Origin of the sequence: Staphylococcus sp. HMSC061G12 (assembly GCF_001838465.1) — a bacterium.
GTDB lineage: Bacteria > Bacillota > Bacilli > Staphylococcales > Staphylococcaceae > Staphylococcus > Staphylococcus simulans.
The window spans coordinates 1-49,970 of sequence record NZ_KV837005.1 but is presented as its reverse complement, the minus strand read 5'-3'; the positions used below and the strand labels follow the sequence as shown (position 1 = coordinate 49,970).

General features: G+C 35.7%; 43 protein-coding genes and 1 other annotated feature. Of the genes, 14 read left to right on the top strand and 29 right to left on the bottom strand.

Annotated elements, in window-relative coordinates; all coding sequences use genetic code 11:
- Positions 1-78: 78 nt before the first annotated feature.
- Complete coding sequence (gene ezrA, locus HMPREF2937_RS00680; RefSeq protein ID WP_070863813.1) at positions 79-1,782, bottom strand: septation ring formation regulator EzrA; 1,704 nt, start codon at positions 1,780-1,782, stop codon at positions 79-81.
- A 171-nt stretch (positions 1,783-1,953) separates the two neighbouring features.
- On the opposite strand from ezrA, the gene HMPREF2937_RS00675 reads away from it, so the two are divergent.
- From HMPREF2937_RS00675 to HMPREF2937_RS00665, 3 genes are all read left to right on the top strand, one after another.
- Complete coding sequence (locus HMPREF2937_RS00675; RefSeq protein ID WP_070863812.1) at positions 1,954-2,427, top strand: GAF domain-containing protein; 474 nt, start codon at positions 1,954-1,956, stop codon at positions 2,425-2,427.
- A gap of 245 nt (positions 2,428-2,672) precedes the next feature.
- Complete coding sequence (gene rpsD, locus HMPREF2937_RS00670) at positions 2,673-3,278, top strand: 30S ribosomal protein S4 (RefSeq protein WP_002481194.1); 606 nt, start codon at positions 2,673-2,675, stop codon at positions 3,276-3,278.
- Between the two features lie 142 nt (positions 3,279-3,420).
- Complete coding sequence (locus HMPREF2937_RS00665) at positions 3,421-3,885, top strand: hypothetical protein (protein ID WP_002481195.1); 465 nt, start codon at positions 3,421-3,423, stop codon at positions 3,883-3,885.
- A gap of 259 nt (positions 3,886-4,144) precedes the next feature.
- Here HMPREF2937_RS00665 and HMPREF2937_RS00660 read toward each other — a convergent pair whose 3' ends face one another.
- Positions 4,145-4,894: a glycerophosphodiester phosphodiesterase gene (locus tag HMPREF2937_RS00660; protein WP_070848445.1), complete on the bottom strand. Its 750-nt coding sequence runs from the start codon at positions 4,892-4,894 to the stop codon at positions 4,145-4,147.
- 66 nt (positions 4,895-4,960) lie between these two features.
- Here HMPREF2937_RS00660 and HMPREF2937_RS00655 point away from each other — a divergent pair, with 66 nt between their 5' ends.
- The 3 genes from HMPREF2937_RS00655 (at position 4,961) to serA (ending at position 8,310) form a co-directional block, all read left to right on the top strand.
- Complete coding sequence (locus HMPREF2937_RS00655; protein WP_070863811.1) at positions 4,961-5,401, top strand: OsmC family protein; 441 nt, start codon at positions 4,961-4,963, stop codon at positions 5,399-5,401.
- Positions 5,402-5,567: 166 nt separating this feature from the next.
- A complete protein-coding gene (locus HMPREF2937_RS00650; RefSeq protein WP_070863810.1) occupies positions 5,568-6,725 on the top strand; it encodes a pyridoxal-phosphate-dependent aminotransferase family protein in 1,158 nt (385 codons plus the stop codon).
- Positions 6,718-8,310 carry a phosphoglycerate dehydrogenase gene (gene serA, locus HMPREF2937_RS00645; RefSeq protein ID WP_070863809.1) on the top strand — a complete coding sequence of 531 codons (1,593 nt, stop codon included), beginning with the start codon at positions 6,718-6,720 and terminating at the stop codon, positions 8,308-8,310. The genes HMPREF2937_RS00650 and serA overlap by 8 nt, the downstream gene beginning before the upstream one ends.
- A gap of 55 nt (positions 8,311-8,365) precedes the next feature.
- Here the strand turns inward: serA and HMPREF2937_RS00640 are convergent, their stop codons facing one another.
- From HMPREF2937_RS00640 to HMPREF2937_RS00630, 3 genes are all read right to left on the bottom strand, one after another.
- On the bottom strand, positions 8,366-9,487 hold the full coding sequence (locus tag HMPREF2937_RS00640; protein ID WP_070863808.1) for an HAD family hydrolase: 1,122 nt from the start codon (positions 9,485-9,487) through the stop codon (positions 8,366-8,368).
- 110 nt (positions 9,488-9,597) lie between these two features.
- Positions 9,598-11,064, bottom strand: a complete 1,467-nt coding sequence (gene nagE, locus HMPREF2937_RS00635) for an N-acetylglucosamine-specific PTS transporter subunit IIBC (RefSeq protein ID WP_070863807.1) — start codon at positions 11,062-11,064, stop codon at positions 9,598-9,600.
- A gap of 109 nt (positions 11,065-11,173) precedes the next feature.
- Positions 11,174-11,785 (bottom strand): lysophospholipid acyltransferase family protein, encoded by a 612-nt coding sequence (locus HMPREF2937_RS00630; protein WP_070848449.1) that lies wholly within the window; start codon positions 11,783-11,785, stop codon positions 11,174-11,176.
- A gap of 185 nt (positions 11,786-11,970) precedes the next feature.
- On the opposite strand from HMPREF2937_RS00630, the gene HMPREF2937_RS00625 reads away from it, so the two are divergent.
- The gene (locus tag HMPREF2937_RS00625; RefSeq protein ID WP_002481203.1) at positions 11,971-13,140 is read left to right on the top strand and encodes a S1C family serine protease; all 1,170 of its coding nucleotides are present in this window, start codon (positions 11,971-11,973) and stop codon (positions 13,138-13,140) included.
- Between the two features lie 84 nt (positions 13,141-13,224).
- On the opposite strand, the gene tyrS is transcribed toward HMPREF2937_RS00625, so the two are convergent.
- Positions 13,225-14,487, bottom strand: a complete 1,263-nt coding sequence (gene tyrS, locus HMPREF2937_RS00620; protein WP_002481204.1) for a tyrosine--tRNA ligase — start codon at positions 14,485-14,487, stop codon at positions 13,225-13,227.
- A gap of 363 nt (positions 14,488-14,850) precedes the next feature.
- Between tyrS and HMPREF2937_RS00615 the strand changes: the two genes are divergently transcribed.
- Entirely contained in the window at positions 14,851-15,756 is a 906-nt protein-coding gene (locus HMPREF2937_RS00615) for a biosynthetic peptidoglycan transglycosylase (protein WP_070863806.1), read from the top strand.
- Positions 15,757-15,808: 52 nt separating this feature from the next.
- Here HMPREF2937_RS00615 and HMPREF2937_RS00610 read toward each other — a convergent pair whose 3' ends face one another.
- Both HMPREF2937_RS00610 and acsA read right to left on the bottom strand, forming a co-directional pair.
- Complete coding sequence (locus HMPREF2937_RS00610; protein ID WP_070848451.1) at positions 15,809-17,476, bottom strand: formate--tetrahydrofolate ligase; 1,668 nt, start codon at positions 17,474-17,476, stop codon at positions 15,809-15,811.
- 370 nt (positions 17,477-17,846) lie between these two features.
- Positions 17,847-19,559 (bottom strand): acetate--CoA ligase, encoded by a 1,713-nt coding sequence (acsA, locus tag HMPREF2937_RS00605; protein ID WP_070863805.1) that lies wholly within the window; start codon positions 19,557-19,559, stop codon positions 17,847-17,849.
- A 212-nt stretch (positions 19,560-19,771) separates the two neighbouring features.
- Between acsA and HMPREF2937_RS00600 the strand changes: the two genes are divergently transcribed.
- Both HMPREF2937_RS00600 and HMPREF2937_RS00595 read left to right on the top strand, forming a co-directional pair.
- Positions 19,772-20,404, top strand: a complete 633-nt coding sequence (locus HMPREF2937_RS00600; protein ID WP_002481208.1) for a GNAT family N-acetyltransferase — start codon at positions 19,772-19,774, stop codon at positions 20,402-20,404.
- Positions 20,405-20,416: 12 nt separating this feature from the next.
- Complete coding sequence (locus HMPREF2937_RS00595) at positions 20,417-21,571, top strand: acetoin utilization protein AcuC (protein ID WP_070863804.1); 1,155 nt, start codon at positions 20,417-20,419, stop codon at positions 21,569-21,571.
- Between the two features lie 73 nt (positions 21,572-21,644).
- Here the strand turns inward: HMPREF2937_RS00595 and ccpA are convergent, their stop codons facing one another.
- From ccpA to HMPREF2937_RS00545, 10 genes are all read right to left on the bottom strand, one after another.
- Positions 21,645-22,634, bottom strand: a complete 990-nt coding sequence (gene ccpA, locus HMPREF2937_RS00590) for a catabolite control protein A (RefSeq protein WP_002481210.1) — start codon at positions 22,632-22,634, stop codon at positions 21,645-21,647.
- 209 nt (positions 22,635-22,843) lie between these two features.
- Positions 22,844-23,935, bottom strand: a complete 1,092-nt coding sequence (locus tag HMPREF2937_RS00585) for a bifunctional 3-deoxy-7-phosphoheptulonate synthase/chorismate mutase (protein ID WP_070863814.1) — start codon at positions 23,933-23,935, stop codon at positions 22,844-22,846.
- A 234-nt stretch (positions 23,936-24,169) separates the two neighbouring features.
- Positions 24,170-25,333 carry a hypothetical protein gene (locus HMPREF2937_RS00580; protein ID WP_070863803.1) on the bottom strand — a complete coding sequence of 388 codons (1,164 nt, stop codon included), beginning with the start codon at positions 25,331-25,333 and terminating at the stop codon, positions 24,170-24,172.
- A 136-nt stretch (positions 25,334-25,469) separates the two neighbouring features.
- Entirely contained in the window at positions 25,470-25,910 is a 441-nt protein-coding gene (locus HMPREF2937_RS00575) for a DUF948 domain-containing protein (RefSeq protein ID WP_002481213.1), read from the bottom strand.
- 70 nt (positions 25,911-25,980) lie between these two features.
- Entirely contained in the window at positions 25,981-27,294 is a 1,314-nt protein-coding gene (gene murC / locus HMPREF2937_RS00570; RefSeq protein WP_070863802.1) for a UDP-N-acetylmuramate--L-alanine ligase, read from the bottom strand.
- A gap of 18 nt (positions 27,295-27,312) precedes the next feature.
- Complete coding sequence (locus HMPREF2937_RS00565; RefSeq protein WP_070863801.1) at positions 27,313-30,834, bottom strand: DNA translocase FtsK; 3,522 nt, start codon at positions 30,832-30,834, stop codon at positions 27,313-27,315.
- A gap of 23 nt (positions 30,835-30,857) precedes the next feature.
- Entirely contained in the window at positions 30,858-31,457 is a 600-nt protein-coding gene (gene ytpR / locus HMPREF2937_RS00560) for a YtpR family tRNA-binding protein (RefSeq protein WP_002481216.1), read from the bottom strand.
- A 12-nt stretch (positions 31,458-31,469) separates the two neighbouring features.
- A complete protein-coding gene (locus tag HMPREF2937_RS00555) occupies positions 31,470-32,336 on the bottom strand; it encodes a DUF1444 domain-containing protein (RefSeq protein ID WP_002481217.1) in 867 nt (288 codons plus the stop codon).
- Between the two features lie 92 nt (positions 32,337-32,428).
- Entirely contained in the window at positions 32,429-32,737 is a 309-nt protein-coding gene (locus tag HMPREF2937_RS00550) for a thioredoxin family protein (RefSeq protein ID WP_002481218.1), read from the bottom strand.
- A gap of 24 nt (positions 32,738-32,761) precedes the next feature.
- Positions 32,762-33,838 (bottom strand): M42 family metallopeptidase, encoded by a 1,077-nt coding sequence (locus HMPREF2937_RS00545; protein ID WP_002481219.1) that lies wholly within the window; start codon positions 33,836-33,838, stop codon positions 32,762-32,764.
- 83 nt (positions 33,839-33,921) lie between these two features.
- Here HMPREF2937_RS00545 and HMPREF2937_RS00540 point away from each other — a divergent pair, with 83 nt between their 5' ends.
- Positions 33,922-34,233, top strand: a complete 312-nt coding sequence (locus tag HMPREF2937_RS00540) for a hypothetical protein (protein ID WP_002481220.1) — start codon at positions 33,922-33,924, stop codon at positions 34,231-34,233.
- 77 nt (positions 34,234-34,310) lie between these two features.
- Here the strand turns inward: HMPREF2937_RS00540 and HMPREF2937_RS00535 are convergent, their stop codons facing one another.
- From HMPREF2937_RS00535 to HMPREF2937_RS00500, 8 genes are all read right to left on the bottom strand, one after another.
- Positions 34,311-35,141 (bottom strand): YtnP family quorum-quenching lactonase, encoded by an 831-nt coding sequence (locus HMPREF2937_RS00535; RefSeq protein ID WP_057509792.1) that lies wholly within the window; start codon positions 35,139-35,141, stop codon positions 34,311-34,313.
- A gap of 104 nt (positions 35,142-35,245) precedes the next feature.
- The gene (gene trmB / locus HMPREF2937_RS00530; protein ID WP_002481222.1) at positions 35,246-35,884 is read right to left on the bottom strand and encodes a tRNA (guanosine(46)-N7)-methyltransferase TrmB; all 639 of its coding nucleotides are present in this window, start codon (positions 35,882-35,884) and stop codon (positions 35,246-35,248) included.
- A 13-nt stretch (positions 35,885-35,897) separates the two neighbouring features.
- Complete coding sequence (locus tag HMPREF2937_RS00525) at positions 35,898-36,689, bottom strand: phosphotransferase family protein (RefSeq protein WP_070863800.1); 792 nt, start codon at positions 36,687-36,689, stop codon at positions 35,898-35,900.
- A 266-nt stretch (positions 36,690-36,955) separates the two neighbouring features.
- Positions 36,956-37,804, bottom strand: a complete 849-nt coding sequence (dat, locus tag HMPREF2937_RS00520) for a D-amino-acid transaminase (RefSeq protein WP_023015988.1) — start codon at positions 37,802-37,804, stop codon at positions 36,956-36,958.
- 2 nt (positions 37,805-37,806) lie between these two features.
- Complete coding sequence (gene pepV, locus HMPREF2937_RS00515) at positions 37,807-39,222, bottom strand: dipeptidase PepV (protein ID WP_002481225.1); 1,416 nt, start codon at positions 39,220-39,222, stop codon at positions 37,807-37,809.
- Between the two features lie 192 nt (positions 39,223-39,414).
- Positions 39,415-39,831, bottom strand: a complete 417-nt coding sequence (locus tag HMPREF2937_RS00510; protein WP_057509789.1) for a YtxH domain-containing protein — start codon at positions 39,829-39,831, stop codon at positions 39,415-39,417.
- 25 nt (positions 39,832-39,856) lie between these two features.
- A complete protein-coding gene (locus HMPREF2937_RS00505; RefSeq protein WP_023015990.1) occupies positions 39,857-40,552 on the bottom strand; it encodes a pseudouridine synthase in 696 nt (231 codons plus the stop codon).
- Entirely contained in the window at positions 40,552-42,186 is a 1,635-nt protein-coding gene (locus tag HMPREF2937_RS00500; RefSeq protein ID WP_002481228.1) for a putative polysaccharide biosynthesis protein, read from the bottom strand. The genes HMPREF2937_RS00505 and HMPREF2937_RS00500 overlap by 1 nt, the downstream gene beginning before the upstream one ends.
- 269 nt (positions 42,187-42,455) lie before the next feature.
- On the opposite strand from HMPREF2937_RS00500, the gene HMPREF2937_RS00495 reads away from it, so the two are divergent.
- Positions 42,456-43,712, top strand: a complete 1,257-nt coding sequence (locus HMPREF2937_RS00495; protein WP_070863799.1) for a BaiN/RdsA family NAD(P)/FAD-dependent oxidoreductase — start codon at positions 42,456-42,458, stop codon at positions 43,710-43,712.
- An 85-nt stretch (positions 43,713-43,797) separates the two neighbouring features.
- On the opposite strand, the gene HMPREF2937_RS00490 is transcribed toward HMPREF2937_RS00495, so the two are convergent.
- From HMPREF2937_RS00490 to HMPREF2937_RS00480, 3 genes are all read right to left on the bottom strand, one after another.
- Entirely contained in the window at positions 43,798-44,115 is a 318-nt protein-coding gene (locus HMPREF2937_RS00490) for a rhodanese-like domain-containing protein (protein ID WP_070863798.1), read from the bottom strand.
- Between the two features lie 20 nt (positions 44,116-44,135).
- Positions 44,136-46,550 (bottom strand): leucine--tRNA ligase, encoded by a 2,415-nt coding sequence (leuS, locus tag HMPREF2937_RS00485; protein ID WP_002481232.1) that lies wholly within the window; start codon positions 46,548-46,550, stop codon positions 44,136-44,138.
- 51 nt (positions 46,551-46,601) lie between these two features.
- Positions 46,602-46,792: a binding site (T-box leader), on the bottom strand.
- A gap of 138 nt (positions 46,793-46,930) precedes the next feature.
- Positions 46,931-48,109, bottom strand: a complete 1,179-nt coding sequence (locus HMPREF2937_RS00480) for an MDR family MFS transporter (RefSeq protein ID WP_002481234.1) — start codon at positions 48,107-48,109, stop codon at positions 46,931-46,933.
- Between the two features lie 272 nt (positions 48,110-48,381).
- On the opposite strand from HMPREF2937_RS00480, the gene HMPREF2937_RS00475 reads away from it, so the two are divergent.
- Positions 48,382-49,344: a tRNA modification radical SAM protein MnmL/YtqA gene (locus tag HMPREF2937_RS00475; protein ID WP_002481235.1), complete on the top strand. Its 963-nt coding sequence runs from the start codon at positions 48,382-48,384 to the stop codon at positions 49,342-49,344.
- On the top strand, positions 49,341-49,898 hold the full coding sequence (locus HMPREF2937_RS00470; protein ID WP_070863797.1) for a tRNA 5-(aminomethyl)-2-thiouridylate-methyltransferase MnmM: 558 nt from the start codon (positions 49,341-49,343) through the stop codon (positions 49,896-49,898). The genes HMPREF2937_RS00475 and HMPREF2937_RS00470 overlap by 4 nt, the downstream gene beginning before the upstream one ends.
- The last annotated feature ends 72 nt before the right edge of the window (positions 49,899-49,970 follow it).

The window sequence follows — 49,970 nt, the reverse complement described above, 5'->3', positions numbered from 1 at the left end:
ATATATCAACCGAATTTGACAAAGAGCCCAAAAAGAAGGCGAGAACAAAATACTGCTCTCGCCTTCTTGTATAAAGTACTAAATTTGACTTTGTGAAACAACTTCATCTTCAATACGTTGTGAGATCCCTGGATCTACTGAATCTAAAGCTTGTTCTGCAATTTCAATCGCACGTTTGTATCTATTATTTTTAAATAGACGTTCTGCTTCATTCAAGCTCTTATCAATGCTGCTGTCATCTTTACGATAACGGTTACCATACTGGATTAATTTTTCAGCAAGAACTGCATTGACTAAAACATCCATTGCTTCATTTTCGAAATTATTCATTTGTAAGACAACTTTTGTAACTTTATCTTTCAAATGCTTCACATGAATTGGACGTTCATCAAACTGACTATTGATTTCACGTACTTCATGGTCAATTTCGTTTTTCATAATAATGAAGCGTTCTGGAACACTTGTTAAGTTAGAAGCTAATAACTTACGATAAATTTCTTCTTTCTTACTTTGCACACGTAACAAGTTATCTTCTGCTTCAGCTTCATCTTCACGTAATTGAATTAAATGATTTTGAAGCTTTTCTTGTTTTTCATTAATCACTTTAACGTGATCTTCGATATACGCTAAGTTGTCTTGAACTTCACTATAACGTACTGTCGATTTTGACATTTCTCTTAAAATTTCATCATAAACTGAAATCAAGTTTTGAATTTCATTTTCAAATTGACGTACATTTTGAATGTCTGTCTCATTGATATAGTAATTTTCACGTACATATTCAATTTCCGTTTGTAATGTATAATTTGTATCTTTCGCACGGAACAAGTCATTTGTGATAACTTCTTTCGTTTCATCTACTTTATTTTTTGATTTCACTTCATGCTCGATTAAATCATACATTTCATCAAGTTGATCATTGATAGCGTTTAATTTGTCGTATGCTTCTTCAAGTTCTAAACGACTGATCATCGGCTCAACAAAGCTCAACTCTGTTTTCATTGATTGTAAGTTACTGTCGACTTTAACATGGTCTAAATCATAGCCTTCAACTTTCAAGTCTCTGCAACCATATTTCAAGTCTTGGAATTGACCTGGAAGTTCTTTTTGCGCTTCTCGGATTAATTCCGGAATTTCTTGCATATCTTTTTGTAAGTAATTGATGTCTTCATTGAGCGTTTTAATATGCTCATAAGCTTGTTTGTAGTTCCCCTCTTCTTTTAACTCAGTATACTTAACAAGCTCTGGTTCGAACAACTCAATTTCTTTTTCTAATGGTGCTGCCGCTTCACCGAATTGATGACGGTTTGCTAAAACATCACGTTTCATTTCACGGTATGCAACTTTGCTTTCTTCAAATAAGCGGTCACTTTCTTTATGCAAAGCTAAAATGTTTTCAACTTCTTCAGTTAATTTTGCATGTTGACTTTCATAACGATCCATTAATGCGTTTGCATCGTCTAACTCAGCTTGTGCTGCAGCAAATTTGAATTTATCAAAGTTTTCTTCCGCATTATGAATTTTCTCTTCAACCGGACTTAAATTATCATTAGTATTTTTTAATGATTCGCGCTTTAAGCGGTCATATTCTAGTTGTGTTTCACCCTCAAGGGTTAAATCGTCCAACTCTCTCAGACGATCGTCTAATGTTAGTTTCTCAACCTCTATCTTGCGCTCTTCGGTTTTTTCGACCACTTGACGTTTTGAAGAACGGAGATAGAACATGATACCGACAATTATAAGTGCAATAATTATAATTGCTAAGATGATATACAGTGCCATTGTTTTCTCCTCCTATTTAATCACTTCTCATTATAGCGTAATTTCTTGCCTCATTAAAATAAAATATTAATTTTCTTTATACAAATTGCTGATTAAGCACCTTAAATTGAAGTCTTATAGATGTCCATATTATAATATGGAAAATGCTAGACAGAAAAGAGGTCATTATTTATGAAACAAACGACGACAAACTACCAATCAATTGCACAACAAATGAAAGGTTTAAATGCAGATGAAAAATATTTAATCACTTTGCTAAGTAACACTTCTGCCCTTTTAAATGAAAACTTAGATAATATTAATTGGATTGGTTTTTATTTAATGGAAGCAGGACAACTCATTTTAGGGCCCTTCCAAGGCAGACCTGCTTGTACACCTATTCAAGTCGGCAGTGGTGTTTGCGGAACATCTGTTGAAAAAGATATCGTTCAACGTGTAGAAGATGTTCACCAATTCCCTGGTCACATCGCATGTGATGCACGTAGCCGATCAGAAATTGTCATTCCATTGCATAGTGATGGTGAAGTCATCGGTTTATTAGATATTGATGCACCGATCACAGGTCGCTTTACTCAAACTGATGAAGAAGGCCTAGTCTCATTAATGAAAATTCTTGAAGAACAAATTGCACGAACAGTGAAATAATTGTTTTGCATGGAAATATAGATAAACCCTTGACTTTATTCGTCATAATGGTACAATACTCTTTGTGTGAAATAACGAAAGTAGCAATTGTATATTAATAGGCTCTATGTTGTTCCCAACGCGGACGTGCCGTGTAACCGGAGCTATGAGGCGAGGACACACAAAACAATATATCCTATTAAGCATACAATACTCTTCTTTGTTTTTTCATAACAACTACAAAAAACAAAAGGAGGAGTCTTAACATGGCTCGATTTACAGGTTCAAACTGGAAAAAATCTCGTCGTTTAGGTATCTCTTTAAGCGGTACTGGTAAAGAGTTAGAAAAACGCCCTTACGCACCAGGTCAACATGGTCCAAACCAAAGAAAAAAATTATCAGAATATGCGATTCAATTACGTGAAAAACAAAAATTACGTTACTTATACGGAATCACTGAAAGACAATTCCGTAACACATTCGATATCGCTGGTAAACAATCTGGTGTTCACGGTGAAAACTTCATGCGTTTACTTGCTCGTCGTTTAGACGCAGTTGTATATGCTTTAGGTTTAGCACGTACACGTCGTCAAGCACGTCAATTAGTAAACCACGGACACATCGAAGTAGATGGTGGACGCGTTGATATCCCATCATACACTTTAAAACCAGGTCAAGTGATCTCAGTTAGAGAAAAATCTCAAAAACTAGACATCATCCTTGAATCAGTTGAAATCAACAACTTCGTACCAGAATACTTAGAATTCGACGAAGAAAAATTATCAGGTACTTTCGTACGTATTCCAGAACGTAGCGAATTACCTGCTGAAATCAACGAACAACTTATCGTTGAGTACTACTCAGGTAAATAATAATTTCGAGATTTCGATACTGCATCTTTTCAAAAGGTGCAGTATTTTTTTATGTTAATTTCCCCCCTCCCTTTTATAAGCGCTAGTATTATTCAGTTGTTTGCGTCATAATATAATTACTAAATAGAAGGAGATGTGCAACGTGAAAAACTGGTTGAAAAATAATAGATTGATTATGATACTAGCCGGTGTTTATCTTGTTTCTGGTTTCATCTTCTTACCAAGTTTTACTGAATACTTTGATAAAAGTTATTTTGAAAAATCAATATTAAAAGTGATCATTGATGCTTTTATAGCCAACTTCGGCTTTGCATTATCTTTATCCCTTGCGATTTCTTTTGTACTTTCAGCTATTATTATGACGTATCAATATTTTAAAAATGACGAAGTAGATAACGTAATAAAAAGTTTTGCGTTTATCGTTTTAGTGGTTAACGTGTATGTATTTGTTAGTACTTTGATTTTATTATCAATTACCCAAGATAATGGTGAAGCGATTTTTGCGTTATTTGGATTCTTTTATGGTTTCACAAAGTATCTGCCTTGGGCTTATAACATGATTAATGAACGATTCAATATATCAGACATAAAAATGAATAAAAAATAAAGGATGCCTGTAAAATCAGACATCCTTTTATTATGCACGATGCGCTTTGGCTTTTTTTCGTTTTACTACTCTATAGATAGTAACTCCTATAATGATGATTACCCAGCTTAATAACTCTTTTTTATCCAGTCTTTGGATGGGTTTGAGGTTAAATTTCATCGTTGTTCGAGAAAAACAGATATGAGTTCTCAATCGTTCTTCTCTAATCTTCCCTTCTGTTAATTAGATAATTTAATTATACAAGTGGTATTCTAATTAATCAATCTAATTCAAAATAATGATTTGGGCCATCTGTAATGATGCCATCTACCCCATCAATCATTAGTTTTCTAATATCATTGATATCATTGACTGTATAAGGCAATACTTTTAAGTGATGCAAGTGGGCTCTTTCTATAAACTTTTGGTTAACGAGTTCATAATTAGGATTAGCATACTCACAAAATTTAGCTAATTTATTAAAATTTGGCATTTTAAACAAATATTTTTTCTTACTTAACAACACACCAAGAGAATACTTTCGTGTAAGTTTAGATATTTTCTCTATACTTCTTTCATCAAATGATTGGATAATGACCTTATTTGCATCTAAATGGGCATCTTCTATTTCTTTTAATAATTGTTCTTCTATATTTGGATATTTACTTGGCTTCTTAATCTCAATCAGTAAAGTCGTATCATGTGGTTCAACTAACTTTGCGACTTCTTTAAATGTCATAATCTTTGCGCCTATAAATGTCGCATCTTTCCATGAACCGAAATCATAGCTTTTTAATTCATCTCGCGTATAATCTTTAACATATCCACTTCCATTAGAAGTTCGATCTATTTTATCATCATGGATAACAACGAGTTGATGATCTTTAGTTAAATGCACATCAATTTCTAGCATATCTACTGAAGCGTTCAATGCTGCTTTATAAGCCAGTAACGTATTTTCTGGATAGTCTAATGAAAATCCACGATGTGCAATAATTTGAAAATCCTCACTCGGAATGACTTTTTCCATGTTATTCACCCTTTTAATATGATTGTAAAAACAATCTATCATAATTTAAACGGAGGTCAAAGAGATATGGCAGAACATGATTTTATTGTGACAACACAATGGAGCGGCGGCAGAGATGAAACTGGCACTGTTAAAGGCGATGTTTTAAACGAGTCTATTTCTATTCCAAGCTCACTTGGAGGTGTTGGCGAAGGTACAAATCCAGATGAAATGTTGATTGCTGCTGCCTCTTCTTGTTATATCATTTCATTAGCAGCAACTCTAGAACGTGCCCATTTCACTGATATTTCTATTAACCAATCTTCAGTCGGGACCGCTTCTCTCAATAACGGTAAATTCAAAATGGAGAAAATTACGCATCATCCTAAAATTACTGTTGATGCTGATCAAAAAGAAGCACTCGAAAAAAGATTAGATAAACTTTTAAAAATTGCTGACAATAACTGCATGATATCTAATTCAATCAGAGGTAATGTTGAGATTGAAATCGATGCAGTCATTCTATAACAGCAACCCAACTTTGGTTGGGTTGCTTGTTACTTTATATTAAAACGCTTACAATATCAGTTTAATATAAAATCATCAATTTTAAGTAAAAGTATACTTAAATTGCCTTTATTATTTTCAGAATATTTGGTAAGATTAATGAATCTTACATTAGGGGGAAATCTATATGTATCATCATCCATTGTTATTGACACCTGGACCAACTCCGATTCCTGAACGCATTCAACGCGTCATTCAAGAACCGATGATTGGTCATCGCACAAAAGAATTTGAAGCAATCGCAGAAAAAGCATATAAAGGGTTAAAACCTGTATTCGGGGCTGAAAACGACGTTTTAATCTTTACTTCCAGTGGGACAAGCGCTTTAGAAGCAAGTATGGTTAATCTGTTAAATCCGAATGACCATGTGGCTGTAATTGTTTCTGGTGCCTTTGGTAATCGTTATAAACAAATCGCTCAAACATATTTTAAAAATGTACATGTCTTTGAAGTAGCTTGGGGAGCAGCAGTAGACGTTGAGGCATTTATTCAATATCTAAAAGCATTACCAGAACCTGTAACTGCCGTTTACAGTCAATATTGTGAAACATCGACTTCTGTCCTTCACCCTATTCATGAATTGGGTAAAGCGATTCACAAAAACTTCCAAGAAACATACTTTGTAGTAGACGGTGTAAGCTGTGTCGGGGCAGTAGATGTAAACTTAAAACGTGACTACATTGATGTCTTAGTGTCAGGAAGTCAAAAAGCAATCATGTTGCCACCAGGCTTGGCATTTGCAGCTTATTCTGATCGTGCTAAAGCACGTTTTGCAGAAGTTAAAACACCTCGTTTTTATTTAGACTTCAATAAATATATTGCTTCTGCTGAAAAAAATTCAACACCATTTACACCGAATGTGAGTCTGTATAAAGGTGTCGCTGCCTATGCAGATTGGATTGAAGAACAAGGCTTTGAAAACGTAATTGAACGTCATAACGTCATCAGAGATGGTTTAAGAGCTGCATTAAAAGCTTTAGACTTGCCATTACTTGTTAAAGATGAATTTGCTTCACCAACTGTAACCGCATTTGTGCCAAATTCTCCAAGCGAAGTCACAACGATTAAAAATGAATTACTAGACCGTTTTAATATCACAATTGCTGGCGGTCAAGGTAAATTAAAAGGTCAAATTCTACGTATTGGTCATTTAGGTCAAATCGATACTGCCGACATTTTACAATGCATCAGCGCATTAGAAATTGTACTTTCAGAAATACGTCATCAAACATATATCGGTAAAGGTACTACAGCATATTTAGAGGTGGTAAAAGCTTATGTATAAAATTTTAGTATCAGATCCCATCGCTAAAGATGGTTTACAAACTTTATTAGACGATCCAGATTTCGAAGTAGATATTGATACAGGACTTTCTCTTGATGAACTAATAGAAAAAATTAAAGCATATAACGGTTTAATCATACGAAGCCAGACACAAGTAACACCTGAAGTCATTGAAGCTGCTGAAAATTTAAAAATCATTGCACGTGCAGGTGTCGGTGTCGATAATATTGATAGAGATGCAGCTACAAAGCATGGTGTATTAGTGATTAATGCCCCTGATGGTAATACTATTTCAGCAACAGAACATTCAATGGCAATGATACTTGCGATGGCGCGTCAAATACCTGAAGCCAACCAATCATTAAAAGAAGGTAAATGGAATCGTTCTCAATTTAAGGGTACAGAGTTGTATCATAAAACACTTGGTATCATCGGTACAGGACGTATTGGTCTAGGTGTCGCTAAACGTGCGAAAAGTTTTGGTATGAAAATTATCGCATTTGATCCTTACTTAACTGCTGAAAAAGCAAAAGAACTAGATATCGAGCGTGCCTCAGTTGATGAAATTGCACAACGTGCTGATTTTGTAACAGTCCATACCCCACTGACACCTAAAACGAAAGGTTTAATCAATGCTGATTTCTTTGCTCAAGCAAAACCTAATTTACAAATCATCAACGTTGCACGTGGCGGTATTATTGATGAACAAGCTTTAGTTGATGCTTTGGATAAAGGTTTAATTGCACGGGCTGCTATTGACGTATTTGAACATGAACCTGCAACTGATTCACCTTTAACTAAACACGATAAAATTGTTGTAACACCGCACTTAGGTGCTTCAACAGTTGAAGCTCAAGAAAAAGTGGCCGTCTCTGTTTCAAATGAAATAGAAGAATTCTTCCACACAGGTAATGTCCGACATGCGGTCAATGCACCAAAAATGATTTTTGGCGAAGAAGATAATGAGTTACAAGAATACTTGAACTTATGTGATATGGTCGGCAAAGTATGTATCCAATTATTAGGTAAAGCACCACGTGAATTGAAAATTAAATTCAGCGGTGAATTAGTTAAAGAAGATACAAATATTTTAACACGTACGATTGCTAAAGGTATTTTATCTCAAGATCTAGCTGAACGTGTAAACTTGGTTAATGCCCTCTTCTTATTAAATGAACAAAACGTTGTTTATAATGTGGAAAAAGATGCGAAATCACGTTCATTCAACAACTATATTGAATTAACAATGATTAACCGTGATCGTAAAGTAACAGTCGGTGCCACTGTCTTAAACGGCTATGGTCCACGTATCGTTCAAATCAATGACTACCCTGTTGATTTCAAACCAGAAAAATATCAATTAGTCATTCATCACCAAGACCGTCCAGGTATCGTAGGACGCACAGGACAAATTTTAGGTGAATATGATATCAACATCGCTTCTATGCACTTAGGACGTACTACACAAGGCGGTAATGCGATGATGATTATCTCAGTCGATATGCCTGTTTCTGACGAAGTTATCGCTGCATTACATCAAATCGATGGATTTGAATCTATTCAATTTGTAGACTTAAATAAATAATAATCACAAAAATACCGGCAAACTGGAAATAATATCCAAGTTTGCCGGTTTTTCATTACAATAAAATTGAACGAATATCTAATACATTATTCACAATATAATCTGCGTGATATGATTCTAATTCTTCTTTTGCTTTTTTACCTTTTAAACCGGTTAAAGTACCGATAAACGTTGCACCTGTCTTTTGTGCACTGAATAAATCTGCAAGAGAGTCACCGACTATGTATATCTCTTCTCCAGCAAATACCTGTTCTTGTTGTTCGGCGTAATTTTGATAATCCGCTTCATTATTACCGTTATATGCGGCAACATAACAAAACGGGTTCGGTTTACCTAATGGTTTAAGTTCAGGGAACATTTCTTCTGCCTTTAACACTTCACTCGCTGATACAATGTGTGACTCATCAAAGTATTTTAAAAAGCCTTTATCTTCAAATGGCACTAACGTTTCCGTTCTTGGTCGACCTGTCGCAACTGCGAGCGTATAGCCAGCTGCTTTTAAGTCACTTAATAAAGTTTTGAGTTGATCCGCTTCAGCCAATTCTTCTTCATGATAAATATAACCTGTTTTAAAATCGCTTCTCGGTATTTTTTCTTCAACTTTTCGATATAGACGATGACCCAAATACCATTCTTGGAATACTTCTTGTGCAATTTCCCATAAAGGACTGCGGATTTCAAATAACTCAGTATGTTTTGTATCAAGTTGTTCTGCCGCATAGTTGCGTAAATCACGGTAAATTTTTGTTTTACCTGATTCTGCGTTTTCGATAAAGTGAAGCGGCTTCATAAAGTCGACTTGTTGACGACCGACCAAGTCTCCTACTTCTTGAATGGTCACATCTGTAAAAGGATGTGCTGTTAAAAAGGCTTCCCTGTCCTCTTTCGATAACGTTTTGAGTAAATCTATCAAATGAATGGATAACACAATAAACAACATATCCCAGTTGGAATTCAAACCACGAGATTTCATCGCATTTAAAATGTTATCTTGATCAAAAACAACTTGGCGAATCAAGTTGATTTCGCTGTCATTAATAGAATTAAATGTCACAGTCGGCATTAATTTTAAAAAGTGCTGACTCATCAGCATTTCGTATACCGTTAATGCTGAAACATCAAAACATCTTTCTTCACTTAAAAATACACCATCAACATCAAATAATACTGCTTTCATTTCTCCACCTACTTCGGAAAATTCAGAATAATTAATATTATACAAAGTTATACATAAATAAGCAATAGAACGGAGACAACTCTTCTTAAAGCGTCTCCGTTCTTATGACTTTATTCTGATTCTAATTGTCTTTCTACTTCATCTGCGACTTGTTGCACCTGTGTACCGATAATGACTTGAACATTATGTTGGCCGCTTGTTGTTACACCCGCAGCACCGGATTGTTTAATTTGCGCTTTATCGATTTGATCGATATTTGCTACTTCTAAACGTAAACGTGTAGCACAGTTCGTTAATGAAGTAATATTTTCTTTACCACCTAATCCAGAAATAATTTGTGTAGACATTGCGCTATATTTGCCACCTTTGCCTGACTCACTTGATACACCTTCTTCATCCACAGGGTCAGCAATCTTTTCATCTCCACGACCAGGAGTATTTAAATTAAAGACTGAAATAGCCACTCTGAACACTACATAATAAATTACAAAGAAGACAACACCCTGTACCATCAACATCCATGGATGATTAGAAACTGGATTGATTAATGATAATAAGAAGTCAATCAGTCCTGCACTAAATGAGAAACCTGCAGTCCAATGGCAAAGTGCAGCGATGAATAAAGATAAACCTGTTAACAATGCATGAATTACAAATAATACTGGAGCTGCAAACATAAATGCGAATTCGATCGGTTCAGTTACACCTACAAAGAAGGCTGAAATCGAACCAGCGAGCATTAAACCAGCAACACGTTTCTTTTGTTTAGAATCTGCTGTTTGATACATAGCAAGAGCAGCTGCTGGCACACCAAACATCATCACTGGGAAGAATCCAGCCATATATCTGCCTGTGATACCTTTAACCGCACCTTCTCCTGTTTGGAATTTCGCAATATCATTAATACCTGCTAAATCAAACCAGAATACTGAATTTAATGCGTGGTGTAATCCAGTTGGAATTAATAAACGGTTGAAAAATCCGTACAGGAATGCACCGAATGCGCCGAAATCCATAATCCATTTACCAAATGAAATAATACCACTATACACAAATGGCCATACAAATAATAAAATAATCGTCAAAATAACCGATAAGAATGCTGTCATAATAGGTACTAAACGCTTACCACTAAAGAATGACAAAGCAGTCGGTAATTCGGTCCCACTGAATTTGTTGTAACAAAATGCCGCAATTAAACCGATAATTAAGCCGATAAATACGTTTTGGTTATTCATAGCGGTAAAACCGATGTTTAAGCTATCTTCTTTTACACTTAAAATTTTCGCTAAAGTTTCTGTTTTTAATACTGACGTCACGACAAAGTAACCAACAACTGCCGCAAGTGCCACAGAACCATCGTTCTTTTTGGCCATACCTAATGCCACACCAATCGCGAAAAGTAAGCCGAGTTGTTCTAAAACTGCGATACCGCTTTGGAAAATAAATTCAGCTAAAGTCGGTGTAACCTCTAAAGCCTTTAATAAATTTCCAATACCAATAATAATGGCTGCTGCTGGCAAGACGGCAACGGGAAGCATTAATGAGCGTCCAAGACGTTGTAAAAAGTTATACATTGTTCATCCTTCTCTCTCTATATAAAATGATTGAAAACACATAAAAATAAAGTCAGATGCGGTGAAGGAGCTGCGTTCTCTACCATCATCTGACTTTGATGTCATGTTATTATTTAGGTAACTGTTTTAATTCTTGTTGTAAAGCTCTTGTACGTTTAGTTAATTCTTGTGTAATATAGTCCACTTTTTCATGACGTTTTTTTAAATGGTCTGGTAAAGCGTTCGTATCAATCGGTTCACCGAAAATAATTTTAGCTTTGCCTGTTACTAGACCAATAATTTTATCTGGACCTTCATAAGCTGCAGGTACAATAGGTACTTTTGCCATCATAGCAATCGTAGCTGCACCACGTTTTAATGGTGTTTCTTCAGAAGAACGATGTCCTGCTGGGAACATACCGATTGTTTTATTTTTCTTCAATAAATTCACAGGTGTTTTAATAGTACTTGGTCCAGGATTTTCACGATCCACTGGAAAAGCATTTAATGATTTTAAGAAGTTGCCGAAAGCCGGGTTATAAAATAACTCTTTCTTAGCCATATAATGGATTTGATTTGGGTAAAGCGCCATACCAAGCATAATCACTTCGTTATAACTTTCATGGTTGCAAGTGACCACATAACGATTTAGTTGCGGTACATTTTCTCGTCCATAAACTTTAAGCGATTTACTTAGTTTGACAATAATCCAATATAAAATACTGCTGATAAATTTATACATTCTGTCACCTACTAAATTGTTTATTTAACTATACAAATTCTATCACTTCCGCCCCTTGGCAACAAGCCTATTTCAAGCTTCTATTGATTCTGTCATCATCTTATAAAGTTTGTCATAGCAAAATAGTAGAAATTATGTACTAAACATATGATAATAATAAAAAGAAACATATTGGGAGGAATTCAATGACTGAATACTATAACGAAAATTATCAACCGCCTAAGCGTTCGTTCCCATGGTTACGTGTGATTCTCATCGCTTTACTTTCGGGAATCGTCGGCGCTTTAATTGTCTTCGGTGCCACAAAATTGATGAATTCATCAAATGACGGTGCGACTGTACAAGAAGCCTCAAATAGTAAAGGCGGCAATGTCTTAGACGGTAAAAGTTCAAAGTATAAATCTGTTAATCAAATGATCAATGATGTCTCACCTTCTATTGTTGGTGTAATCAATATGCAGAAAGCACAAAGCTTAGAAGATTTCTTCAATGGCTCTGCTGGTAAATCACAAGAAGCGGGTATCGGTTCTGGTGTAATTTATCAAAAATCCGGTGACAGTGCGTATATCGTTACTAACAATCATGTGGTGGATGGTGCAAGTGAAATCAAAGTTCAATTACATGATACAAAAAAAGTCGATGCTAAATTAGTCGGCAAAGATGCATTAACTGATATCGCGGTATTAAAAATCGAAAATGCACCGGGTACTAAAGCTATCCAATTCGCAAACTCATCAAAAGTCAAAACAGGAGACAGCGTTTTTGCGATTGGTAACCCATTAGGATTAGAATTTGCGAATACTGTGACATCAGGTATCATTTCTGCAAATGAACGTACGATTGAAACACAAACATCTGCCGGTAATAATAAAGTGTCAGTGCTACAAACCGATGCAGCAATCAACCCTGGTAACTCAGGCGGTGCTTTAGTCAATTTAGATGGCGATCTTGTCGGCATCAACTCTATGAAAATTTCTATGGCACAAGTTGAAGGTATCGGATTTGCGATTCCAAGTAATGAAGTGAAAATTACAATCGAACAACTTGTAAAACATGGTAAAGTCGAACGCCCATCTATTGGTATCGGTACAATCAACATGAGCGACATTCCTGAACGTTATAAACGTGAATTAGATACTGATCGTAATGATGGTGTCTATGTGGCGAAAGCTTCAGGCAGCAGCGAACTTAAAGAAGGAGACATTATCATCGAAGCAGATGGTAAAGCAATTAAAGATGATAGCGATTTAAGGTCTTACTTATATGAAAATAAAAAGCCGGACGATACATTGAAAGTTAAAGTTATCCGTGATGGCAAGAAACAAGATCTAGATGTACGTCTAGGTAAAAAATAATCGTTTGAACACATATTAAAACGCTTGAAGCAGGACATTCCTCTTCAAGCGTTTTATTTGTTTATATTCATTTCTGAAATAATATTATTGGTATTTCACCATGAAGTATTTCTTTTTACCGCGACGTACTATTGTAAATTCATTATCAATTTTATCTTCGTCAGTAATTTCATATTTTAAATCTTGTTGACGTTCACCATTAATGTAAATCGCACCGTTTGACACATCTTCACGTGCTTGGCGTTTAGAAGAAGAAATACCCGCTTCTACAATGAAATCAACAATATTTGTTGTATCATGGTCGACTGCAGCTTGTGGTACATCTTTAAAGCCTTCACGTAATTCTTGACTGCTCAAAGCTTTTAAATTACCGCTGAATAATGCTTCTGAAATACGAATCGCATCATCTAAGGCAGCTTGACCATGAATAAAGCTTACAACATTTTCAGCAAGTGCTTTTTGCGCTTCACGTTTATGAGGTGCTTCATTTTTAGATGCTTCTAATTGTTCAATTTCTGCTTTATCTAAGAACGTAAAGTATTTTAAGAACTTGATAACATCTTCGTCAGATGTATTGATCCAGAATTGGTAAAGTTCGTATGGGCTTGTTTTTTCAGCATCTAACCAAACTGTACCTGATTCGGATTTACCGAATTTCTTACCATCCGCTTTTGTGACTAATGGAATTGTGAAGCCAAACGCTTCTGTTTGACCGTACATACGGCGCATTAATTCGATACCACTTGTGATATTACCCCATTGGTCAGAGCCGCCGATTTGAACTTTACAGTTAAATTCACGGTTTAAATGACCGAAATCGATTGCTTGTAAAATCATGTATGTGAATTCAGTGTAAGAAATACCCTTTTCTAAACGTGATTGTACTGAGTCTTTACCTAACATGTAATTCACGCCTACATGTTTACCGTAATCACGTAAGAAATCAATTAATGAAATTTGGCTTAACCAATCTTTATTGTTAACAAGTTGTGCTGCACCTTCACCAGAGAAATTAAAGATTTTATCCATTTGTGCACCGATACCACGTACGTTATCTTCAACTTGTGATTCTGTTTGTAAAACACGTTCGTCCGTTCTGCCTGATGGGTCTCCAATCATACCTGTACCGCCGCCGATTAATACAATCGGTTTATGACCGTATTCTTGGAAACGACGTAAAGTTAATAATGGTAATAAATGACCGATATGCATACTGTCAGCAGTTGGGTCCACACCACAGTATAATGTCACTTGCTCTTTATCTAATAATGCTTTTAAACCTTCAGCATCTGTTTGTTGATAAACTAGGCCACGCCACTCTAAGTCTTGTAATAATTCATTTGTCATATCATATTCCTCCTCATATTTTGTGTTTGCTGTGTTTTAGAAATTTGGAAAATAAAAAAACCCTTACAGAAAAATTCTGTAAGGGCGCATCTATTGCACGGTACCACCATACTTAAAAAGGTTACTTTCATTAATGATACGTTCATTAAGTCAAACGTTGGATACTTTTTATTAAGGCAACAGGTGTATTCGCTGATTTGTTGTTACTGGTTCGCAGCATCCACCAGTTCTCTGAAAACAATCAAATGAGTTACTTTTCCTTATCCAAAACATATTAATTTGTATTCATTATAATCAACTGTTTTTTAAAAGTCAACTTGAATTCAATTATGCTATACTATGTTTAATTAACGGAGGCGAAACATGAAACCATTCAAACTTAATGCACCCTTAGCTTCTACCCCGCTTCGTATCTTTGAACAATGGTATAAGCGGATTAAATATTCTTTTGTTTGGCTGTTCATTATTATTTTGCTGACTTTGAGTTTAGCAACCGGTTTATTAGTCGGTTTCTTTATGAGTATGACAGCGCAGTCAGAAAATATTACAGATACAGAATTACGTGAGGCTGTACTGAATGTACCTGGTGATGAACAAGTCAATTATGCTAAAAAAGATTTCTTATCACAATATGATGAATCACAAAACCCATTGTTAGTTGGACCGAAAAGCGTGAATGCTTTACTACCCAAAGCTTTAATTGCTTCTGAAGATTCACTGTATTATAAACATGATGGAATCTTACCTAAGGCATTACTGAGAGCTATTTATCAAGATATATTTGAAACAGAGGTCTCTTCAGGCGGCAGTACCATTACCCAACAAGTGATTAAGAATCAGGTGTTGAATAATGATAAGACCTATAACCGTAAAGCAAATGAAATTGTATTGGCACTCAAACTTGAACGGATTATGACTAAAGAAGAAATCTTATATACGTATTTGAACATCGTTCCTTTTGGACGTGATTATAATGGCGACAACATTACAGGTATTGGATCCGCTTCATTTAGTTTATTCGGGAAACCGCCAAGTGATGTGAATTTGCCGGAAGCGGCTTATCTTGTCGGATTAGTTCAAAGTCCTTATTATTACACACCTTATGAAGCAGACGGCACACTTAAACCTAAAGATGAACTCGAAATCGGCTTACAGCGTCAACATTATGTACTATGGCGTATGAGAGTAGAAGGATTGATTTCTGAATCTACGTATGAAAAAGCAGAAAAATATAATATAGAAGCACATTTAATGACAAAAAGACCCTGAAGTCATGAGTAATATACTCACACTTCAGGGCCTTTTTTAGTTATAGCTTAAATTAGAATAAACCTTTCGCATGGCCGTCTTCTGTAACGTCCATATTTAATGCAGCTGGTTTCTTAGGTAAGCCAGGCATTGTCATAATCGCACCTGTTAAAGCAACGATAAAGCCAGCACCTGTTTTAGCTTGTAATTCTCTGATTGTGATTTCGAAATCATCAGGCGCACCTAATAAATCTTTATCATCTGAGAATGAATATTGTGTTTTAGCCATACATACTGGGTAATTATCCCAACCGTTTTCTTTAATTTGTTTCAATTGTTTTTGTGCTTTGCTTGTAAATGTTACTTTTTTACCGCCGTAGATGTTTTTAACAATTTTTTCGATTTTTTGTTCAATTGGTTCATCAAGTTCATAAGTATTTTTGAAATCATGTTTTTCATTTAATACTTCTTTCACTTGTTCAGCTAATTCAATGCCGCCTTTGCCGCCTTTTTCCCAAACTTCAGTTAAGGCAATACGTACATTGTTTTCTTTTGCCCAGTCTTCAACTACTTTAGTTTCAGCATCTGTATCTGCTACGAATGCATTTAATGCTACGACTGGTTCTACACCGAATGAACGGATGTTTTTGATATGACGTGCTAAGTTTTCTAAACCGTCTTTAACTGCTTGAACATTTTCTTCTTTCAAGTCATCTTTTGCTACGCCGCCATGCATTTTCAATGCACGGATTGTCGCAACAACTACAGCAGCACTTGGTTCGAATCCTGCTTTACGTGATTTGATGTTCATGAATTTTTCAGCACCTAAGTCTGAACCGAATCCAGCTTCAGTCACCACAACATCAGCTAGTTTACGTGCTGTTTCAGTTGCAAGAATTGAGTTACAACCATGTGCAATATTTGCGAATGGCCCACCGTGAATTAATGCTGGTGTACCTTCGATTGATTGCACTAAGTTAGGTTTGATTGCGTCTTTAAGAATCATCGCAATTGCACCTTCAACTTCTAAATCAGCAACCGTAACTGGTTTGCGATCACGTGTATATGCAACTGTAATGTTAGCGATACTTTCTTTTAAGTCTTTCAAGCCAGTGCTTAGGCAAAGAATCGCCATAATTTCAGATGCTACTGTGATGTTGAATCCATCTTCACGCGGAACACCTTGTGTTGGTCCACCAAGACCTACTACAACTTGTCTTAACGCACGGTCGTTCATGTCTAACACACGTTTCCATTCGATACGACGTTGGTCAATGCCTAACGCATTACCTTGATGGATGTGGTTATCAATAAATGCTGATAACGCGTTGTTTGCTGTTGTAATCGCATGGAAGTCACCGTTGAAGTGTAAGTTGATATCTTCCATTGGTAATACTTGTGCGTAACCGCCGCCAGTTGCGCCACCTTTAATACCGAATACTGGACCTAATGCTGGCTCACGTAATGCCATAATGACATTATCTCCTAATTCATGGAAGGCATCTGCTAAACCAACAGTTACAGTTGATTTACCTTCACCAGCTGGTGTTGGACTCATTGCAGTAACAAGAACAACTTTCCCTTTGTCCCCATTGTCTTTTAATTGGTTAATGTCAATTTTAGCTTTATAGTGACCATATGGTTCTAAAGCATCTTCCGAAATACCAATCTTTTCTGCAATGTCTTTAATTGGTTGTAATGTAGCTTGATTCGCGATATCCAAATCTGATAAATGACTCAATTCATTCAGCCCCTTATTTAGTAATTGAATTACAGTCTCAGCAACCATCCGTTCACTTTATTTACCACGTACTTTTATGCCCTCAACGCTTTAAAAATACGTTTAGATAAATGCAGTAAATAGAGACTTGCTTCAACTGTTTTTAAAACCTTTTACATCATTCATCATATCGAAATATACATTTATTGTCGAACATATTCATCATTAATTTTTAAGTATTCTTACTTTTATGGTAATATTACAAAAATAGATGATAAAATTTTATGTAAAACCTTTATTTTGCAATAATGAAAGCGATACCAAAACATTGATTTTATTTTGATATCGCTCATATGATCAACCTATTTTATTGTTAGTTTTTTATATACAATTAGTCTTCCATTGTACTTAAATCACCTTCAGGAAGATCAAGTTCCCAAGCTTTTAATACACGTCTCATAATTTTACCTGAACGTGTTTTCGGTAATTTATCTTTGAATTCAATTTCTCTTGGTGCAGCGTGCGCAGATAAACCGTGTTTGACGAATGTTCTGATATCTTCTTTCAATTCATCATTTGGTTCATAGCCATGATTTAAAGCAACGAATGCTTTAATAATTTCACCACGTACTGGGTCTGGTTTACCAATAACACCTGCTTCTGCGACTGCAGGATGTTCCACTAATTTAGATTCCACTTCGAATGGTCCGACACGTTCACCAGCAGTCATAATCACATCATCAACACGACCTTGGAACCAGAAGTATCCATCTTCATCTTGATATGCTGAATCTCCTGATACATACCAATCACCAATAAAGTAAGAATCATACTTTTCTTGGTTTTTCCAAATTTTACGCATCATGGATGGCCAGCCTTTTTTAATGGCTAAGTTACCCATTCGATTCGGTGGTAACTCATTACCTTGGTCATCCACAATAGCCGCTTCAATACCAGGTAATGGTTTACCCATAGAACCTAGTTTTACATCCATAGATGGATAGTTGACAATCATATGACCGCCTGTTTCTGTCATCCACCAAGTATCTAAAACAGTGTGTTCTAATACTTCTTTTGCCCATTTAATTACTTCTGGGTTTAATGGTTCACCTACAGAATACACTTCTCTTAATGATGATATATCGTATTTCTTCACAACGTCGTCTCCTGCACTCATTAACATACGTAATGCTGTCGGTGCTGTATACCAAATTGTGACTTTAAATTCTTCAATCATGCCATACCATGCTTCAGGAGAGAAACGTCCCCCAGCAATACAGTTTGTCACACCGTTTAGCCAAGGTGCGAAAATACCGTATGAAGTACCAGTTACCCAACCTGGGTCTGCTGTACACCAATAAATATCGTCTTCTTGTAAATCAAGAACATATTTACCTGAAATATAGTGTACAATCATGGCATCTTGAACATGTAACACACCTTTAGGTTGTCCTGTAGAGCCAGAAGTATAATGTAAGATCAAACCGTCTTCACGATCTAACCATTCGATATCAAATGAATCGCTAGCATCTTCCATTTCTTGTTGAAAATCTACGTATTCATCGTCTACCCCATCATTATCGACGATGACAATTTTCTCTAGATTTGGTAAGTCGTCTTTTGGAATACGGTCTACTAAATCTTTCGTTGTTACAATTACTTTCGCATCACTATTATCTAAACGATCAGCGACTGCTTTTTCCATAAATGCTTCAAATAATGGTCCGACAATTGCACCAATTTTTAAAATACCAAAGAACGCAAAGTATAACTCTGGTGTTCTTGGCATAAAGATAAAGACACGATCCCCTTTTTCTACTTGTGCTTTATCTTTTAGTACGTTTGCGGCTTTATTCGATAATTGCTGCATTTCTTTATAAGTATAACTTTCTTTACGTTTGGCATCTTTGTAGTTTAAGGCCACTTTATCCCCAAGGCCATTATCTACGTGACGATCAATACATTCATACGCCATATTGATCTTTCCTGTTTCATACCATGAAAAAGCTTTTTCTACGTCTTTCCAATCAAAGTTCTGATACGTTTCGTCATAGTTTTGAAGGTTATAATTACCTTCTCCCCCTTTATAAATATCAACTTTCATTTGAATTGCCCCCTTTGTTTGAAATCGCTTTCAAAAACCATTATACAAAAATCATAGTAAATTTTCAAAAATAATTGCGATAATTCTGATTTGTGTGTAAATTGATGTTAAAACCATTATAATTAAATTAATACGTGGAAACATATCATTTTAGTGAAAAAGTAAATTTGAGCACTCTCATCTTAGGAGAATATGAAAAAGGATGTGGCAAGATGGAACATGTCAAAACGTATGTAAAACAAACATACACACGTCACGATACAACTTATGTTATTGAAGGTCCTGTACCACGTAAACAACTTGAACAAATGGATTACGATGATGGTTTGGATGCATTTAGAAGACCTATCGAACAATTTGAAGCGATTCAAGAAATTAGTGAATTGCCAGAAGGTCGTATTTACGTCTTACGACATGAAAACACCATTGTCGGATATGTCACTTATCATTATCCTGATCCATTAGAACGTTGGTCTACAGGCAACCTGCCCTATTTAATTGAGCTTGGTGCCGTTGAAATAGCCTTACCGCATCGCGGTACAGGATTAGGTAATGAACTCATTAAAACAAGCTTAAGTGAAGATGAATTTGAAGATTATATTGTGTTAACAACTGAGTATTATTGGCACTGGGATTTGAAAAACTCTAAATTAGATGTCTACGAATATAAAAAATTAATGCAGAAGTTGATGTCTCATGGGGGTTTAGAGATTTTCGCAACTGATGATCCTGAAATTACAGGACATCCAGCAAACTGTTTAATGGCAAGAATCGGTGCACGTATCACATTAGACCAGATGGAGGCGTTTGATGATATACGTTTTATGAACCGCTTCTTCTACTAAAGGGGAGATTTTATGAGTCAAAACAAAAAACAAACGGGGTATGTTTATTCAAATCAATTAATGCGCTATCGGTTCAGTAATGAACATCCTTTTAATCAAATGCGCTTAAAATTGACAACTGAACTGTTAATCGATGCAGGATTACTGAGTTCAAGTCAAATTATTACACCGAGAATCGCCACAGATGAAGAATTAACACTTATACATTCTTATGACTACGTAAATGCGATTAAACACGCTTCTCGTGGAATTTTAAGTGAGGTAGAATCCAAAAAATATGGTTTTGCGAACGAAGATACATCACAGTTTAAACATATGCATCAACATAGTGCACGTATTGTAGGTGGTGCTTTAAAACTTGCTGATATGATTGTTCAAGGAGAAGTTAAAAACGGATGTCATTTAGGCGGAGGATTACATCATGCATTGCCAGGCCGCGCAAATGGCTTCTGTATTTACAATGATATCGCCATTACCGCTAAATACTTATCTGAACGCTATAACATGAAAGTGATGATTATAGATACAGATGCACATCATGGGGACGGTGTGCAATGGAGCTTCTATACACAAAATGAAATTCTGAATTATTCCATTCATGAAACGGGTAAATTTTTATTTCCAGGTTCAGGTCATTATACAGAACGAGGCAAAGAACAAGGATTCAGTTATTCTGTCAATGTCCCGCTTGAACCTTATACAGAAGATGATTCATATATTGATTGTTTTAAACGCACCGTAACACCTGTCGTTAAATCATTCAAACCTGATATCATTTTAAGTGTACATGGTGTTGATATTCACTATCTCGATCCACTTACTCATATGAATTGTACTTTAGATTCACTCTATGCTATTCCCTATTATATTAAAGCGTTGGCAGATGAATATACAGATGGGAAAGTCATGATGTTCGGTGGCGGTGGATATAACATTTGGCGCGTTGTTCCAAGAGCTTGGAGTCATGTCTTCTTGAGTTTGATGGATGTGCCGATTCAACATGGAGATTTACCGAAAGAATGGGTAAAAAAATGGCGAACTTATGCGCCGACTGATTTGCCAACGACTTGGGAGGATAAACGTCTAGATTATATGGAAATTCCACGTACTGCAGAAATTACTGCTAAGAACTTAAAACATGCGAACCAGGTTGCGAGTTGGTTCTGATTAAATGAAGGAAAATAAAAAAGTCTGGAGGAAAGTAATGTGACTTTCTTTCAGACTTTTAAATTTATACATCTTATTTTGTTGTACCGCGATACTCTATACGATATGGTAAAATGACCGTTGAATCTTCAATCGTTTCATTATTCATATATTTAGTAAGTAAACGCATACCTACTGCACCGATGTCATAAAGCGGTTGAATGACACTTGATAGTTGCGGACGTACCATTTCAACTAAACGTGTATTATTAAAGCTTACAATTTGTAAATCAGATGGAATGTTGATATTCGCATCTTCAGCCGCATGGACAATACCAATAGCTTGTTCATCACTGATAGATAAAATTGCATCTGGTTGATACGCTTTAATATCTTCAAAAGCTTTAATACCATCGCGATATGTTTCTTTACCTCTGAAAGTCAGATTATCTTCTAAAGATAAACCATGTGATGCTAGTGTATCTCTTAAACTAGATAACACATCGTTTTCTGCTTTTTCAGAGTTATTGCCACCAACAAAGGCAAAGCGTTTTGCGCCAGAATTGATTAAATGATTAGTCACTTCTTCAGCGGCTTGTTTATAGTCGATATTTACAGAAGCTACTGTATTATCATCATCACTTGTTCCTGAAACTACAACAGGTACAGAAGAGTTTTCAATTAAACTTTCCAATTCTGCATCGAGTGTTCCGCCTAAGAAAATAATACCATCTACTTGTTTGCTGAGTAGATTGTTAAAAATTTCTTTAGCTTTTTCTAAATCATTGTCAGAGTTAGAAATAATTGAATGATATTTATACATCGTTGCAATATCTTCTAACCCTCTTGCGAGTTGAGAATAGTATACATTCGAGATATCTGGAATAATTACCCCGACTGTTGTTGTTTTTTTACTTGCTAACCCTCGTGCAACAGCATTAGGTCTGTAGTTAAGCTTTTTGATGACTGCATTTACTTTATCTCTAGTTTCTGGTTTGACATTTTGGTTGCCATTTACCACACGAGAAACAGTTGCCATGGAAACACGCGCTTCTCTTGCAACATCATAAATAGTAACGGTCATAATATCACCCTTTCTGAAAGCGTTTCAAACACTATTATAGTAAGTTTTCACAACATTTTCAAAGTGTACCATAATTTGTCACAAACTCAAAACAAAACTTTCTGCTGTCACTGTTTTGTCACACATATGATGTTTTGCAAAACACAAAAAAGCCCTTTAAATCAAAGGTTTGAATACTTTAATTTAAAAGGCTTTCAATTAAATATATATTAGCGTAATTGCTTGCTATCGTACATATCAGCAAGTGGTTTTAGCTCATCATAGAATTTGTTGAATTGTTCAATATCCATTTGTTGTCCGCTATCACTTAATGCAACAGCTGGATCAGGATGTACTTCTGCCATCACACCATCTGCACCTACTGCTAAAGCTGCTTTAGCTGTTGGAAGCATAATATCTTTTCTTCCTGTACTATGTGTTACGTCTACCATTACTGGTAAGTGTGTACCTTGTTTAAGAATCGGTACTGCTGAGATATCTAAAGTATTACGTGTTGCTTTTTCGTATGTTCTGATACCACGTTCACATAAGATAATATTTTGGTTACCTTGTGATGCGATATATTCTGCTGCGAAAATGAACTCTTCAATTGTCGCAGATAAACCACGTTTTAATAAAATTGGTTTGTTTGTACGTCCTGCTTCTTTTAATAATTCGAAGTTTTGCATGTTACGTGCACCAATTTGGAACACATCTAGGTAATCATCTGCCAATTCTAAATCAGCTGGTGTTACGATTTCACTTACAACATTTAAATTATATTTATCTTTAACGTTTTTAAGAATTTTCAATCCTTCTAATCCTAGACCTTGGAAGTCATAAGGAGAAGTACGTGGTTTGAAAGCACCGCCACGGATGAATTTTAATCCTTTACTTTGTAAGTCTTGAGCAACTGCATCGACTTGTTCTTGTGATTCTACTGAACATGGACCGAAAATGAATGACTTGTTGCCATCACCAATAACTCCACCATTGTCAAAGCGTACAATTGTATCTTCTGCTTTTAATTTTCTTGAAACAATTAAATGTTTTTCACGATCAGATTTTTGTAAGTCAGTGGATGCTTTAAATATTTCTTTGAATAATTGTTTAATTACATTATCGTTAAATGGACCATTATTTTTTTCGATTAAAGCATTCAACATTACTTTTTCACGTTCAGGATCATAAACCTTAGTACCTTGTTTACGCTTTTCAACCCCTATTTTCTGTGCTAACTTACCACGTTCTACTAGTAAGTCTAAAATCTTTTCATTAATGTCTTGAATTTCATTTCTGTACTGTTCTAACTTATTCATTATTTGGTCACCTCTATGTAATTTTTGCATCCAATTTATCACGCTTTAAAGCGATAAAAATATTGAATTTAACAGTTATTCTAGCAAGAACTTTATCATTAATCAAGAGGAAAAGCGAAATAAATCGAATTGTTTCGATTATTATTAATTTTCTCACAATTCCTTAACTAGATTTAACCAAAAGTAAAAAAGAAAATCAACCTCAAAAAGAATAAGGTTGATTTCTTTTAGGTACAATTAGTCATTGAATGTTTTCTTTTCAATTTTCTTCGTAGTTGTTTCACCTTTTGGTTGTGTCTTTGTAGTGTTATTCGTTGTTTTCTTATTCGCTAGTGTTACACTAGGTTTCTTTGTTGATTTGTTTGCAGCTGATTTTGTTGTCTTTGTTGTTGTTTTTTGTGTCGTTGTTTTGTTTCCTTTTGCTGCTGGTTTTTGTGTTGTTGTTTTTGTAGTTTTTGTCGCATCTTTCGGTGAAGTAGCTTTCGCTGTCTGCTTAGTTGTTGATGTATTTTTCTTAGGTGTGTTTGTTGTTTTAGTTGTTTCTGTTTTCGTTGTTTTTGTATCATTAACAGTCTTAGATTCTACTTTACCTGATGCTTCTGGTGTTTTGTGTGCTTCTGAATGATTAGCAGTTGCTTTATCATGCGTAATAACACCTTTATTGAATGAAGCTTTCTCATGTGTTTGTGCTGTACGTTTTTCAGCATCTGCAGGTTTTGCTGCTTTAGCATCCGCAGCTTTTTTGCTTCCTGCTGCTGTTGCTGCAGCTGCAACTGTAACTAATACTGGAACTGTTTTAAAACCACTTGATTTTACTGGTTTAGCTTCAAATAGTTCAGCTACTTTAGCTGCTACTGTATTATCATTTTCAATTAATTTAGCTTTTTCTTTCGCTGCTAATGCATTTCCTGTTGCTGTAAATTCATGGAAAGGCACTGTATCTGGTTGTGAAGATTTTAAAGGATTGTTGTCTGTTTGAACATCTTGAGCTTGCGGAGAAACATTTGCTAAATCATGTGCTGCTGCTTCATTACGAATTGCTTCACGTTGCGCTCGTAATGCTTTTGGATCTGTTTCTTGTTCATCATTGTTGAATTTTTGTTTTACATCAGATTTAAGCTGTTGTGCTTTATCTTTAATATCTTGAATTTGACTTTGTGCATTTGCTTTAAGCGCATCTGTCTGTGCAGACACTTTTTCTTTCACTGATGGTTTCTTTGCTTCTGCTGGTTGATTTTGCTTTTCAAGTTGTTTACGTTTTTTCACTTGATTAATTACAAAACCACCTGCTGTACCAATAAATATTCCTGCGATGAACCCATAAACGAAATCTTTACGGACAGTATCAGACATAGCTTCAACTTCGTAAATTTCTAATCTAGCTTCGTCGTTCTTTCTCATGTATTTGCCTCCTATAAAGTAAAAGCACTTAAACAAAGTTGATTCAACCTCATTTAAGTGCAGTTAGTACGTCTTATAATTGATAATGTAGCCTACAGATGAGGTACACAGTTCCAATTAGAACTGCATTTAACCATTATCCTCTGTAGTTTGCACTTTCTCTACGTTGTTTTCTGTATTGCCATTTATCAGCAATTTCCATCGCAACGTTTGACCATTGGATGACTTGTGAAATTTTATCTTCGTTTTGAGAAATATTATGTGCAATTGAGTTAGTTACTCGGTCCACTGATCCATCTAAATCTTGGATAGAGTCACCGATACCTTTTACTCCATCAACTACAGAATTTAAGCGGTCCACTTTATCTTGAATATCTTCAGTTAAGCGGTTTGCTTTATGAAGTAAATCTGTTGATTCTCTTGTAATCCCTTGAATTTGTCCTTCAATTCCATCAAGAGTCTTAGCCACGTAGTCTAAGTTTTTTTTAACAGATAAAAGAACAACTACAATTCCGATTACTAATACTAAAAATGCTATAGCTGCAATTAGACCTGCTATAGGTAAAATCCAGTCCATTAAAAACGCCTCCTAAATTGCTTATGTCTTATTTTTACTTAATACCCATACATATTTTAACATAAACATATTAAAATTCATTAATTACTCCGTGATTGTCTAAATAGGCACGTTCAACTTTTTGAATATCCCCTGCACCCATAAATAAAATCACAGCATCTTCATATGATTTCAATATATTTACATTTTTTTCACCGATTAATTGCGCACCTGGAATGCGATCAATTAAATCTTGAATTGTCAAACTGCCTTCATGTTCACGGATAGATCCGAAAATATCACATAAGAAGACACGGTCTGCTTTATTCAAGTTTTCAGCAAACTCATTCAAGAACGCTTTTGTTCTAGAATACGTATGCGGTTGAAAGACAGCGATAACCTCTTTATGCGGGTATTTTTTACGTGCTGTCTCAATTGTAGCATTAATTTCGCGCGGATGGTGGGCATAATCGTCAACAATTACTTGATTATGTACTTTTGTTTCATTAAATCTACGTTTCACTCCGCCGAATGTTTCTAACGCTTCTTTAATATTTTTTACATCAAGACCTTCTAAATGACAAACCATAATAACCGCAAGTGTATTTAAAATATTATGATCCCCGTATTGCGGTGATAAGAAATGGTCGAAGAATTTACCGTCAATGTACACGTCAAACGATGTACCATGTTCTGTAATTTGAAGGTTATCAGCATAAATATCTTCATCTTTTTCTAATCCATAGTAATAAACAGGAACATCTGCTTTAATTTTTCTTAAATGGTCATCTTTACCCCATGCGATAATTGCTTTTTTGACATTATGCGCCATTTCTTGGAACGCACTTGTAACGTCATCAATATCTTTAAAATAATCAGGATGATCAAAGTCGATGTTCGTCATAATCGCATAATCCGGATGATAACTTAAAAAGTGACGTCTATATTCACATGCTTCAAATGCAAAATATTCACTTTGAGGAATACCTAAACCTGTGCCATCACCAATTAAGAAAGAAGTTCTTTTATCTCCATTCATTACATGTGATAAAAGGCCTGTTGTAGATGTTTTGCCGTGTGCACCTGTCACAGCTACAGACGTATACTGCTCAATGACATGGCCTAAGAATGTAGGATAATCAATAATTTCTAATCCTAATTCTTTTGCGCGGACAATTTCTTCATGTTCATCTGAAAAGGCGTTTCCTTGAATAACAACCATGCCTTTTTGAATATTGTCTGGGTTAAATGGCAAAATTTTAACCCCTTTATTTCTTAATGCATCTTCTGTAAACACATATTGGTCGATGTCGGAGCCCTGAACTTCATGGCCTAAATCATGCATAATTTGCGCCAATGAACTCATACCAGAGCCTTTAATACCGACAAAATGATAGTGTGTCATACTTAAACTCCTTCTTTCTTATTCCTCATTTATTTCAGCTGCAGTCAAATAAACTTCTCTTGGTTTCGAACCGTTCGAACCTGAAATATAACCCAACGCTTCAAGTTGGTCAACAATTCGTGCAGCTCTATTGTAACCAATTTGGAAATGACGCTGAATGAGTGATGTTGAGATATTGCCTTCTGCAACCATAAATCGACATACATCATCAAACAACTCATCTTTAGGTTGTGCTTTTGTTTGTTTTAACAATTCTTTTTCTTCAAATAAATATTCCGGTTCACGTTGTGCCTTAATAAAATCGACAACTGCATCGATTTCTTCATCAGACACAAAGCTGCCTTGAACGCGAATTGGTTTATTCATACCATTACCAAGATACAACATATCTCCGTAACCAAGTAAGCGTTCTGCACCGCCGCTATCTAATATAGTTCTTGAATCCACACTAGATGATACCATAAATGCGATACGAGTTGGAATATTCGCTTTGATTAATCCTGTAATAACGTTTACAGATGGACGTTGTGTTGCTACAAGCATATGAATACCGCATGCACGTGCTTTTTGTGCAATTCTCGCAATAGATTGCTCTACATCTTGCGGTGCCATCATCATTAAGTCTGCAAGCTCGTCGATTACAATGACAATTTTAGGCAAACGTTGCTCGTATGAAGCTTTTTTATTGAAAGCTGTAATATTTCGCACATGATATTGCGCAAATAATTTATAACGTCTTTCCATTTCATCAACAGCCCACTTCAAGCTTTGTGTTGCTGCTTTGACATCTGTAATCACAGGTGATACTAAATGCGGTAAACCATTGTATGGTGCTAACTCTACCATTTTCGGATCAATCAGCAAGAGTTTCAACTCTTCTGGATGATTTTTATATAATAGTGAAAGTAATATGCTGTTGATACAAACAGATTTACCTGAACCCGTAGCCCCTGCTATCAGTGCGTGTGGCGTTTTCGCAATATCCATTAATAACGGTTCATTATTGATGCGATTACCCATCGCAACTGTTAATTTAGATTCTGCATTCTTAAATTGAGGACTCTCAATAATAGATTTTAAGTTCACTTTTGTTGGCGATATATTTGGTACTTCTATACCTACTAAACTTGTACCTGGAATCGGTGCCTCAATTCGAATATCTTTGGCGGCTAAAGCCATTTTCAAATCATCATGTAATGCAGTGATTCTAGAAACTTTTACCCCTTTTTCAACAGATAATTCAAAACGTGTCACACTAGGTCCTTCTGTAACATTCTTAACCTCTGCAGGTACATTGAAGTAATAAAATGCATCATTCAACTCTTCTTTTTTCTCATCTATCCACTCTTGGTCAACTTCATGTACTTCTGGTTCATCTAATAAATCTAGACTTGGCAGTTTTAAATTAGGCCCTTTTCGAATACCTTCGTGATGTGCTTGAACAGGTTCCTTTTGTGCATTTACAGGTTGCTTAACTTCCTCTTGTGCATTAGATTGTGTCGTTTTTGCTGTCTGTACGCTTGTTGTGATATGTCCTTGTTCAGCTTTTGGTTGATCAGAGTTTTGATTTTCTTGTTGTGATGATTGTGGTTCACTGTTGTCATGAGTCGAAACTTCAGTCGTTTGTGAAGCCAAGCTTTGTTCAGGCTCTGAAGAAACTGCAGAATCATTTGTTTGTGTTTTTGATGTTTGTGCAGCTTTACGTTTTTGTGCATCCATCATACGACGTTTGTCTGATGGTGTCATCATCACATTGAACGGCTTAGCACCTTTACGAATTGGACGAGAAATTTTCGGTTGTTCAGTTTTAACTTCTTCTGCCTCTGCTTTATTTTCTTCTTGTTCTTCATTATTAGAGTCAGGTGTAGAAACTTTTTCATTAGTTTCTTCTTGTTCCTCTTTTATTTCTGTTTTTGACTCTTCTTTTTCTGCATCATCAGATTTTGGTTGATCTGGTTTCAATTGAGGTTCAAGGCTCGATTTTGCTTTTTCTTCTGTGACTTCTTCTTTAGTCTCATCAGTTTTCGTTGCCTCTGATTTAGATGTATTACTATCTGGTGCTAACACAGGTTCTTGAACCTCCGTAGAATTATTTTCTTGTAGTTCATCCTGTTCATCTTCAGGTTCTTCTGATGTTTCTTGTACTGGTTCTGATTCCTGTTCGTCAGTACTTTCATGCATTTCAGTTCCATTTACAGGTTCTTCTGGTACTTCTTCCTGTTCACTTTCAACTGGTTCTTCTTCATCTTCAATTTCAGTATATTGTGCTTCAGAAACTTCTGGTAAAGGTTCAGGAGACTCTGTTAGATTTTCTGTCTCAGATTGAGGTGATTCTGATTCAAGTTGTTGTGTTTCTTCAGGAGCATCTTCTACAACTTTAACGTCTTGTTCGTCTAATTGATGCATGCCTTGAACTTGGTTTAAATCTACTTCTTCATAGTCAAAGTCGTTTTGTGGTTGTGTTGACGTTTCTTCAGACGTTTCTGTTTGTATGTGTTCTGAGGTAGGTTGTTGTGTTTCTTCGCCTTCTTGGTCTTCAGCAGCTCTGGCTTCTTTTTCTTTTTCAAAGCCATTTTCTTGGAAGACTGGATCTTCTACATACTGTTTGGCTTGTTCAGCATACATTTCATCAATAGCCTTTTGAATTGAGCTGACATCTTCTTGTTCACGTTTTTGTTGAAGTGCTTCTTTGAATTTTTTGCGTTGTAACACTTTACGTTCGCGTTCACGTCGAATTTCTTCAACAATTTGTGAAGCATAAATATTATTGATATTAATTGTATTATCCGCTTTAGAATAATTAGGTGTTTGTTTCACTTGGTGTTGTGAATCTTTAGAAGACAGTTGTTCTGTTTCATTTTTTGTGTCTTCGGATTCTCTTGCTTCAACTTCATGTGCTTTTGAAGCTTGTTTACGTGAACCATTTAATGGATCTGTCGGTATTTTTTCTTGTTGCTTTTTAGGTTCTTCAGTAACACCCTCTGAACGTTGAATAACACCATTTTCTAAAGGATGACGTTTTTTCGTACCGAAAATGGCTGAAGGTACTTCTTCAGCTCTGAATTCACCACTTTTATAATAAATATCTTTCGTATCATAGCGTGTCGAATAATTCTGTACGCGTCTATTTTGATGTTCTCTTTGATGCGTTTGTTCTGGAGCACGTTCTCTTGATTCTGATTGCTTACGTGTGTTGCGTGAAGAACGAAATGATGGTGTATCGTCATCATAGAACGTACGTCTTCTTCTATGACGACGGTCTGGTTTTTGATACGAAGAAGTTTCAACAAATTCTTCTGACTCATAAGTTGGTTCAGAATGATTGGATTCTGAATCTGATTCTGTTTGTTGGTCAGAATCATTCACATGAAGTGGAAATCTAAAATTACCTTTTGGACGTTCGTAAATATCATTATTTTCTGGTAGTAATGCATGACGACGACGTTCTTTTTCTTCTAACTTTTGTCTGCGCTGACTATATTTTCTTTGATAAACTTCTTCTTCGTCTTCATCACTAAACAATTTATCAAACCAGTTCATAATGTCACTTCCTTCCAATCATTTTATTCTTCGAAAAATGGTTGTCCTGTTTGGTAATCCTCAGATAATACCATAATTCCTTTTTCTTGCGGTGCGTTCGGTAAATTTAATTCTTTCATTGAGCAAACCATACCGCTTGATGGTACACCACGTAATTCAGCATCTTTAATAACCATACCGCTAGGCATTACAGCGCCTACTTTTGCGACTACAACCTTTTGATCTGCTTCAACATTTGGCGCACCACATACAATTTGTAATGTTTCATTTCCAACATCTACTTGTAAAATGCTTAATTTATCCGCATTTGGATGTTTTTCTTTAGTTTTAACATAACCTACTACAAATTTTGGTGATAAGTCAGAATCTAATTGATCGTCAATACCTGATTCTTTTAAAACGTTTTGTAAACCATCTAATAATTCTGGTGTAAGTTTAATATGTCCATTACCTTCGATTGGTAAATGCTTAGAAGCATTGAAGATATTATATCCTACAGCTTTACCATCTAACGTAATTCTCACTACGTCACCATGTGTTGTATAGTCGAACTCTCCTTCAGCAGGTTCTACTTGTAAGAATGCTACATCTCCTACGCCGTTTAAGTTGTAAAATAAATTCATTATCTATTCTCCTTATTTCTTATCGTTTTTCTTTTGATTTTTTACTGTGCTCAATTCTTGGACCACATTTGGACTCTTATCTTTTTTGTTTTTATTATTTTTAGCCAAGATAAAGATAGGTTCTAAGTGGCCATTATCGTATCCGAATGATAGCGATGTAATTGGTACAAGACCTTTCGTGAAGAATTCCATGGTTAAATGAGCCATCACATCGTAACCCGTTTTATTTCTGATATCTGCCACAACTAAAACATCTTGATGCGGAACAGCTACTAACATTTCACCTTCACAGTTTTCTTCAAATTGATTTAATAATGGCGTGTTTAAAATTCTACTCGCATCGTACCCATCATTCGTATTAATAAAATAGAACAGATTGCCTTTAACTTCATCTGTTTTGTATGGGTTATCTAATTTTCTGATATTGAATAATGCCATTTCTTTAATTTGTTGTGCAGTCACATTCAATTGTTTCAGCATTGATTCGTCAATAAGTCGATAAGACTTTCCTAAATCTAATGCATAATAGATATTTGTTTCTGCTGTATGTGCATCAATCACAAACGGATGCCCCTCTTTAGTTTCCTTATCGAAACTTGCTGCACGCATCACTGGCATCACTTTGATATTGTCCATTTGTTGCAGTGCATCATCACTCATTTGTTGAATTGTTTCATTGACATAGTAAACAATCTCATCAACAATTTTTTCTTGTTGATCGTTATATTTCGCGACGATGGGTGTTAATCTAATCGTTACACCTTTACCATTATCTTTACGTGCAATGCGCAAGGTATCTTCTTCTCTATTAAATGTAAAATTAACATCTAAATGATTTAAACGTTCTTTTAGTTTATCTCTCATTTGAAAGACATTCATATTAACACTCCTAATTACATACCTTTTTATAGTTTACCGTAAAAATACCCTTAGGAACAGAAAAAATGTGAATTTCCTAAGGGTATTTTTATTTAAATATTCGTAATAAATTCGCTGATTTGTTCAATCGTTTTTCTATCTTTGCTGACATAACTTCCGACTTGTTCGCCGTTCTCGTAAACTAAAAAGCTTGGAATCCCCATAATTCCTAAGTCCGCTGCTAAATCAATAAATTTATCGCGATCTACTGACACAAATGTATAGTCCGGATGTTTTTCTTCTAATTCAGGAAGTCTCGGTGCGATAAAACGACAATCTACGCACCAATCTGCTGTAAACATAAATACAGTTTTACCTTGTTTAAGTTGTTCAAACGCTTCTACTGATTCTAATTGTTTCATATTTATCCACTTCTTTCTTCTTATTTATGAATATTGTAAATGTGCAATGGTTTCATCATCTAATCCTAAAATAGATGCTTCAAGTAATGCTCTTGCTGAATAATAATCTCTGATATCAAATACTGAATCGGAGCTATGAATATAGCGTGCACAAACACCAATGACTGCAGTTGGGATACCTATGTTCGCTTTGTGAATCTCTCCTCCATCAGTGCCGCCTGGTGAAATATAATATTGTGTATTAATATCATGTTGTTGTGCTTGTTCTAATAAATAATCTCTGAATGCTGGTTTAAGAATCATGGTTCCATCTTTAATACGGATTAATGTTCCTGCTCCCAGTTTACCAGAAAGTTGTTGTACACCTTTCATATCGTTAGCTGGTGAACAATCGACTACAAATGCTACATCTGGATCAATTTGTTCTGCAGCTGCACGTGCACCTCTTAAACCGACTTCTTCTTGGACATTTGCACCTACATATAAATCAACATCTAGTTCTTTGTCTTTAAATAATTTTAAAATTTCAATCGCTAATAAACAACCATAACGATTATCCCATGCTTTACCCGCAAAACGATGTTCAGATAATTGAATTAAAGAGGTATCAGGAACAATTGAATCTCCAATTTCTACACCACGTGCTCTGACTTCATCTGCAGAGTCACTACCGATGTCTAACATTAAATCTTTAATTTGCGGTTGACCTTCATTACCTGTTCTGAAATGTTTAGGAATGCTTGCAACGACACCTGTAATAATTTCTTGTTGTCTTGTTTTGACTTTTAAACGTTGACCTTGCCATATATCTGCAGCAACGCCGCCTAAGTTCGTAAAGTGCAGCATACCATTTGATGTAATGTCAGTAATCATAAAACCGACTTCATCCATATGTGCTGCTACCATCACTTTTTTCGCATTTTCTTTTTTAGATTTTTTTACCGCGTAAAATCCACCCATACGGTTATAGATGAACTCGTCAGCGTATGGTTCCATTTCTTTTTTTATGTACGCTCTTAAATCTTGTTCAAAACCTGGTGCACCATGAAATTCTGTTAAAGCTTTAATATGTTGTAATGTTTCATTTTTCGCAATTTCCACTGTTCATCGCTCCTTAATAATTCATTATCCTCCTAATGTTATGGTAGAATATTGTTATAACGTAAGTGGAGGTATAAATTGAGATGTCTCGAAGAAAAATTTTGTTATTGATAGTATTACCAATCACAGTTTTATTGAGTAGTTTACTAGCTTACCTCACATTTTTAGGCACTAAAAAGTATAACCCGCAAAAGTTAATTGAAGAAGTGAAAAGCTACTTTATGAACGTGACAGGGTCATACATTGTCTCAGAACCTCAACCATTCGAACAAGACGGTATTCATTATGAAATATACCGTGGCGGTGTTACAACTAAAAACCACGGCAAAATCAGTAATTATGAATTTATCGCCGATGCGACAAATGGTAAAATCATTAACATAAAAGAAGTTTAATGATATTGGTATGCATACTTATTCTAACAATGTTTCCGTATAACGGAGACATTGTTTTTTGTTGCATTTGTTTTAAGTTATTGATTTCTTTTTATTTCTGCTTTGATAGAATGATCTTCTTTATCAAATTTAAGCGCAAAGTATGACGCATCATGATAAAACAAGAACCAATAATCCTGCATAATCAACCAAGGCAGCCATCTTTCTTTCTCTCTGATTGATTGCATTGGATAATCATCATACGATGTTACCCATAATGGGTTCATATGCGCATGTGAAGGAAAAATATCTGCCATATGGACTGCTTTTTCTCCATCACTTTCAATAGTAATTATACTATGGCCAAAACTATGGCCACCCGTATGATACATATGAACACCTGGCACAACCTCAATCTCATCTTCAAATAAAATTAAATGCTTTTGATAATCACCGAGATTAAGTTCAGGCCAATATGTTGCTTTGCTGCGTAGATTAGGTGCTAAAAATTCGTGCCATTCATCTTGTTGTATATAATGAACTGCATTTGGGAATTTCGCATGACCTTCTACATCAGATAAACCTGAAGCGTGATCATAATGCATATGGGTCATCAAGACAATATCAATGTCCTCTGATGTTAAACCGAGCTTTTGCAGCCCTTCTTCAATTAATCCTTCATTTTCAACACCAAAGTTACGTTTTTGTTTTTCAGTAAGCTTGCCTTCACCTAAACCTGTATCAATCAAGATATTGTGTTCTTCTGTTTGAACTAAAATCGGAGATACACTCATGGGTACTTGGTTCTTTTCATTTGCTGGTATTTTTCTATCCCATAAGGGTTTCGGAACCGGACCGAACATCGTGCCTCCGTCCATGTGCGTCATACCACCGTTCAAATCATGGATTTTAAATTTTCCTAGTTTCAAAAGCCTCACCCTAACGTTCAGATATATAACTAAGTATAGGTTGATATAGACATATTTTCAAACTTTAGAAACGCAAAAAAACTGCATTCGATTGAATGCAGTGATTAATGATGAAACTTTGCTTCCATTCGGTAAATACGTGAACCTTTATCCGCAAACTTTCTTTCATATTCAGTTTCAATATTATCCTCATCATCTTCATCATGAAGATTGAGATTAATCTTAGTAAAATACATACCGAACTGAGACATACTTTCTAAACTATAAGCAAATAATCCTCGATTATCAGTCTTGAAATGGATTTCTCCATCTTCTTTCAAAATCGTTTTATATAATGCAAGGAACGTGTGATACGTTAGTCTTCGCTTCGCATGTCGTTTTTTCGGCCATGGATCAGAAAAATTTAAATAAACACGATCAATTTCGCCAGGTTTAAAGTAATCAGTTAATTCCATTGCATCATTACAAATTAGTTTGATATTCTGCAAATCCTTTTCCAACACTTTATCTAACACACGAATCATCACGTTTTTATCTCTTTCTAAAGAGACAAAGTTGACTTCAGGATGTTGTGCAGCGAGTTCTGTAATAAACTGCCCCATTCCAGAACCGACTTCAATATAAATCGGTTGTGATTTATCGAACCATGCTGACATCTCGCCAGCATGCGTTCCATCCATATCTACAACTGTATTATGTTTGCGCAAATAATCCTCTGCCCAAGGTTTATTTCTTAATCTCATTTGCTTATTCTCCTCAAATAAATACGTTGCTGTTCATCACTTCATTTAAAAATTTCAGCCATATATTCATATCTTTATAACGTTTCTGTTCTTCAGACCACTCTACAAGACCAATCGCTTGAATAACGGTATACCATTTCATTCTTTTACTTAAATCAAATGATTCTTTGCAACCATATTTTTCAAGCCATTCTGACCACTCATTTTGAGGAACGTAATTGTAAAGCAGCATTCCGATATCGATGGCAGGATCTGCTAACATTGCACCTTCCCAGTCGACTAAATAAAGTTCATCACGATCAGATAGCAACCAATTATTATGATTTACATCTCCATGAACGACTGTATAAAAGCGAGGGTCCAAATGAGGTTTATGCTCTTCAAGATACGTCAAGGCTTTTCTGACTACATGATGCGTCAGTACCTGTCTGGAAAGCGAGGTATTGATTTTATTGTATAGAATATCTGGTGTAATAGGTTCCATTTCCATTCTTTTCAACATGGTCAATAATGTTTTTGAGCTATGGATTTTTTTCAATAACTTAGCCACTCTTGTCTGAGTCATTTCTTCGAAAGTCAATTCTCTGCCATTTTTCCAATGTTGCGCTGTGACAACTTCCCCTGTTTCTATTCGTTTTGTCCAAACTAATTTAGGGACAATACCTTCAGCTGATAATGCCGCTATAAATGGATTAGAATTTCTTTTCAAAAATAGCTTTTGACCATCTTGTTCGGCCATATAAGCCTCTCCGGATGCGCCTCCAGCAGAATCTAAAGTCCATCCTAACTGATAGAACTGCTCCAACACGTTCACCTCGCTTTCAATTAGAAAATGGCTCTAGAAGTGTATTTCAAGAGCCATATTTTATATTTCTTTAAAAAGTTTAATACTTTTACGTCCTTAGCACTCATTGTTAATTTTATAATTTTTAACCTTGGTTTTCAACCAAAAATGAGAAACAAAAAGACACATTTTACTTTCTAGAAAGCTATTGAAAATAATTAAATTTTCAGTAGCGACAAAATAAAATTATAACACATTTTCAAGGTAAGTTGGAGAAAATCATGAAATTAATGACTTTCCTCAATTTTTTGTTCGAAGCCTTTTTGTAATTGGCGAGTAATTGGACCGACTTCACCATTGCCGACCGCTTCACCATCCAATTTAATTACAGGCATCACTTCAACAGACGTACTAGAAACAATAATTTCATCTGCTTGCTTTAAGAAATCCACTGTAAACGTTTCTTCTTTAAATGGGATTTCTTGTTCTTCAGCAACTGCTTTAATAACTCGTCTCGTAATACCATTCAAAATATAATTATTCGTAGGATGTGTATAAACAACACCGTCTTTAATTGCGTAAACGTTACTTGAAGCTCCTTCAGTAACTGTTTCGCCACGATGTTGGATTGCTTCATCAGCGTTATATTTCACAGCGTATTCTTTCGCAAGCACGTTGCCTAATAAATTTAAGCTTTTGATATCACATCTTAACCAACGAATATCTTCTACAGTAACAGCATTGATACCATTTTCTAGTTTTTCCACAGGTCTGCCGTAGCTTCTTGTAAATGCCATCATCTGAGGTTTAACATCTGGTCCAGGGAATGCATGATCTCTTGGTGCTGCACCACGAGTAACTTGGATATACACCCCACCATTTTCAACATTATTTACTTCTGCAAGTTTTTTTACTTTGTCAGTTAGTGATTCTATTGTTTCATCTAAATCAATATTTAATTCTGACGCACTTCGTAAAAATCTTTCAAAGTGTTCTTTTACAGTAAATAATGTATTGTCATAAATACGAATGTATTCGTAAATACCGTCACCAAAGTTATAACCTCTGTCATTGTATGGTACATTTGCATCCTGTTCATCTACAAATTGGCCGTTCAAAAATACCTTGTTTGTCATACTCATTCCTCCACACATAATGCGTATAGCGCTTCTAAATAAATGCTAGTAGCATTGAAAAGTTGTTTTTTCGTAATATATTCATTTCTTTGATGCATTAAGTCCTCTGAGTCGCTGAACATTGCTCCGAATGCTACGCCTTTATCTAAATTACGTGCATAAGTACCTCCGCCAATTGTATAAGGCTCAGTCATGTCACCTGTTTGATTACGATAAGCTTGAACTAATGATTGTACAAATGGATCTTCTTTATCTACATAGTGCGGACGTTGAACTTTCCCAAGTTTAAGTTCGAATCCTAAATCATTCACTTCATGCTTGAATCCTTCAATTGCTTCATCAAATTCAAATCCCTCTGGATAACGTAAGTTCACACCGAATCTTCCGCCTTCAGGCAATGTATATGAAATAATACCGATATTTGTTGTTAAGTCTCCCATTTTATCAGTATGGAATTTCATACCCATTTTTTCACCGAAGTGAGATTCGAATAAGTAACGTTCACTTAAATCAACGAATTTAGCTGCTTGAGTATCTAATTCTAATCCACGTAAGAAGTGGAGTAAGAACAAACCGGCATTTAAACCGATAGATGGATCCATACCATGGACCGCTTTACCTTTTAATCGTAAAACCAGCTTATCGTCTTCTAATTCACTGTTACCTACAAGTTCATGTGCTTCTAGATATTGTTGGTAACGTTCTGTTACTTCTGAATTGTTATTTTTAACTTTGAGATGTGCAACTGCTTCATCTGGAACCATGTTATAGCGTTGTCCAGATTCAAATGATAAAAGTGTAACTTCTGAATTTGTATCAGTAGAATCTTTTGCTTCACCAGCTAATTCAATATCGAATGTTGTAATACCTTTTTCACCATGGATTGCAGGGAATTCTGCATCAGGTGCAAAGCCTAGTTCAGGCATTTCTTCTGTTTTGAAATAACGATCTACACAAGTCCAGTCTGATTCTTCATCTGTACCAATGATAATGTGTACACGTTTTTTCCAGTCTACATTCATTTCATTTAAGATTTTAACCGCATAGTACGCAGCAATTGTTGGACCTTTATCATCCAATGTACCACGTGCAATAATTGCATCTTCAGTTACAGTCGGTTCAAACGGTGGTGTATCCCAACCTTCACCTGCAGGTACCACGTCAACATGACAAAGAATGCCGAATAAGTCTTCACCTTTACCTGCTTCAATTCTTCCTGCAACATGATCGACATCGTGGACATTAAATCCGTCACGTTCTGCAATTTGATACATATAATCAAGCGCAGCTCTAGGACCTGGACCTAGCGGTGCATCAGGTGTAGCTTTGCTATCATCTCTGACACTTTCAATTGAAAGTAAGCCGTTTAAATCAGCAATAATTTGATCTTGGTATTCTTGCACTTTTTCTTTCCACATTCGTGATCAACTTCCTTCTCAAATTTTAGTTCACTCTATATTTTACCCTAACTGATTCTTAAACAACAGTGGGAACCTACTTAATTTTCTGACTTAATCTCAAAATGTTGTCATCACAGTCATCTCAGAATGAAATTTTTAAATAAAAAAATACCTTAGCTATTCGCTAAGGTACTGAAAGTTCAATTGCTATTATTTAGTATCGTTTGAACCTTTATTGTCATTTTGTTTTAAGTCTTCTTCAGTCACAATTCTGATATTATTTTGTGCTTCATCAGATTGTTTAACATCATCTAAAGTTGGTGATGCTGCATCTTCTGAATTAGAGAAGCGAGCTTTTTGCTCTTGTAAGAAACCTTTAGGATCTTGTTTTACTTTTTCAGCATAGCCTTTAGGATCTTGTTTTACTTCGTTGAACGTTTCAGTTGCTTTAGATGCAACTTGGTTCGCTAATTCTTTAGCATTTTCTTTGTATGATTCTGGATTTTCTTTGTATTTATCATACTCTTGTTTTAGACGATCTCTGCTTTCTTTTCTTGATAATAATACTGCTGCAGTTGCTGCACCAATACCTAGTACTGCTTTAAAAAAGTTACTTGATTTTGCCATAATAATCACCTTGTCCTTTAAGAAATTAGTTTTTCACTAGTTCTAATTCTGCTTCCGTCAAAGTACGATATGCACCTTTTGACAGATTATCATCTAGTTTTAAGCTTCCGATTTGAACTCGCTTTAATTTAGTTACCTCATTTTCAATTGCGTGAAACATCCTTTTTACTTGATGGTAACGTCCTTCTTGAATTGTAACGTACACAATCCTTGGATTTTCCGTTAGTTCAAGCTTTGCAGGTTTAACCGGTCCATCTGATAATTCAATACCTTGTTCAAACTTTTGTACATCTTCCTCTGTTACAGGCAGTGCTGCTTCAACACGATATACTTTCGATACGTGTTTATTCGGACTCATTACATCATGATTAAATTGCCCATCATTCGTAATCAATAATAAGCCTTCAGTATCTTTATCAAGACGACCTACCGGAAATATGTCTAAATATTGGTAGTCTTCAATTAATCCGATAACCGTTAAGTGTTCTGCATCCTCTACAGCAGACACATAGCCTTCAGGTTTATTGAGCATCAGATAAATCTTATCAATATAAGTTATTTGTTCTCCATTGACTGTAATGATATCTGAATTCGGATCAATTTGTCGTTTGCTTTGTTTTTCTTTTTTGTTATTCACTTCAACAGCGTTCTGTTTAAGCAATTGTTTTACCTCACTGCGTGTTCCGACACCCATGTTCGATAAAAATTTATCCAATCGCATTATGAGATTCTCAACTTTCTACGTAACTTGCTTGGCAATTCACCTAAAAATTGGTCAGCAAGTCTTGTTTTCAGCGTGATACCGCCATAAACAACCATGCCGATAACAACCCCCACAATTAAGATAATCAGACTTCCGATTTTAGTTTGCGGTGACACAATCAGTTGCATTACCCAATATGCTGCTTCAACACAAAGCATCATGATAAAGCCATAGATAAAGATTTTCGCAAACTGTATCCAAGTTTCTGTAAATGTAAACTTAGCATACTTTTTCAAAATATAAAAGTTACATATGTTCGCAAACAATAATGCGATACCTGTACTTAATACCGCACCTGCTGTATGGAATGCGACAATTAATGGGAAGTTCAAGACAACCTTAACGACGACTGCTGCTAATATAACAAACACTGTCAATTTCTGTTTATCAATTCCTTGCAGCATTGATGCTGTAATACTTAATAAAGAAATCAGCATCGCGACGGGTGCATAGAAGAATAATAAACGACTTCCGTCAAAGTTACTGCTATAGAACACTGTATATAACGGTGCTGCTAAAGCCATAATACCTAAACTTGCTGGAACAGTGATGAACATCAATACACCTAATGATGTTCTGATTTGACGATGCATTTCTGATAATTCCCCTGACTCATAAGTTTTAGTGATATAAGGGATTAAACTAATCGCGAAACCAGCAGCTAAAGATGTTGGTATCATCACAATTTTATTTGTTGTCATATTCAAGATTGTAAAGAAGTAGTCATGCAATTGTTGCGGTACTCCTGCCATACCTAACGCATTGTTATGTGTTAATTGGTCTACAATATTGAATAATGGGAAGTTCAAACTCACAATGACAAACGGGATACTATAAGAAATAATTTCCTTATACATTTTTGAATATGGTACATCTAAACCAGTGGTATCAGACGCTACCATTTTATCAATATGCGGTTTACGCTTACGCCAGTAATACCATAGCGTAAAGATACCGACGATAGCACCGATTGCTGCCGCGAACGTAGCGACACCATTCGCCATCAATACTGATCCACCCATCACATTTAACACGACATAACTGCCGCCTAAAATGAAAATAATACGTGCAACTTGTTCAGTTACTTCAGAAACAGCTGTAGGTCCCATAGATTTAAATCCTTGGAACACACCTCGCCAAGTTGCAAGTAACGGAATGAAGATAACAACTGTACTGATAATACGAATAATCCACGTGATGTCTTCGACAGTCCAGCCGCCCTCTATGTTTGATTTATGCGCAAGTGTCACATTGGCAATCAATGGTGATAATGCATATAAAATAATAAAACCGATAACACCGCTGATTGACATAACGATAAAACTTGATCGATATAACTTTTGACTGACATGATATGCACCGATTGCATTATATTTCGCAACATATTTTGATGCGGCCAATGGCACACCAGCAGTTGCTACCGCAATCGCAATATTATAAGGTGCATATGCATAGTTGAACGGGGCCAAGTTTTCTTCTCCGCCGATAATGGCATAAAACGGAATGATAAATAGCACACCTAGTATTTTAGTTATTAAAATACTTACCGTTAGAAGAAAGGTCCCTCTTACTAATTCTTGACTTTCATTCATTACAATCTTCCTATCTGAAAATAATTTTAATCTTATCCTACTACCGACAATTGTCAGCAGTTACTTTTTTTCATTAGTATTATAGCTTAAAATAGTGTTAACAGGAAAGATTATATAAATAATTTCACAACAGTGTCAGAGAAATATATCGCAGGCACTGCAAAACAAGCAAATGACTCACCTAAGCTTTCACAATAACCTAAATACTATACAGAAATCAAATTTAAAGGAGGCAGACGCGCATATACATTTCAGCGCGTACCGATTATATGTATCAATCGATTATTATCGGCGGCGGACCCAGTGGTTTAATGTCTGCAGCAGCCGCAAGTCAAAACAAACAAAAAGTATTATTAATAGAAAAGAAAAAAGGACTCGGCAGAAAATTAAAAATTTCAGGCGGCGGACGATGTAATGTCACAAATCGACTGCCCTATGATGAAATTATTCGCCACATTCCAGGTAACGGAAAATTCTTATACAGTCCTTTTTCAGTCTTTGATAACGAATCCATTATTGAGTTCTTCGAATCTCGCGGTGTGAAACTTAAAGAAGAAGATCACGGCAGAATGTTCCCGGTTTCTAACCGTGCTCAAGACGTCGTAGATACTTTAGTTCAAGAACTCAAAAATAATAATGTTGAAATTAAAGAAGAAACTGCAGTCAAACATATTAAGCTAGATGAGGACGGCCATTTTATTGTGACAGATCAAAATGATCAAGTTTATCATAGTAAGACCGTTGTTATTGCGACGGGTGGGACAAGTGTTCCGCAAACAGGATCAACTGGAGATGGCTATACGTTTGCTGAGTCTCTCGGTCATACCATAACTGAACTCTTCCCTACTGAAGTCCCAATTACTTCTAAAGAACCTTTTATTATCAGGAAGACTCTAAAAGGATTGAGTTTAAAAGATGTCGCATTATCAGTGCTTAGAAAAAATGGCAAACCGCGTATCACACATCAAATGGATATGATTTTCACTCATTTTGGAATCAGTGGTCCAGCCGCATTACGATGCAGCCAATTCGTCTACAAAGAACAAAAATCTCAAAAGAAACAAGACATTCAAATGCAATTAGATGTGTTCCCTGACGAAAAAGAAAATGAGGTTCAAGCGCGTATCAAATCTTTAATTAAAAAAACACCAGATAAACTTGTTAAAAACAGTCTGCGTGGGATTATAGAAGAACGCTATCTCAACTTTATACTAGAACAAGCTGGTGTAGCTGAAGACACTACAGGTCATCATATTTCCAACCAACAAATCCTGACGCTTGCACAACTGTTCAAAGGTTTTACATTTACAGTGAATGGTACGTTACCTATTGAAAAAGCATTTGTGACAGGTGGCGGTGTTTCTATTAAAGAAATTGAACCGCATACAATGATGTCAAAAATTACACCTGGCCTATTTTTATGCGGTGAAGTTTTAGATATTCATGGTTATACTGGCGGTTACAATATTACAAGCGCATTGGTTACAGGCCGTGTATCAGGTATCAATGCCGGACAGTTTGAATAGTTTTCCATTTAATTTAATCAACAAAATGAAAAATAGCCGAAACTGCATCGTAATTTTACGACCAGTTTCGGCTATTATCATTCAATTAGATACTATTAATTTCTAAACCTTCATCGCCCCAAGCTTTCATGCCGCCTTCTACATTAACCGCACGAATATTAGGATTTTGTTCTTTCAAGTAATTCACTACATTCGCACTGCGAACACCTGCAGCACAGATAATGTAATACGTATCATTCTCATTGAATTCATTAAGGTTATCAGGAATTTCATTCATTGGAATAGTTGTTGCTCCTGGAATAATACCTTTCGCTGTTTCTTCGTTTTCTCGGACATCAACGATATGAATTGGTTCATTATCGAACATTTTCTTTTTCAATTCATCAGTTGTGATTGATTCCATAACTTAATCATCCTCCTTTATTATTTAGCTACAATATTAACTAATTTTTGCGGAACTGCGATGACTTTCTTGATGTCTTTATCCCCTATATCTAATTTAACATTCTCATTGTGTAACGCAATATCTTCCATTTCTTCTTTTGACGCATCTTTTGGAATGAAGACTTTTGCTCTTACTTTACCATTGACTTGGACAACGATTTCAACTTCGTCATCTACTAACAGTGCTTCATCGAAATCTGGCCAAGGTTGGTAACTGATTGTCTCATCATGACCTAATTTAGCCCATAGTTCTTCACCTAAGTGTGGTGCAATAGGTGATAACATTTTAACGAAACCTTCAACATATGGTTTGTATAATTGATCAGCTTTATAACCTTCATTGATGAAGACCATCAATTGACTGATTGCTGTGTTGAAGTTCAATGTATCAAAGTCTTCTGTCACCTTTTTAACAGTTTGGTTATAAACTTTTTGAAGTGACTTATCATCTGTATCTACAATTTTAGAAGATAATGAGCCATCTTCATTCACAAACAATCTCCAAACACGGTCTAAGAAACGTCTTGAACCATCTAAACCTTTTTCACTCCAAGCGATAGCCGCATCTAAAGGTCCCATAAACATTTCGTATAAACGTAATGTATCAGCACCGTGAGAACGGATGATATCATCAGGGTTTACAACGTTACCACGAGATTTACTCATTTTTTCGTTACCTTCACCTAAGATCATACCTTGGTTGAATAATTTTTGGAATGGTTCTTTCGTTGGTACAACGCCTAAATCATAAAGTACTTTATGCCAGAATCTTGCATAGAGTAAGTGAAGTACAGCGTGTTCTACACCACCGATATATAAATCAACCGGTAACCAATGTTTTAATTTTTCTGGATCTGCTAACATTTCATCGTTATGCGGATCAATATAGCGTAAGTAGTACCAGCAACTACCTGCCCATTGTGGCATAGTATTCGTTTCACGACGGCCCTTCATACCAGTTTCTGGATCTACAACGTTTACGAATTCATCAATATTCGCAAGTGGAGATTCACCAGTACCAGAAGGTTCGATAGAATCAGTTTCTGGTAATAATAATGGTAATTCATCAGTCGGAACAGTTGTCATAGTGCCATCTTCCCAATGAATAATTGGAATAGGTTCACCCCAATAACGTTGACGGCTGAATAACCAGTCACGAAGTTTATAATTGACTTTTTTCTCGCCGGCACCTTTTTCTTCTAACAATTCAATTGCTTTTGTAATGGCTTCAGCATTATGCAAGCCATCTAAAGCACCAGAATTTACATGTGGACCATCGCCAGTGTATGCCGCTTCTGAAATATCTCCGCCTTCAATAACTTCTTTGATTGGCAAATCAAATTTTTGTGCGAATTCATAGTCACGTTCATCATGCGCAGGAACAGCCATCACAGCTCCTGTACCATAAGATGATAAGACATAGTCCGCAATCCAGATTGGTAATTTTTCACCAGATAATGGATTAATCGCATAAGCACCAGTGAATACACCTGTTTTGTCTTTTGCTAAATCTGTACGTTCCAAATCAGATTTCATAGAAGCATCTTTTTGGTATTTTTCCACTTCTGCTTTATGATCTTCTGTTGTAATTTGAGAGACTAACTCATGTTCTGGACTTAATACTGCGAAAGTCGCACCATAAATAGTGTCCGGACGTGTCGTAAACACATCAATTTTACCGCCATGATTTTCAACTTCAAACGTAACTTTTGCCCCTTCAGAACGACCAATCCAGTTACGTTGCATATCTTTAATTGATTCAGGCCAATCTAAATCTTCTAAGTCTTCTAATAAACGGTCTGCATATTCTGTAATACGAAGTACCCATTGACGCATAGGACGACGATATACTGGGAAACCACCACGTTCTGAAACGCCATCTACAACTTCTTCATTAGATAAAACCGCTTTAAGCTCAGGACACCAGTTCACAGCTACTTCATCAACATAAGCTAAACCTTTATTGAACAGTTGGATGAATACCCATTGTGTCCATTTATAATAGTCAGGATCTGTTGTGCTTAATTCTCTATCCCAGTCATAACTGAAACCTAATTCTTGAATTTGGCGTTTAAACGTTTGAATATTCTTTTTAGTGAATTCACGTGGATCATTACCTGTATTCAACGCATATTGTTCTGCTGGTAAACCGAAAGCATCCCATCCCATAGGATGTAACACGTTGTACCCTTGCATACGTTTGTAACGTGAAATAATATCTGTTGCTGTATAACCTTCAGGGTGCCCAACATGAAGTCCAGCACCTGATGGATATGGGAACATATCTAAAGCATAAAATTTCTTTTGACCCAAGTTATCGTTCGTTTTGAACGTTTTGTGTTCTGCCCAATAATCTTGCCATTTCTTCTCAATTTCTTGATGATTAAAACTCACTTTGCTTTCCTCCTAATAAAAAAATACAACTCAAACTATTATGCTTTGCTTATGAAGGACGACATTGTGCCGCGGTACCACCTTCATTCGTATCTTCTACGCACCTCATACATAATAGCTCGAGCTGTATTATTCTTAATATAATCGTTGGTAAGTTCATTTAAATGACTTAACTGGTTTGCACCGAACACCAGCTCTCTTGATAAGTCCATTAAATTACTACTCCATATACACTTATAACTATATTTTATTCTAACTCTTAATGCAAGTCTTAAATTCCTAGTCACCGCTTCTATTCTCATTGATATATAAATGAAGTTTTTCTACGTCCCTGCTTATCCATAAAAAGAAAAAAACAAGATATACCACGTATACCTTGTTTAAACATCAAATTCATCTGGTGATAAACGTTTATCATATATAAATAAGAAAAACATCGAAATAAACAATAAGCCCATCATCGTTAAGAACATGGCTTGCATATTGAAACTGTCAACTAAAATACCGCCGATTAAAGGTCCGAATGCTTTACCGACCGTCGCTGCTGAATTAACAATACCTTGATAAGCACCTTGTTTACCTTCAGGCGCTAATTGATTCGCAATAGTTGGAACGGCTGGCCATACGAACATTTCACCAAGCGTTAAAATGATCATCCCAATCACAAATACTGAGAATTGCTCCGCAAAGCTTGTCACAAAGAATGACACGATGAATACGCAAATTCCGACAAACATCTGTTTCTTCAAATTACCTCTAAGTAAGCGAATAACCGGATAAATTAAAGGTTGGGCTACTAAGATCATAATACCGTTAATTGTCCATAGAACACTGTATTGAGACAATGAAATATTCATTTCTTGAGTGAATGAAGCGATAGTACTTTCCCATTGAATATATGCAATCCAACAAATTGAAAACATAACACAAAGTAATAACAAAGCCACAAAACGTTTGCGATATTTCTTTTGTGCCCATTGATTTGCATCGGGTATTTTAACTTTACCGCGATATTGTAAATTAAATTGTGTCACTGCCACGATAAAGAATGCGACATACATTAACAAGTTTGCGATGAAAATGTAATTAAAGCTGAGTTCAGCTACATACCCAGCAATAGCAGCTCCAAATGCGACACCTAAGTTTTGTGCTAAATAGATCGCATTAAAAGTTTGGCGTCCACCATTCGGCCAAACTGCACCTGCCATCGCATAAATTGCCGGGATAATGATACCGCCGCCAAATCCTAACATGACTAACCATACCGCATATAAAGGCCATCCATGATAGAAATTCAATAATGTCGTTGCACATAAACAAATCACTGCACCGCTCATAATCGTAATAAAACCACCGAGCTTATCAAAGAAAAAGCCACCTAATAAGTTCCCGACAACCATACCTAAAGAGTTGATCATTAAAACCATTCCGGCAGTCGTCAAACTCTTCCCTAATTCCTGACTCATATAAATCGTATTTAAAGGCCATAAAAAACTAGCACCCATAATATTGATGGCCATACCAATAACTAACCACCAAATGGATTTAGGCATATTCATACTGTTCCACCCGCTTTCTATTCTTTTTATCTTTTTCTCAGGCAAAAACGTTCTGTATTTTTACCAATAAAAATTTCGCAAACAGAGACAAATAACTGTAAGCGAAACGTGTTTAGGATTTATATTGAATTGAATTTTGGATTTTGCAACCAAATCATCTTACTATAATTTTCAAATGAATAAAAGACCTAATTCGGATTTTCTCCTCAACATGTCCCTTCAATTTATGGTAAAATCTTACAATGGATTAATTTAAGAAAGGAAAATGTCATATGGGTCGATATTTTACGTATGCATTTGAAGATAAACGTTATCATACATGGAATTACCATTTAAAAAATAGATTCGGACAAAAGATATTTAAAGTCGCATTAGATGGAGGCTTTGATTGCCCAAACCGAGACGGCACTGTTGCACATGGCGGTTGCACATTCTGCTCAGCTGCAGGAAGTGGTGACTTTGCGGGAAATCGTGCAGATCCGATTGATGTACAATTTAAAGAAATTAAAGAACGCATGCATGAAAAATGGCATGAAGGTAAATATATTGCTTATTTCCAAGCCTTTACAAATACACACGCACCTGTCGAAGTGTTAAAAGAAAAATTTGAACCTGTGTTGAAAGAACCTGGTGTTGTCGGCTTATCCATTGGAACAAGACCTGACTGTCTTCCTGACGATGTGGTTGAATACTTAGCCGATTTAAACAAACGTACGTATTTATGGGTGGAATTAGGATTACAAACCGTACATCAAGAAACTTCTGATTTAATCAACCGTGCACATGATATGCAGACATATTATGATGGTGTTGCTAAATTGAGAAAACATAATATTAACGTGTGTACTCATATTATTAATGGTTTGCCTGGTGAAGATTATGACATGATGATGGAAACAGCAAAAACTGTCGCACAAATGGATGTTCAAGGTATCAAAATCCATCTATTACACTTACTTAAAGGCACACCGATGGTAAAACAATATGAAAAAGGCATGTTGAATTTTATGTCACAAGAAGAATATGTCAACTTAGTTTGTGATCAATTAGAAATCTTACCACCTGAAATGATTATTCATCGTATTACAGGTGATGGCCCAATTGATTTAATGGTTGGACCAATGTGGAGTGTTAATAAGTGGGAAGTGCTGAATGCGATTGATGCAGAATTAGCACGTCGTCATTCCGCACAAGGTGAACATTATCAACCTGTAGAGAAAGTAGAACAATCATGAAAGTAGAACGTATTTTACCTTTTGCGAAGTCATTAATTATCTCTCACATCAATGAAGCTAGCACAGTAGTAGATGCTACGTGTGGCAATGGACATGACACATTATTTTTAGCCCAGCATGTTCCAAAGGGGCATGTGTATGGGTTTGATATACAGGAAGCGGCTATCAAAGCAGCACGAGAGAAAGTAAAAGATTATAACAACACTACTTTGATCTTAGATGGACATGAACATGTATCACGCTACATCAAACAAGAAGATTTGCCGATTGATGCGGCAATCTTTAATTTAGGATACTTGCCTAAAGGTGATAAACATATTGTGACGACTTCTGAAACTACTATACAAGCCATTGAGTCACTTTTTGAAATGTTAGCACCAGAAGGTATTATTGTAATTGTGGTTTACCCTGGCCATCCTGAAGGTCGAATAGAAAGCAATGTTGTCTTTGAATATCTTCAACAATTCGATCAACAAAAAGCACATGTCTTACAATACGGTTTTATTAACCAACAAAATAATCCACCTTATATTTGCGCGATTGAAAAAAGATAATATCTGAGTATAAAAATAAGAGCAGTTACCGCATAATGTGAACTGCTTCCCGTCAAGTAGACAGGTAAAAAC

Coding starts and splice junctions, on each gene's coding strand:
- ezrA (WP_070863813.1), bottom strand. CDS start 1,782: ATGGCACTGTATATCATCTTAGCAATTATAATTATTGCACTTATAATT.
- HMPREF2937_RS00675 (WP_070863812.1), top strand. CDS start 1,954: ATGAAACAAACGACGACAAACTACCAATCAATTGCACAACAAATGAAA.
- rpsD (WP_002481194.1), top strand. CDS start 2,673: ATGGCTCGATTTACAGGTTCAAACTGGAAAAAATCTCGTCGTTTAGGT.
- HMPREF2937_RS00660 (WP_070848445.1), bottom strand. CDS start 4,894: ATGGAAAAAGTCATTCCGAGTGAGGATTTTCAAATTATTGCACATCGT.
- HMPREF2937_RS00655 (WP_070863811.1), top strand. CDS start 4,961: ATGGCAGAACATGATTTTATTGTGACAACACAATGGAGCGGCGGCAGA.
- HMPREF2937_RS00650 (WP_070863810.1), top strand. CDS start 5,568: ATGTATCATCATCCATTGTTATTGACACCTGGACCAACTCCGATTCCT.
- serA (WP_070863809.1), top strand. CDS start 6,718: ATGTATAAAATTTTAGTATCAGATCCCATCGCTAAAGATGGTTTACAA.
- HMPREF2937_RS00640 (WP_070863808.1), bottom strand. CDS start 9,487: ATGAAAGCAGTATTATTTGATGTTGATGGTGTATTTTTAAGTGAAGAA.
- nagE (WP_070863807.1), bottom strand. CDS start 11,064: ATGTATAACTTTTTACAACGTCTTGGACGCTCATTAATGCTTCCCGTT.
- HMPREF2937_RS00630 (WP_070848449.1), bottom strand. CDS start 11,785: ATGTATAAATTTATCAGCAGTATTTTATATTGGATTATTGTCAAACTA.
- HMPREF2937_RS00625 (WP_002481203.1), top strand. CDS start 11,971: ATGACTGAATACTATAACGAAAATTATCAACCGCCTAAGCGTTCGTTC.
- tyrS (WP_002481204.1), bottom strand. CDS start 14,487: ATGACAAATGAATTATTACAAGACTTAGAGTGGCGTGGCCTAGTTTAT.
- HMPREF2937_RS00615 (WP_070863806.1), top strand. CDS start 14,851: ATGAAACCATTCAAACTTAATGCACCCTTAGCTTCTACCCCGCTTCGT.
- acsA (WP_070863805.1), bottom strand. CDS start 19,559: ATGAAAGTTGATATTTATAAAGGGGGAGAAGGTAATTATAACCTTCAA.
- HMPREF2937_RS00600 (WP_002481208.1), top strand. CDS start 19,772: ATGGAACATGTCAAAACGTATGTAAAACAAACATACACACGTCACGAT.
- HMPREF2937_RS00595 (WP_070863804.1), top strand. CDS start 20,417: ATGAGTCAAAACAAAAAACAAACGGGGTATGTTTATTCAAATCAATTA.
- ccpA (WP_002481210.1), bottom strand. CDS start 22,634: ATGACCGTTACTATTTATGATGTTGCAAGAGAAGCGCGTGTTTCCATG.
- HMPREF2937_RS00580 (WP_070863803.1), bottom strand. CDS start 25,333: ATGAGAAAGAACGACGAAGCTAGATTAGAAATTTACGAAGTTGAAGCT.
- HMPREF2937_RS00575 (WP_002481213.1), bottom strand. CDS start 25,910: ATGGACTGGATTTTACCTATAGCAGGTCTAATTGCAGCTATAGCATTT.
- murC (WP_070863802.1), bottom strand. CDS start 27,294: ATGACACACTATCATTTTGTCGGTATTAAAGGCTCTGGTATGAGTTCA.
- HMPREF2937_RS00565 (WP_070863801.1), bottom strand. CDS start 30,834: ATGAACTGGTTTGATAAATTGTTTAGTGATGAAGACGAAGAAGAAGTT.
- ytpR (WP_002481216.1), bottom strand. CDS start 31,457: ATGAATTTATTTTACAACTTAAACGGCGTAGGAGATGTAGCATTCTTA.
- HMPREF2937_RS00555 (WP_002481217.1), bottom strand. CDS start 32,336: ATGAATGTCTTTCAAATGAGAGATAAACTAAAAGAACGTTTAAATCAT.
- HMPREF2937_RS00550 (WP_002481218.1), bottom strand. CDS start 32,737: ATGAAACAATTAGAATCAGTAGAAGCGTTTGAACAACTTAAACAAGGT.
- HMPREF2937_RS00540 (WP_002481220.1), top strand. CDS start 33,922: ATGTCTCGAAGAAAAATTTTGTTATTGATAGTATTACCAATCACAGTT.
- trmB (WP_002481222.1), bottom strand. CDS start 35,884: ATGAGATTAAGAAATAAACCTTGGGCAGAGGATTATTTGCGCAAACAT.
- dat (WP_023015988.1), bottom strand. CDS start 37,804: ATGACAAACAAGGTATTTTTGAACGGCCAATTTGTAGATGAACAGGAT.
- pepV (WP_002481225.1), bottom strand. CDS start 39,222: ATGTGGAAAGAAAAAGTGCAAGAATACCAAGATCAAATTATTGCTGAT.
- HMPREF2937_RS00510 (WP_057509789.1), bottom strand. CDS start 39,831: ATGGCAAAATCAAGTAACTTTTTTAAAGCAGTACTAGGTATTGGTGCA.
- HMPREF2937_RS00505 (WP_023015990.1), bottom strand. CDS start 40,552: ATGCGATTGGATAAATTTTTATCGAACATGGGTGTCGGAACACGCAGT.
- HMPREF2937_RS00500 (WP_002481228.1), bottom strand. CDS start 42,186: ATGAATGAAAGTCAAGAATTAGTAAGAGGGACCTTTCTTCTAACGGTA.
- HMPREF2937_RS00495 (WP_070863799.1), top strand. CDS start 42,456: ATGTATCAATCGATTATTATCGGCGGCGGACCCAGTGGTTTAATGTCT.
- HMPREF2937_RS00490 (WP_070863798.1), bottom strand. CDS start 44,115: ATGGAATCAATCACAACTGATGAATTGAAAAAGAAAATGTTCGATAAT.
- HMPREF2937_RS00480 (WP_002481234.1), bottom strand. CDS start 48,109: ATGAATATGCCTAAATCCATTTGGTGGTTAGTTATTGGTATGGCCATC.
- HMPREF2937_RS00475 (WP_002481235.1), top strand. CDS start 48,382: ATGGGTCGATATTTTACGTATGCATTTGAAGATAAACGTTATCATACA.
- HMPREF2937_RS00470 (WP_070863797.1), top strand. CDS start 49,341: ATGAAAGTAGAACGTATTTTACCTTTTGCGAAGTCATTAATTATCTCT.